Origin of the sequence: Microbispora sp. H10830 (assembly GCF_014161375.1) — a bacterium.
Lineage (GTDB): Bacteria > Actinomycetota > Actinomycetes > Streptosporangiales > Streptosporangiaceae > Microbispora > Microbispora catharanthi.
This window is the reverse complement of the sequence record NZ_JABBWX010000005.1, coordinates 392,829-446,502: the sequence shown is the minus strand read 5'-3', so window position 1 is coordinate 446,502 and position 53,674 is coordinate 392,829. Positions and strand designations below refer to the sequence as shown.

Annotated in this window: 48 protein-coding genes (1 of these 48 running past the window's edge); 27 read left to right on the top strand and 21 right to left on the bottom strand. The window is 72.4% G+C overall.

Annotated elements, in window-relative coordinates:
* Positions 1 to 548: sugar phosphate isomerase/epimerase (locus HHX35_RS16805; RefSeq protein WP_182899713.1), on the top strand; the 548-nt coding region annotated here is incomplete at its 5' end.
* 74 nt (positions 549 to 622) lie between these two features.
* Here HHX35_RS16805 and HHX35_RS16800 read toward each other — a convergent pair.
* From HHX35_RS16800 to HHX35_RS16780, 5 genes are all read right to left on the bottom strand, one after another.
* Positions 623 to 2,068, bottom strand: coding sequence for an ATP-binding protein (locus tag HHX35_RS16800; protein WP_182899712.1), 1,446 nt, complete (start codon positions 2,066 to 2,068; stop codon positions 623 to 625).
* A gap of 180 nt (positions 2,069 to 2,248) precedes the next feature.
* On the bottom strand, positions 2,249 to 2,743 hold the full coding sequence (locus tag HHX35_RS16795; protein ID WP_182899711.1) for an MSMEG_6728 family protein: 495 nt from the start codon (positions 2,741 to 2,743) through the stop codon (positions 2,249 to 2,251).
* A 70-nt stretch (positions 2,744 to 2,813) separates the two neighbouring features.
* A complete protein-coding gene (locus HHX35_RS16790; protein ID WP_139578258.1) occupies positions 2,814 to 3,899 on the bottom strand; it encodes an alcohol dehydrogenase catalytic domain-containing protein in 1,086 nt (361 codons plus the stop codon).
* Between the two features lie 37 nt (positions 3,900 to 3,936).
* Positions 3,937 to 4,131: a ferredoxin gene (locus HHX35_RS16785; RefSeq protein WP_030506197.1), complete on the bottom strand. Its 195-nt coding sequence runs from the start codon at positions 4,129 to 4,131 to the stop codon at positions 3,937 to 3,939.
* Positions 4,132 to 4,152: 21 nt separating this feature from the next.
* Entirely contained in the window at positions 4,153 to 4,635 is a 483-nt protein-coding gene (locus HHX35_RS16780) for a pyridoxamine 5'-phosphate oxidase family protein (RefSeq protein ID WP_182899710.1), read from the bottom strand.
* An 82-nt stretch (positions 4,636 to 4,717) separates the two neighbouring features.
* Here HHX35_RS16780 and HHX35_RS16775 point away from each other — a divergent pair, with 82 nt between their 5' ends.
* Positions 4,718 to 5,347: a class I SAM-dependent methyltransferase gene (locus tag HHX35_RS16775; protein WP_182899709.1), complete on the top strand. Its 630-nt coding sequence runs from the start codon at positions 4,718 to 4,720 to the stop codon at positions 5,345 to 5,347.
* Positions 5,348 to 5,368: 21 nt separating this feature from the next.
* On the opposite strand, the gene HHX35_RS16770 is transcribed toward HHX35_RS16775, so the two are convergent.
* A complete protein-coding gene (locus HHX35_RS16770) occupies positions 5,369 to 5,776 on the bottom strand; it encodes a RidA family protein (protein WP_182899708.1) in 408 nt (135 codons plus the stop codon).
* A 98-nt stretch (positions 5,777 to 5,874) separates the two neighbouring features.
* Here HHX35_RS16770 and HHX35_RS16765 point away from each other — a divergent pair, with 98 nt between their 5' ends.
* Positions 5,875 to 6,255: a helix-turn-helix domain-containing protein gene (locus HHX35_RS16765; RefSeq protein ID WP_182899707.1), complete on the top strand. Its 381-nt coding sequence runs from the start codon at positions 5,875 to 5,877 to the stop codon at positions 6,253 to 6,255.
* A 23-nt stretch (positions 6,256 to 6,278) separates the two neighbouring features.
* Here HHX35_RS16765 and HHX35_RS16760 read toward each other — a convergent pair whose 3' ends face one another.
* The 3 genes from HHX35_RS16760 to HHX35_RS16750 form a co-directional block, all read right to left on the bottom strand.
* Positions 6,279 to 7,340 carry a prenyltransferase gene (locus tag HHX35_RS16760; RefSeq protein WP_182899706.1) on the bottom strand — a complete coding sequence of 354 codons (1,062 nt, stop codon included), beginning with the start codon at positions 7,338 to 7,340 and terminating at the stop codon, positions 6,279 to 6,281.
* Positions 7,337 to 8,050 (bottom strand): class I SAM-dependent methyltransferase, encoded by a 714-nt coding sequence (locus tag HHX35_RS16755; protein ID WP_182899705.1) that lies wholly within the window; start codon positions 8,048 to 8,050, stop codon positions 7,337 to 7,339. The genes HHX35_RS16760 and HHX35_RS16755 overlap by 4 nt, the downstream gene beginning before the upstream one ends.
* Positions 8,051 to 8,113: 63 nt before the next feature.
* Positions 8,114 to 9,355 carry a glycosyltransferase family 4 protein gene (locus HHX35_RS16750; RefSeq protein ID WP_259405097.1) on the bottom strand — a complete coding sequence of 414 codons (1,242 nt, stop codon included), beginning with the start codon at positions 9,353 to 9,355 and terminating at the stop codon, positions 8,114 to 8,116.
* 255 nt (positions 9,356 to 9,610) lie between these two features.
* Between HHX35_RS16750 and HHX35_RS16745 the strand changes: the two genes are divergently transcribed.
* Complete coding sequence (locus HHX35_RS16745; RefSeq protein WP_182899703.1) at positions 9,611 to 10,636, top strand: GDP-mannose 4,6-dehydratase; 1,026 nt, start codon at positions 9,611 to 9,613, stop codon at positions 10,634 to 10,636.
* Positions 10,637 to 10,662: 26 nt separating this feature from the next.
* On the opposite strand, the gene HHX35_RS16740 is transcribed toward HHX35_RS16745, so the two are convergent.
* Positions 10,663 to 12,579 (bottom strand): hypothetical protein, encoded by a 1,917-nt coding sequence (locus HHX35_RS16740; protein WP_182899702.1) that lies wholly within the window; start codon positions 12,577 to 12,579, stop codon positions 10,663 to 10,665.
* Between the two features lie 15 nt (positions 12,580 to 12,594).
* On the opposite strand from HHX35_RS16740, the gene HHX35_RS16735 reads away from it, so the two are divergent.
* Positions 12,595 to 12,927 (top strand): hypothetical protein, encoded by a 333-nt coding sequence (locus tag HHX35_RS16735; RefSeq protein WP_182899701.1) that lies wholly within the window; start codon positions 12,595 to 12,597, stop codon positions 12,925 to 12,927.
* 273 nt (positions 12,928 to 13,200) lie between these two features.
* Complete coding sequence (locus HHX35_RS16730) at positions 13,201 to 14,466, top strand: ROK family transcriptional regulator (RefSeq protein ID WP_182899700.1); 1,266 nt, start codon at positions 13,201 to 13,203, stop codon at positions 14,464 to 14,466.
* Here the strand turns inward: HHX35_RS16730 and HHX35_RS16725 are convergent.
* Entirely contained in the window at positions 14,453 to 15,652 is a 1,200-nt protein-coding gene (locus tag HHX35_RS16725) for a cytochrome P450 (protein ID WP_220505482.1), read from the bottom strand. The two genes, HHX35_RS16730 and HHX35_RS16725, sit on opposite strands and share 14 nt — an antisense overlap.
* A 199-nt stretch (positions 15,653 to 15,851) precedes the next feature.
* On the opposite strand from HHX35_RS16725, the gene HHX35_RS16720 reads away from it, so the two are divergent.
* A complete protein-coding gene (locus HHX35_RS16720; protein ID WP_139578270.1) occupies positions 15,852 to 16,193 on the top strand; it encodes an MmcQ/YjbR family DNA-binding protein in 342 nt (113 codons plus the stop codon).
* A 13-nt stretch (positions 16,194 to 16,206) separates the two neighbouring features.
* Here HHX35_RS16720 and HHX35_RS16715 read toward each other — a convergent pair whose 3' ends face one another.
* A complete protein-coding gene (locus HHX35_RS16715; RefSeq protein ID WP_182899698.1) occupies positions 16,207 to 16,878 on the bottom strand; it encodes a FadR/GntR family transcriptional regulator in 672 nt (223 codons plus the stop codon).
* A gap of 74 nt (positions 16,879 to 16,952) precedes the next feature.
* On the bottom strand, positions 16,953 to 19,811 hold the full coding sequence (locus HHX35_RS16710; RefSeq protein WP_182899697.1) for an AAA family ATPase: 2,859 nt from the start codon (positions 19,809 to 19,811) through the stop codon (positions 16,953 to 16,955).
* 433 nt (positions 19,812 to 20,244) lie between these two features.
* On the opposite strand from HHX35_RS16710, the gene HHX35_RS16705 reads away from it, so the two are divergent.
* Genes HHX35_RS16705 through HHX35_RS16685 form a run of 5 tightly spaced genes read left to right on the top strand, consistent with a single transcriptional unit; the run spans position 20,245 to position 30,068 of the window.
* Complete coding sequence (locus HHX35_RS16705; RefSeq protein ID WP_182899696.1) at positions 20,245 to 22,503, top strand: TOMM precursor leader peptide-binding protein; 2,259 nt, start codon at positions 20,245 to 20,247, stop codon at positions 22,501 to 22,503.
* Positions 22,504 to 22,520: 17 nt separating this feature from the next.
* Positions 22,521 to 24,023: a SagB family peptide dehydrogenase gene (locus tag HHX35_RS16700; protein ID WP_182899695.1), complete on the top strand. Its 1,503-nt coding sequence runs from the start codon at positions 22,521 to 22,523 to the stop codon at positions 24,021 to 24,023.
* Positions 24,020 to 24,832, top strand: a complete 813-nt coding sequence (locus HHX35_RS16695) for a DUF2118 domain-containing protein (protein WP_182899694.1) — start codon at positions 24,020 to 24,022, stop codon at positions 24,830 to 24,832. Before HHX35_RS16700 ends, HHX35_RS16695 begins: the two co-directional genes overlap by 4 nt.
* 11 nt (positions 24,833 to 24,843) lie before the next feature.
* The gene (locus tag HHX35_RS16690; protein WP_182899693.1) at positions 24,844 to 27,096 is read left to right on the top strand and encodes an NHLP family bacteriocin export ABC transporter peptidase/permease/ATPase subunit; all 2,253 of its coding nucleotides are present in this window, start codon (positions 24,844 to 24,846) and stop codon (positions 27,094 to 27,096) included.
* Complete coding sequence (locus tag HHX35_RS16685) at positions 27,093 to 30,068, top strand: NHLP bacteriocin export ABC transporter permease/ATPase subunit (RefSeq protein WP_182899692.1); 2,976 nt, start codon at positions 27,093 to 27,095, stop codon at positions 30,066 to 30,068. Before HHX35_RS16690 ends, HHX35_RS16685 begins: the two co-directional genes overlap by 4 nt.
* A 60-nt stretch (positions 30,069 to 30,128) precedes the next feature.
* Here the strand turns inward: HHX35_RS16685 and HHX35_RS16680 are convergent, their stop codons facing one another.
* Genes HHX35_RS16680 through HHX35_RS16670 form a run of 3 tightly spaced genes read right to left on the bottom strand, consistent with a single transcriptional unit; the run spans position 30,129 to position 32,463 of the window.
* On the bottom strand, positions 30,129 to 30,314 hold the full coding sequence (locus HHX35_RS16680; protein ID WP_030506179.1) for a hypothetical protein: 186 nt from the start codon (positions 30,312 to 30,314) through the stop codon (positions 30,129 to 30,131).
* Positions 30,311 to 31,147, bottom strand: coding sequence for a methyltransferase domain-containing protein (locus tag HHX35_RS16675; protein WP_182899691.1), 837 nt, complete (start codon positions 31,145 to 31,147; stop codon positions 30,311 to 30,313). Before HHX35_RS16675 ends, HHX35_RS16680 begins: the two co-directional genes overlap by 4 nt.
* A complete protein-coding gene (locus HHX35_RS16670; RefSeq protein WP_182899690.1) occupies positions 31,144 to 32,463 on the bottom strand; it encodes a cytochrome P450 in 1,320 nt (439 codons plus the stop codon). The genes HHX35_RS16675 and HHX35_RS16670 overlap by 4 nt, the downstream gene beginning before the upstream one ends.
* Positions 32,464 to 32,700: 237 nt before the next feature.
* Between HHX35_RS16670 and HHX35_RS16665 the strand changes: the two genes are divergently transcribed.
* The 3 genes from HHX35_RS16665 to HHX35_RS16655 are packed head-to-tail and all read left to right on the top strand — an operon-like array spanning position 32,701 to position 34,917.
* Complete coding sequence (locus HHX35_RS16665; protein WP_079320571.1) at positions 32,701 to 33,087, top strand: hypothetical protein; 387 nt, start codon at positions 32,701 to 32,703, stop codon at positions 33,085 to 33,087.
* 28 nt (positions 33,088 to 33,115) lie between these two features.
* Positions 33,116 to 34,060, top strand: coding sequence for an ABC transporter ATP-binding protein (locus HHX35_RS16660; RefSeq protein WP_182899689.1), 945 nt, complete (start codon positions 33,116 to 33,118; stop codon positions 34,058 to 34,060).
* Positions 34,060 to 34,917: an ABC transporter permease gene (locus HHX35_RS16655; protein ID WP_182899688.1), complete on the top strand. Its 858-nt coding sequence runs from the start codon at positions 34,060 to 34,062 to the stop codon at positions 34,915 to 34,917. Before HHX35_RS16660 ends, HHX35_RS16655 begins: the two co-directional genes overlap by 1 nt.
* A gap of 3 nt (positions 34,918 to 34,920) precedes the next feature.
* Here the strand turns inward: HHX35_RS16655 and HHX35_RS16650 are convergent, their stop codons facing one another.
* On the bottom strand, positions 34,921 to 36,084 hold the full coding sequence (locus HHX35_RS16650) for a cytochrome P450 (protein WP_182899687.1): 1,164 nt from the start codon (positions 36,082 to 36,084) through the stop codon (positions 34,921 to 34,923).
* A 90-nt stretch (positions 36,085 to 36,174) separates the two neighbouring features.
* Here HHX35_RS16650 and HHX35_RS16645 point away from each other — a divergent pair, with 90 nt between their 5' ends.
* Genes HHX35_RS16645 through HHX35_RS16630 form a run of 4 tightly spaced genes read left to right on the top strand, consistent with a single transcriptional unit; the run spans position 36,175 to position 39,812 of the window.
* Positions 36,175 to 37,401 carry an FAD-dependent oxidoreductase gene (locus HHX35_RS16645; protein WP_182899686.1) on the top strand — a complete coding sequence of 409 codons (1,227 nt, stop codon included), beginning with the start codon at positions 36,175 to 36,177 and terminating at the stop codon, positions 37,399 to 37,401.
* Positions 37,398 to 38,327, top strand: coding sequence for a Rieske 2Fe-2S domain-containing protein (locus HHX35_RS16640; RefSeq protein WP_182899685.1), 930 nt, complete (start codon positions 37,398 to 37,400; stop codon positions 38,325 to 38,327). The genes HHX35_RS16645 and HHX35_RS16640 overlap by 4 nt, the downstream gene beginning before the upstream one ends.
* Positions 38,327 to 39,112 carry an alpha/beta fold hydrolase gene (locus tag HHX35_RS16635; RefSeq protein ID WP_259405136.1) on the top strand — a complete coding sequence of 262 codons (786 nt, stop codon included), beginning with the start codon at positions 38,327 to 38,329 and terminating at the stop codon, positions 39,110 to 39,112. Before HHX35_RS16640 ends, HHX35_RS16635 begins: the two co-directional genes overlap by 1 nt.
* Positions 39,099 to 39,812 carry a VOC family protein gene (locus tag HHX35_RS16630; RefSeq protein WP_182899683.1) on the top strand — a complete coding sequence of 238 codons (714 nt, stop codon included), beginning with the start codon at positions 39,099 to 39,101 and terminating at the stop codon, positions 39,810 to 39,812. Before HHX35_RS16635 ends, HHX35_RS16630 begins: the two co-directional genes overlap by 14 nt.
* On the opposite strand, the gene HHX35_RS16625 is transcribed toward HHX35_RS16630, so the two are convergent.
* The 3 genes from HHX35_RS16625 to HHX35_RS16615 form a co-directional block, all read right to left on the bottom strand.
* On the bottom strand, positions 39,772 to 39,942 hold the full coding sequence (locus tag HHX35_RS16625) for a hypothetical protein (protein ID WP_161628106.1): 171 nt from the start codon (positions 39,940 to 39,942) through the stop codon (positions 39,772 to 39,774). The two genes, HHX35_RS16630 and HHX35_RS16625, sit on opposite strands and share 41 nt — an antisense overlap.
* Positions 39,943 to 40,069: 127 nt before the next feature.
* Complete coding sequence (locus HHX35_RS16620; protein WP_182899682.1) at positions 40,070 to 40,918, bottom strand: hypothetical protein; 849 nt, start codon at positions 40,916 to 40,918, stop codon at positions 40,070 to 40,072.
* A 191-nt stretch (positions 40,919 to 41,109) separates the two neighbouring features.
* The gene (locus tag HHX35_RS16615; RefSeq protein WP_139578288.1) at positions 41,110 to 41,766 is read right to left on the bottom strand and encodes a TetR family transcriptional regulator; all 657 of its coding nucleotides are present in this window, start codon (positions 41,764 to 41,766) and stop codon (positions 41,110 to 41,112) included.
* 207 nt (positions 41,767 to 41,973) lie between these two features.
* Between HHX35_RS16615 and HHX35_RS16610 the strand changes: the two genes are divergently transcribed.
* Both HHX35_RS16610 and HHX35_RS16605 read left to right on the top strand, forming a co-directional pair.
* Positions 41,974 to 43,041 carry an acyl-CoA dehydrogenase family protein gene (locus HHX35_RS16610; RefSeq protein WP_182899681.1) on the top strand — a complete coding sequence of 356 codons (1,068 nt, stop codon included), beginning with the start codon at positions 41,974 to 41,976 and terminating at the stop codon, positions 43,039 to 43,041.
* Entirely contained in the window at positions 43,041 to 44,213 is a 1,173-nt protein-coding gene (locus HHX35_RS16605; RefSeq protein WP_182899680.1) for an acyl-CoA dehydrogenase family protein, read from the top strand. Before HHX35_RS16610 ends, HHX35_RS16605 begins: the two co-directional genes overlap by 1 nt.
* Before the next feature lie 31 nt (positions 44,214 to 44,244).
* Here HHX35_RS16605 and HHX35_RS16600 read toward each other — a convergent pair whose 3' ends face one another.
* On the bottom strand, positions 44,245 to 46,230 hold the full coding sequence (locus HHX35_RS16600) for a hypothetical protein (RefSeq protein WP_182899679.1): 1,986 nt from the start codon (positions 46,228 to 46,230) through the stop codon (positions 44,245 to 44,247).
* 283 nt (positions 46,231 to 46,513) lie between these two features.
* Between HHX35_RS16600 and HHX35_RS16595 the strand changes: the two genes are divergently transcribed.
* From HHX35_RS16595 to HHX35_RS16570, 6 genes are all read left to right on the top strand, one after another.
* Entirely contained in the window at positions 46,514 to 47,599 is a 1,086-nt protein-coding gene (locus HHX35_RS16595; protein ID WP_182899678.1) for an ABC transporter ATP-binding protein, read from the top strand.
* The gene (locus HHX35_RS16590) at positions 47,596 to 48,270 is read left to right on the top strand and encodes an ABC transporter permease (RefSeq protein ID WP_182899677.1); all 675 of its coding nucleotides are present in this window, start codon (positions 47,596 to 47,598) and stop codon (positions 48,268 to 48,270) included. The genes HHX35_RS16595 and HHX35_RS16590 overlap by 4 nt, the downstream gene beginning before the upstream one ends.
* Entirely contained in the window at positions 48,267 to 48,929 is a 663-nt protein-coding gene (locus tag HHX35_RS16585) for an ABC transporter permease subunit (protein WP_182899676.1), read from the top strand. Before HHX35_RS16590 ends, HHX35_RS16585 begins: the two co-directional genes overlap by 4 nt.
* A gap of 38 nt (positions 48,930 to 48,967) precedes the next feature.
* A complete protein-coding gene (locus tag HHX35_RS16580) occupies positions 48,968 to 49,888 on the top strand; it encodes an ABC transporter substrate-binding protein (protein WP_182899675.1) in 921 nt (306 codons plus the stop codon).
* Positions 49,889 to 50,143: 255 nt separating this feature from the next.
* A complete protein-coding gene (locus HHX35_RS16575; protein ID WP_182899674.1) occupies positions 50,144 to 51,343 on the top strand; it encodes a cytochrome P450 in 1,200 nt (399 codons plus the stop codon).
* 156 nt (positions 51,344 to 51,499) lie between these two features.
* Positions 51,500 to 53,674: the 5' portion of a BTAD domain-containing putative transcriptional regulator gene (locus HHX35_RS16570; RefSeq protein WP_182899673.1), read on the top strand. The gene runs 993 nt beyond the window's last position; only the first 2,175 of its 3,168 coding nucleotides appear in the window; the start codon lies at positions 51,500 to 51,502; the stop codon falls past the right edge of the window.

The following is a 53,674-nucleotide window of genomic DNA, read 5'->3' as shown; positions in this document are numbered from 1 at the left end:
ACCAGGACTTCGCCGACCGGTGGCACCCGATCCTCGACGTCTTCGACGAGGTGGGGGTGCGCTTCGCGCACGAGGTGCACCCCAGCGAGATCGCCTACGACTACCACACCACGGTGCGGACGCTGGAAGCCATCGGGCACCGGCCGGCCTTCGGGCTGAACTGGGACCCCTCGCACATGGTGTGGCAGGGCCTGGACCCGGCGAACTTCATCCTCGACTTCGCCGACCGGATCTACCACGTCGACTGCAAGGACGCCCGGGTCGCCACCCGCGACGGCCGGCGGGGCCGCCTGGCCTCCCACCTGGCCTGGGCCGACCCCCGCCGCGGCTGGGACTTCGTGTCCACCGGCCGGGGCGACGTGCCGTGGGAGGAGTGCTTCCGGGCGCTCAACCACATCGGCTACGACGGCCCGATCTCCATCGAGTGGGAGGACGCGGGCATGGACCGGCTGCACGGCGCGCCGGAATCCCTCGCCTACATCCGCTCGCTCAACGCCATCACCCCACCGGCCGCAGCCTTCGACGCCGCCTTCTCCTCCGAGAGCTGACCTCTCTCTTCCCAGCTCTCGCGAGGCCAAGGGCCGGGTGCTCCGTCAGGTGCGCCCGGCCCTCCGGCCTGCCCTCACCCCCACGCCGCGACCACGTCGTCGGCGCCCCACGCCAGGCCGACGCCCTCCACCGAGGGATGGACCCCGGACAGCGACACCACCACGAGGCCGCCCGCCTCCGCGTCGAAGCCCGGCACCTGTACGGCGTCGCGGCGCAGCGCGGCCAGGTCGTGGCCGTCGAACGGCGTGCCGAGCCACTTGATCGAGCCCGCGAACAACACCCGCCGTGCCACCGGTGCCCGGTCGGCCCCGACCAGGTCCACCTCGGGGGAGAACCGGCGGTTCCACCATCCGCCGACGGCCTCCGCGTCCGGCCAGGGCAGTTCTCCCGCCGCGGCGGCCATGCCCAGCGCCTGTCTGACGATCGGTTCGACGGCCCGCCCCCGCAGGCTCGCCCAGCGTCGCCGTACGAGTCCGAAGGCGAGATCGGGCCGTCCCCGATGCGAGTGTTCCGCCGCGGCTCGCAGGACGCCCAGGTACATCCGCAGGTTGTGGTCGCGGATGCGGTACAGCGACGGTTTCCCGGGCTGGACGGACAACGGCTCGTCCATCGCCAGGACGCGCTTCTCGTCGGTGAGCCTGCGCAGGAGAGGAGAGAGCGAACCGGACTGCAACGGTCCCTCGCGCCCGCCCGCCGTCGCGGCGATGGCGGCGTGCGTCCTGTCGCCGCTGCCGACCGCTTCCAGCACCCGGCGGGCCTGGTCAGGCGACGGGAATTCCGCGAGCAGGACGGATTCGGGCACGCCGAACAGGGCGGACGCCGGATCCTCACACTCCTGCCGGATGAACTCCAGCGGTGGAGTGCCGTGCGGCCAGGCGCGCAGGATCCCGGGCAGCCCTCCGCTGGCGAGGTACGCGTCGATCGCGTCACCTCCGGTCAGGCCCAGCGCCCCGGCGGTCTCCGCGGGATCGAGCGGGTCGAGCGCCATGGTGTCGGCGCGCCCGTAGAACGGCCGGTCGTAGGCGGTCAGCCGCTCCATCATGTGTAGGTCGCTGCCGAGCAGGAGCAGGAGAACGGGCTTGGCCGACAGGAGTCGGTCCCAGGCCGTCTGCAGCGCGCCGTCGAACAGGTCGTCCTGTTCCGCCAGCCAGGGCATCTCGTCCACGACGACGATCGAGGGGGTCTGCGGGATCGCCGAGTGCAGCACGCGAAAGCCCTCCGGCCAGCTTCCGCTGGTGACGTGGACGACCTGCTCGGGATCGGTGGGCAGGCACGACTCCTTGAGTTCGGCGCAGAACGCCTCGACCGCCTCGACCGGCGACATCCCCTTGGTCGCGGTGAAGAAGAGGTACGGCACCTCGGCCTTGTCGCAGAACTCCTGCACAAGCCGGGACTTGCCGACCTGGCGGCGTCCCCTTATGGCCATGGCGGAGCCGGCACCCGTCCGGCGGACCCGGTCGAGGCGCTTGGTCAGGGCGGCCAGCTCCCGCCGCCTGCCGATGAAAGGAACCGCACTCATCGTGCCCCTTATGTAGATGACATCTACGTAGATGCAATCTACACATTGACGGTGGGGCGAGGGCGCGCGCACCACCAGCGCAGGCACCGTCAACTGCCCATGCTCGTCGAGCTCGAAGAAGCATGGTGATCACCGCGAGGTCTCCCGTGCGACCTCCGAGACCAGGATGGTGTCCAGGACTTACACACTGCGGCGGGGTGGGAGCAGGGCGTTGACGCGGTCGGAGTCGGGCCAGACGTAGGGGAGGTCGTCCGGGTCTCCGGGGAACTTCGGGCCGTAGAATTCCGGGTCCTTGCGGAGCAGGGCCGAGCGGTGGCTGAGGTGGAAAGCGGGATCGCCGAGCCACGGCGGCAGTTCGCCCGCCTCCGTGAGCGCCGCCTGGGTGCGGGGCGCCGCGATGCCCCGGCAGTCGAGCAGTTCCCTGGTCATCGTCCCGGCGCAGGTGTCGGCGCGGCCCAGGTCGCACCAGACCATCACGATCTCCAGGCCGTAGCGGACCAGCGCCTCCTCGTATCCGGCCCACATGTGCGCCACCGGATGGTGCCGCCAGCCGTACCCGGGAACGGTGAGCGTGCGCAGGACCTGCAGGGCCTCGACCCGCTGCTTGCCGAGGCGGAGCGGGTCGAGGACGCGGGCGGTGGCCGCGAAGTCCGGGTACGGCAGGAATGTCTGCATGTCGCCGCTCGGGCTACCCCGGCCCGCCGGAGATATCCCCCGCGCCGGGGAGATCTCCGGCGGGGCGGTGTCAGTCGAACAGCACGATCTGCCGGAGCACCTCGCCGCCGCGCAGGGCGTCGACGGCGTCGTTCAGGTCGCCGATCCGGATGCGGGAACTGATCATGCTGTCCAGGTCGAGCTTGCCCGCCTTGTAGAGGTTCACGAAGCGCGGGAAGTCCCTGCGGACGTCGGCGTCGCCGTACAGCGAGCTGAGGATGTTCTTGCCCTCGAACAGCAGGTTGAAGGCGGTCAGCGGCACCTGGTCGTCCATGGCGCCCGCGCCGACGACGATGACGTCGCCGCCGCGCCTCGTCGCCTGCCAGGCCGTCATGATCGCGGCCGACTTGCCGACCACCTCGAAGCCGTGGTCGAAGCCCTGGCCGCCGGTCAGCGTGCCGATGGCGTCCATGAGCTGGTCGGGGGTGCAGGCGTGGGTGGCGCCGACCTTCTTCGCGAGCGCGTGCTTGGACTCCAGCGGGTCGATGGCGAGGATCGTGGTCGCGCCGGAGACGCGGGCGCCCTGGATCACCGACAGGCCGACGCCGCCGCAACCGACGACCGCGACGGTCGCGCCGGGGCGCACCTTCGCGGTGTTGAGCACCGCGCCGACGCCCGTCGTGATGCCGCAGCCGATCAGCGCCGCCACCTCGTACGGCACGTCGGGATCGACCTTGATCGCCCCCTGCCACGGCACGATGATCTCCTCGGCCCAGGTGCCGCACCCGGCCATGCCGAACGCCGGCGTCTCGCCGCCGAACAGGAAGCGCGGTTCGGTGAAGCTCTTCATCATGTACGTCATGCAGAGGTTCGGCTGGCCGCCCACGCAGCTCGGACAGTCGCCGCAGGCGGGCGTCCAGTTGATGATGACGTGGTCGCCCGGCTGCACGGTGGTCACGCCGTCGCCCACCTCGACGACCTCGCCCGCGCCCTCGTGACCGGGGATGATCGGGAGCGGCATGGGGAGCACGCCGGTGAGCACCGAGAGGTCGGAGTGGCAGACGCCGGTGGCCTTCACCCGCACGCGGACGTCACCCGGGCCCACCGGCGTCAGCGTGAAGTCGTCTCTGATGTCGAGCTTTTCGTCGCCGACCGCGTGGAGAAGCGCGCCGCGCATGGGGACCTCCTGGCCTTTCAGGGTTGGGTGCCGCGCGTCACTCGTCCTCGAGCGACAGCGCGGCCTTGGGGCAGGACCGGACCGCGTGGCGGACCCGGTCGAGCAGTTCGGCGGGCGGCTCGGGCATCAGGACGTGGAGGTTGTCCTCGTCGTCGACCTCGAAGACCTCGGGCGCCAGGCCCATGCAGACGGCGTTGGCCTCACACACGTCGTAGTCGACCTTGATCTTCATGGCGCGTCCTCCTCCTGTGCGTCACGTCGCGCTGGAGTTCACGCTATCGCCGCCGAGCTTGCGGTGATCCCAGGAGACGACGCGGGCCGGCTCGACCAGGTAGGCCACGCGCTTGCGCGCGGTGTGCTCGACGTATGCCCGCGCCTCGGGGCCGTCGACGGGCATGCCGGTCATCCGCCGGGTGACGTCCAGGCCGACCTCCAGGACGGCCGCCGGGTCGTCGATCAGCCGCGCCTTGCCGTAGACGAGCGCGCCGCGCAGCTGCGCGTACTCGTCCCCGGTCTCGATCAGGCAGCTCACCCGCGGGTCGCGCTCGATGTTGCGGGCCTTCTGCGACTTGGCGTACGTCCAGAATGTGACGCGGCCGTCGTCGAGTCCGTAGAACATCGTGACCAGGTGAGGCGTGCCGTCGGGATTGATCGTGCCGAGCTGCAGCTTGCGGGCGTCCCGCAGGAGCCCGGCGATCTCTTCCTCGCTCATCGCGATGCGGGCGCGCTGGTTCACGAAGCAAAGTAGAACATGTTCCATCAGGGCGGACAAGGGGCAGTCCCGAACATCGTTCGGCTTGTTGGGTAGGGTGCCCGACATGGTGACCCCGATGCCCGACGACCTGCGCCGCGCCGCCGAAGAGGCGCGCGGTTTCATGCCGCCCGCCGAGGGCGAGGCCCTGTACGAGATCGCCTGCGCGTACGGCTCCCGCGGGCCGATCTGCGAGGTCGGCACGTACTGCGGCAAGTCGGCGATCTATCTGGGCGCCGGGGCGCGGCGGGCGGGCACAGTGGTCTTCACGGTGGACCACCACCGGGGGTCTGAGGAGATCCAGCCGGGCTGGCCGCACCACGACCCCGAGCTGGTGGACCCGAAGACCGGGCGGATGGACTCGCTGCCGTTCTTCCGCGACACGATCGCCGCCGCCGGCCTGGAGGACGAGGTGATCGCGGTCGTGGGCGCGTCGGCCACGGTCGCCCGTCACTGGTCCACTCCGCTGGCCGTGCTGTTCATCGACGGCGGCCACTCGGAGGAGCCGGTGACGGCCGACTACGAGGGATGGGCGCCGCACGTCATGAAGGGCGGCGCGCTGGTCTTCCACGACATCTACCCCGACCCTGCCGACGGCGGGCAGGCGCCCTACCGGGTCTACCTGCGCGCGCTGGAGTCGGGCGGCTTCCGCGAGGCGCGGGTCGTCGGGTCGCTGCGCGTACTGGAACGCGTCTGACGGCGCTCCCGCCGGGCCTTCTCAGTCGATGACCGCGGTGGCCTCGACCTCGACCAGATGGTCGGGTACGTCCAGCGCCGCGACGCCCAGCAGCGTGGCCGGCGGCACGGGGGTGATCCCCAGCTTCGCGGCCGCCCGGGCGATCCCCTCCAGCAGCAGGGGCATCTTACGGGGAGTCCAGCCGACGACGTGGACGGTCAGTTTCGCCACGTTCTCGAAGGAACCGCCGGCCGCGGCCAGTGCGGTGGCGACGTTGAGGTAGCACCGCTCGACCTGGGCGGCGAGGTCGCCTTCACCGACCGTGACCCCGTCGGCATCCCAGGCGACCTGTCCGGCGATGAAGACCAGTTTCGATCCCGTCGCGATCGACACCTGCCGGTAGGCATCGATCTGCGGCAGTCCACCGGGGTTCACCAGAGTGACGGTCATACGTCCGCCTCCTTCACACTCTCTTGCGGTTACTCGGGAACTGTAGGAGAGTGGCCGCTGACAAGGAAGAACGCACTTTTCAGTGACTGGGGAACCTCATGGTGACCAAGCAGTTCACGGGCTCGCCGGAGGAAGCGGACCTGACGCGCGCGGACTCCCTGGCGCGGGAGATCTTCTCGGACATCGCCAACAAGTGGGCTCTGCTGATCATCGAGTCCCTGGGGGAACACACCCTGCGCTTCAGCGAGTTGCGGAGCGAGATCGAGGGCATCAGCCACAAGATGCTCACGCAGAATCTGCGCATGCTGGAGCGCAACGGCCTGGTCGAGCGGACCGTGCACCCCACCGTGCCGCCGCGGGTCGACTACGTCCTCACCGAGCCGGGCCGGGCCCTGCGGGCGGTCGTCGACGGAATGTGTGACTGGACCCACCGCCACCTCGGCGACATCGAGGCCTCCCGCAGCCGCTTCGACGCCTGACGAGCGGCGCGGGCGATCGGCTGTCAGGCGCGGGCGCGCTCGCAGCCGCACTCGCCGGTGATGCGGGCCTCCCGGCCGCCGGCGTCGCGGAAGATCCCCGAGCCGGGGGTCGCTTGGGCGAGGGCGTCCGCGGCGAGCACCACCGCGGCGGCCGTGTATCCCGAGCGCTCGTTGGGGAAGTGCCGCTCGTTCACGAACTGCCAGCCGGTCCAGTAGGAGCCGTCCTCGTGGCGCAGGTGCTGCATGTCGGCGAACACCGCCAGCGCGCGGTCCCGCTGCCCGGCGGCGTCGAGCGCGAGCACCAGTTCGCACGACTCCGCGCCGGTCACCCAGGGCTGGTCGGAGACGCAGCGCGCGCCGAGGCCGGGCACGACGAAGGTGTCCCACTCCAGGTCGAACCGCCGGGCCGCCGCCGCCCCGCGCACGGCGCCGCCGAGCACGGGGTAGTACCAGTCCATCGAGAACCGGCTCTTGTCGGCGAACGCCTCCGGGTGGTCGGCGATCACGTGGCCGAGCTGGTCGGCGGCGAGCTCCCAGTCGGGCTGCGGGTCGCCCAGCCGCTCGGCGAGCAGCGCCCCGCATCGCAGGCCCTGGTGGATGGACGAGCACCCGGTGAGCAGGGCGTACTCCGCGGGATGCCCTTCGGCGTCGCGCTGCCAGAGGATCTCGCCGCGCGCGGTCTGCAGGCCGATGACGAAGTCGAGTGCCCGCGCCACCACCGGCCACATCGACCGGGCGAAGTCCTCGTCGCCGGTCACCAGCAGGTCGTGCCAGACCCCCACGGCGATGTACGCCGCGTGGTTGGACTCCCCGGCCGCCTCGGCGGGCTCGCCGTCGCGGACCTTCATCGGCCAGGAGCCGTCCGGGCGCTGGTGCCGTACGAGCCAGTCGTAGCCCTTGCGAGCCTCCTCGCGCAGCCCGGCCACGGTCAGCGCCATCAGGCACTCGATGTGGTTCCAGGCGTCGATGTGGCCCTCGGGCCAGGGCACGCCGCCCTGGTCGTCCTGGATCGCGACGATGCTCTCGGCCGTACGTACGACCTGTTCGGCGGTGATGATCCCTGGAACGTCCGGCACCCGCCTCATGCGGATTTCCGGACGTAGACCACCACGCTCTTGCCGATCAGGGGGTTGAGCACGGCCTCGGCCAGCCGGGTGGCGAGGGGGCGCTTCATGATGTCCCAGACGAGAAGCTCGTGGTAGGCCTTGGCCAGCGGGTGCTGGTCGTCGTTCACGCCGACCGCGCACTTGATCCACCAGTACGGCGAGTGCAGGCCGTGGGCGTAGTGGTGGCCGCCGACCTCAAGCCCGGAGGCCTTCAGCTTCGCCTGGAGCTCCGCCAACGTATAAATCCGGATATGTCCGCCGGGGGCGGTGTGGTAGTCCTCCGACAGGGCCCAGCAGATCCGCTCGGGCAGGAAGCTCGGCACCGTGATCGCGGCCCGGCCGCCCGGCTTCAGCACGCGCACGATCTCGCGCATCGCGGCCATGTCGTCGGGGATGTGCTCGAGCACCTCGGCGGCGATGACGCGGTCGAACGACGCGTCGGGGAACGGCATGTCGAGGGCGTCGCCGACGACGGTGTCCCCGGTCGCGCCCGCCGGCACCTCGCCCTCCTTGTCCATGGCCGCGAACATGGCCGCCACGCTCTCCATCTCGGCGGCGTCCATGTCGAAGGCGACCACGTCGGCGCCCCGGCGCAGCACCTCGAAGGCGTGCCGGCCACCGCCGGCCCCGAGGTCGAGAACGCGGTCGCCCGGTCCGACGGGCAGCCGGTTGAAGTCGACGGTCAGCACTCGGTGCCTGCCTTTCGTGAGTTCTGGGGAGTCGCCGGTCGTTGAGACGTCACCGGGAGACGCTCATAGGGAGACGCGGCGCGCGGCGATGGCCTCGTGGTAGGCCTCGACCGTGCGGCGGGCGACGACCGGCCACGCGTAGCGCTCCATCACGCGGTCGTAGCCGCGCCGGCCGAACTCCGCGCGCTCCTGCGGGGAGTCGAGCAGGCGGCGCAGCACGGCGGCCAGCTCCTCGGGGTCCCCCGGGGTGACCTGCACGGCCGCGTCGCCGACCACCTCGGGCAGGGCGCCCGTACGCGAGGCGACCAGCGGCGTGCCGCACGCCATGTGCTCGACGGCCGGCAGCGAGAACCCCTCGTAGAGCGAGGGGACCACCGCGACCTCGGAGGTGGCGATCAGCTCGGCCAGCTCCTCGTCCGGGATGCCGTGCACGAACCGCACACGGTCGTGCAGCGACAGCTCGTTGACGAGCTGTTCCGTGGGTCCTCCGGGGGTGGGCCTGCTCACCACGGTGAGGTTGACCTCGCGCTCGGTGGCGAGTTTGGCGACCGCCCGCAGCAGGGTCGCCACGCCCTTCATGGGCGAGTCGGCGCTGGCCACGGCCACGATCGAGTTCTCCCGCTTCGGCAGCTCCGGCTGGGGGTGGAAGAACCGCGTGTCGACGCCGAGCGGGATCAGCCGCATGTTGGACTGCGGCACGTTGAAGTCGCGGTGGATGTCGGCGAGCGACGACTCGCTGACGGTCAGGATCGGGCTCAGCCGGGGCGCGACGATGCTCTGCATGCGCACGAAGCCGTACCAGCGGCGCATCGACAGCCGCTTCCAGCCCTTGGCGGCCTTCAGCTCGATCCGCCGGTCCACGCTGATGGGGTGGTGGATGGTGCCGACCACGGGGAACAGCCGCTGGATGCCGAGCAGGCCGTAGCCCAGCGTCTGGTTGTCCTGGACGACGTCGAAGTCGCCCCGCCGCCTCTTCAGCTCCCGGTAGGCCCGCAGGCTGAACGTCAGCGGCTCGGGGAAGCCCGCCGTCCACATCGTGGCGACCTCGAGCGCGTCGATCCAGTCGCGATATTCGTCGAGCTTCGGCGTGCGGAACGGGTCCTCGTCGCGGTAGAGGTCCAGGCTCGGCACCTTGTTGAGGATCACGCCGTCGTCCAGCTCCGGGTAGGGCTGGCCGGAGAAGACCTCGACGTGGTGGCCCAGAGCGACGAGCTCGCGGCTTATGTGGCGCAGGTACACCCCCTGGCCGCCGCAGGTGGGCTTGCTGCGGTAGGACAGCAGCGCGACTCGCAGCCTCTCCGCCAAGAGGCACCCCTTTCCAGCCGGTTTCCAGCCGTGCCCCCGCGGGGCTGCTGCCAGGAACACTACCATTTGACCTTAGATGGGGTAGGTGAGGTGGAAAGGGTCCTCGATTGACTCTCACCCTGCCCGACCTGGGGTGTTAGCTTACTCGAACGAGATTCGGTGTAACACGTTCTAGTGGTGCCTATGTGGGCACGGCCGGGCAGGGCGGTACATTCGCCTCTCATAGGCCAAGTTGGGCGCTACGAGGAGGATCCGTTGGCCAGGCGTGCGCTGATCACCGGCATCACCGGTCAGGACGGCTCCTATCTCGCAGAGCACCTGCTGAGCGAGGGATACGAGGTCTGGGGCCTGGTCCGCGGGCAGGCCAACCCCCGCGTCCCGCGCGTGCGCCGGCTCCTGCAGGACGTACGGCTGGTCCGCGGCGACCTGCTCGACCAGGGGTCGCTGATCTCAGCGGTGGAGAAGGTGCAGCCGGACGAGGTCTACAACCTGGGGGCCATCTCGTTCGTGCCCATGTCGTGGGAGCAGGCCGAGCTGACCGCCGAGGTGACCGGCATGGGCGTGCTCCGCGTGCTGGAGGCCATCCGCGTCTGCTCGGGGATCACCGCCTCGCGCGGCTCGTCGGCCGGGCAGATCCGCTTCTACCAGGCGTCGTCCTCGGAGATGTTCGGCCAGGTCAGGGAGACGCCGCAGACCGAGCGCACCCCCTTCCACCCCAGGTCGCCGTACGGCGTGGCCAAGGCGTACGGGCACTTCCTCACGCAGAACTACCGCGAGTCGTACGGCATGTTCGCGGTGTCGGGCATCCTGTTCAACCACGAGTCGCCCCGGCGGGGGGCCGAGTTCGTCACCCGCAAGGTCTCGCTCGGCGTCGCGCGGATCAAGCTCGGCATGGCCACCGAACTGCGCCTGGGCAACCTGGAGGCGCGCCGCGACTGGGGGTTCGCCGGCGACTTCGTCCGCGCCATGCACATGATGCTGTCGGCCGCCGGGCCCGAGGACTACGTCATCGGCACCGGGCGCACGCACTCGGTGCGCGAGCTGGTCGAGGCGGCGTTCGCCGCCGCCGACCTGGACTGGGAGCGGCACGTCGTCTGCGACGCGTCCCTGCACCGTCCCGCGGAGGTCGACCTGTTGTGCGCGGACCCGAAGAAGGCCCGCACCCAGCTCGGCTGGGAGCCGACGGTGTCGTTCGAGGAACTCGTGGCGATGATGGTCGAGGCCGACCTGCGCCTGCTCGCCGACGGCGGCGACCCGGAACAGGACTCCTCCTGGGCCTGACACCCCCGGCAGCGGGCCGGTGGGGGCTACGGCGGAGTGAGAGCCCGGCTCACCGCCTCCGCGACCTTGCCGATGCCGTGTTCGAGACGGCGGAAGTAGGTGGCCCTGGACAGGTGGAGGCGATGCGCGAGGAGGTCGTGGCCTCCGGCGCGGGCGAGGTAGTACAGGCGGAGGATCTCCCCGGCTTCGGCGTCCACGGCGGACGCCGACGACGCGAGTGCCTCCACGGCCTGCCGCAGGAGGTCGGCGAGCGCGGGCGCCGGTCGCGGGCCTGAGACGGCGGTCCGGGCCGGCGTGCGAAGGTCCCGCAACGCGGCGCGGACGAGTTCGGCCGTCCGGCCGGGTTCCTCGGCGTGGGGGTCCTGCATCCGCCGCAGCCACGCGGGCAGGTTCCGCGCCGTGAACGTGCGGGCGAACAGGGCGCTCGGCCGGCCGCACCGGTAGAGATCGTGCCTCGTGTCGCCCACGCGGCGCAGGCCGAAGCGCGCCGCCATCTCCTGGTAGGGGATCCACGGCGTGGACACGACGAGCCGGCCGCCGTCGATCCCCGCGGTGAGGATGTGGCGGACGAGTGCGGGCTGAGCCCGGGCGAACCGCGGCTCGACCGCCATCATGCCGACGACCCATCCGGACCGATCGAGGCCCAGCACCGTGTCCGCGTGCTGCTGGAGCAGCGGTTCCAGCGCCGGTGCGCCGTCGGGATCCAGCGGCGTGAGGTTGACCAATCCCACCGCGTGGTCGTCGGTGTCCACCGCGAGATGGAAACCATGGTCGGCGCCGGAGAGCCACAGATCGCGCATCCGCACCACCTGGCGTTCCGCCAGGCCCTCGGCGTCGCCCCACAACCGGGTCAGGCGGCCGATCGCCTCGTCGTCGCCGTCGCCGGCGCGCCGGACCGAGAACTCGCCGCGCTCGTCGGCGTACAGGTCACGGCGCGCACGCCGGCTCCCCGACAGGTAGAGGACCTGGTCGGCGAGCCGGGCCCGCAGCGGTGGGTCGGCGGTGCGGGCCAGCTGGCGGTGCCGATGCTCGGCGGCCCGCGCGGCCATGTCGTCGCGGAGGACCGGGTGACGCCAGCGATAGGCGAGATCGAAGAGCGTGCGGTAGGGCTCGGCGACGGTCAGCCCGTGACGGTCCGGGCGGATCACGCTCAGCCGTCTCAGCCGCGTGAAGACCCCGGGCGGAAGTCGTGCCAGGGCGGTGAGGAGATCCTCGTCCGCCCCGTCCACGGCGGCCACGATCGGCAGCGTTCCTGGAGGAATCCCCCGGGACTCCACGCCCAGGCGAAGCAGCACCTCGGTGGCGGCGGCATCGGCCAGCGCGCCCTCCGGGCCCGGTTCGCCGCCTCTGCGGATCGCCCGGCACAGCGAGTCCGCGACGAGCGGGATCCCGCCGCCGAGCCGTACGACCAGGTCGGCGCGCGCCGGATCCGTCACCCCGAGCGTGGCGGCCAGCCCGCGGATGTCCGCGGGCGACCACGGCCCGAGCTCGACGGTGACGAGCGGCCTGTGCGCCCACCCGGGCCGCGAGGCCAGGGGCAGCCGGCTGGCGATCAGGAAGCGGCCGTGACCGGCCCGGTCCAGGAAACGCGCCGCCGCGTCCGCGCGGCGGTCGGTGTCGACGCCGTCGATGGCCAGCGGCCCGCGCCCGCCACGATGGACCTCGACCGGCGTACGGACCCCGTCCGGCGTGCGGAGGTCCACGAATCCGGATGACAGCGTCGCGAGCAGACGGCTCTTGCCGACCCCGAGCGGGCCCACGACGTTGACGATCGCCGGCGCGTGCTCGGAGTCCGTCTCGTCCAACGCCGTGACGACACCACGGGCGGCCTCCTCGACGCCGGCCGGTGCGATCTGCGAGCCGGCGAGCCGGTGGGCGGAGGCGGGGAGGTTGAGACCCGGTTGAGACTTCGCCGGGGACGAGCGCGGATACGTTCGGATCACGTCGAACACGGAGAGGTGACCATGTTCAGTGTCATCCGCGCACGCGCCGGGGCCGCCGCCGTCGTCATCGGTGCGGTGAGCGTCCTCACCCTGACCGCCCGGCCCGCCCAGGCCGCCGTCGACCCGGCCAACTGCCAGTTCAGCTACAACCTGTCCGTCGGACGCGTGGCCGCCGACTGCTGGAACAGCACCGGGTCGGGCTGGTATCTCAAGCTCACCTGCGAGCGCTTCAGTAACGGCAACCATTACTACGCCAAGGGATCGATCGTCTACGGCAGCGGAGTGTCGGCCGCGCAGTGCGACGCGCACATCTCGGAGATCGCCGACGTCGAGATCGTCAACACCTGAGCCGGCGGTCGCCGGGTCGCATGCCGGCGGCCGGCGCCGGGCGGCGTCCGGGCGGCGGGAGGCATGCCGGCCTCCCGCCGCCGTCCCGTCGGCCCGCCGGGAAGAGCGCATGGATTCCCCTTCGGGACGCACACCCGCGATGCGGGGCGATGGGGCGGGAAGGGTGGTTCCAGCGCATCGTGAGCCGCCTGACAGGTGCTGTCAAGATCCCCGCGCCCTCGCTGGGGTCATCCGAGATTGACATAAAACCTACCAAATGTGCATGCTTTTGGCATGCGGCGACTTAGGCCAGATGTCGTGTCCCCGGTGCGGCGCGGGCACGAGCAGACCGTGCTCGGCCTGCTGCGCGCGCACGGCCCGCTCAACCGGGGCGAGCTCAGCCGGCGGTGCGGCCTGTCGCGCACGACCCTGCACGACACTCTCAGCGGACTGCTGGCCACGGGCGCGGTGGTCACGGCGATGCCGGACGAGGCGCCGCGCGGCCGCGGCCGTCCCGCCGAGCGACTGGCCCTCAATCCCGCGGTCGGCCAGGCCCTCGGCATCGACTTCGCCCGCCGCGCGGTGCACGTCGCGGCCGTCGGCGTGACGTACGAGATCGTGGGCGCGGCGGGGGAGGCGCACGCGCCCGGCCTGCCGTGGCCCGACCGGGTGGCGCTCGCCGAACGGCTCGTCCGCGGGCTCGTCGGCGGCGGGTTGTGGCGCAGGGCGCTCAAGGGCGTGGGCGTGGGCGTCGTGGGCCCGCTGGCCGGGGCGCGGGACGGGACCCTCTCCGGCGTCGAGGCCCTGCTCGGGGAGCGCTTCGGCGGGCCGGTGCTGCTGGACAACAACACCAGGCTCGCGGCGCTCGCCGAGTCGACGTGGGGCGCGGCCGCCGGTGACCAGGACGCGCTCTATCTGCGGCTGTCGTACGGCGTCGGCGGCGGGGTGGTGGCCGGAGGGATGTTGCACCGCGGCGCCGACGGAGTGTCGGGGGAGATCGGGCACATCCCGGTGGACCCGGCCGGGAGGCCCTGCGAGTGCGGTGGCACGGGGTGCCTGGAGACCGTCGCCTCGATAAGGGCGGTGCTCGACGCCTACCGCGCCCGGGGCGGCCGCGGCGACGACCTGCCCGCGCTGACGGCCGCCGTGGAGGCGGGCGACCCGATCGCCCTCGGTCTGCTGTCCGAGGTGGGCGGCCAGATCGGCCGGGTGCTCGCGGCGCTGTCCAACGCGATCGGGCCCAGGGTGATCGTCGTCGGCGGCGAGCTGGCCGAGATCGGCGCTCCGCTCCTGAGGCCCGTCCAGGACGCCCTGGACGCGGGCGCGGTGCCGATCTCGCGCCATCGGCTGACCCTGCGCAGGGCGGCGCTCGGCGACGTCGCGGGCGCACTCGGCGGCCTCGCCCTGGCGCTCGGGGAGTCTCCGCTGCTGTCGCGCTACCCGGCCGCGGAGCCGGAGCCCGGCCTCGCGGATTCACGCGCTGCCGGGTGCGGAAGGGCGCCGGCCCGGCCGCGCCCGGCCCTGACCCCGCTGCCGTCGCCGCTCGTCAGCCGAGGGTGACGGGCAGCGTCTTGATGCCGTTGATGAAGTTGGACCTCAGCCGCGTGGCCTCGCCGGTCTGCCGGATGCCGGGCAGGCGCTGGGCCAGCACCTCGAACAGCACCCGAAGCTCAAGCTTGGCCAGGTGGTTGCCGAGGCAGAAGTGCGCCCCGCCGCCGCCGAAGCCGATCTGCGGGTTGGGGTCGCGGCCGATGTCGAACTCGTCGGGCCGCTCGAAGATCTCCTCGTCCCGGTTGGCCGACGCGTAGAAGACCACCACCTTGTCGCCCTCGGCGATCTTCTGGCCGCGGATCTCGGTGTCCGCCGTGGCCGTACGCCGGAACAGGTTGACCGGGGACACCCAGCGGACGATCTCGTCGGCGGCCGTCCTGGCGAGGGAGGGGTCGTCCACCAGGCGCTTCCACTGGTCCGGGTGCTCGAAGAGGGTCAGCATGCCTCCGGAGGCCGCGTTCCTGGTGGTCTCGTTGCCCGCCACGATCAGCAGCAGGACGAACAGGTCGAACTCGTCCTCGGTCAGCGTCTGCCCGTCCTCGTCGGGCTGCAGGAGCCTGGTGACGATGTCGTCGCGCGGGTCCTGCCTTCGCGCCGCGGCCAGCATGTGGGCGTACGAGTAGACCTCGAAGGCGGCGGCCTGCCCCTCCTCCGGGCTGGTGGAGTAGTCGGGGTCGTCGCTGCCGATCATGCGATTGGACCACTCGAAGATCTTGTCCCGGTCCTCGACCGGCGCGCCGAGCAGCTCGCAGATCACGTACAGCGGGAGCGGCGCGGCGATGTCCCGCACGAAGTCGACCTCGGGCTTGCCCTGGACCTCGTCGACGAGGGCGTGGCAGATGTCCCGGATGTGCTCCTCCAGCCGTCCGATCTGGCGCGGGGTGAAGCCGCGGTTGACCAGCGAGCGGCGCCGGGTGTGGTCGGGCGGGTCCTGGTTGAGCATCATCAGCCGCTGGAACTCGCGCTGCTCCTCGGGCATCTCGTCGAACAGCGCCAGTTTCCGCGCCGAGGAGAACAGGTCGGAGTGACGGGAGACGTGGACGACGTCGGCGTGCTTGGTGACCGCCCAGAATCCGGGCCAGTCGCCTTGTCCCTCGTGCCGGTAGACGGGCGCGTTGTCCCTGAGCCAGCGGAGCTGGTCGTGCGGCACCCCGCTGTGCGCGTAGCGGTCCTTGTCGACGAGGTTGATTTCCATGGCACTCACCTAATCGGGTTTGGTTGCCCTTGGTAAGAGGGATGATCGCCCTGCCGGCGCTCGGCGAAAGTGCGGTCAAGCGCTTGTTCGCGTTGATTCTGAAACGTGTTCTATTACGTGGGGGACGGCCCGTCAAGCGACCCGCAGGTGACGGATCGTTGCCGCCGCCTTGTCGGTGGGCTCTGGTACGACTGGGCGTATGGGTGTGAGCGTCGAGGAGTTTCTCGCCATGCTGGACCGGTTGCCCGAGGTGAGCAAGGGCGAGGGCGGCGACTGGGTCTCGGTCAAGGTGCGCGGCAAGGGTTTCGGCTACCTGTGGGAGCGCACCGAGACGGTGGGCCTCAAGGCGACGATCGAGGAGCAGATCGCGCTGGTGGCCGAGCGGCCCGAGGTGTTCGAGCCGCAGTTCACCGCCGGACGTTTCGGCTGGGTCGTGGTCCATCTGGCGAAGATCGACGCTGACGAGCTGTTCGAGCTCGTCACCGAGGCGTGGTGCCTCACCGCGCCGAAGTCCCTCGTCGAAGCGCACGAATCCCGGTAGCGGCGGGGCGCCGTCACAGCGAGCGGCGCAGCCACTCCTCGACGCCCGCGATGTGGACGGTGGCCCAGGCCTGCGCGATCTCCGGCCGGCGGCCCGCGATGGCCTCGTAGATGGCGGCGTGCTGCGCCCGCGTCGTCTCGGCCGCGCCCTCCTGGGTGAGGCCGCGCCAGATGCGGGCCCGCGCGGTCGGGCCGGAGATGCTCTCGATGAGCGAGCTGAGCACGGGGTTGCCGGCGCCCTCGGCGATCCGCTGGTGGAACCGCAGGTCGTTGGCGACGAAATCCTCCGTGCTCGGCTCCCCGGGGAACGCGTCCAGGATGTCGCGCAGTTCGGCGATGTCCTCGTCGGTCATCCGGGTCGCCGCCATCGCGGTGGCCGCGGGTTCGAGGATGCGCCGCACCTCGAAGAACTGCAGGACCGTGTCGTCCTGGTGGAAGCCGACCACGAACGACAGGGCGTCCAGCAGCAGGCCCGGCTCCAGGCTGGTGACGTAGGTGCCGTCGCCCTGCCGCACGTCGAGCACGTTGATCAGGGCGAGTGCGCGGACGGCCTCCCGCAGCGAGTTGCGTGACAGCCCCAGCCGCTCGGCCAGGTCCGCCTCCCGGGGCAGCCGGTCGCCCGGGCCCAGCTCACCCGAAAGGATCATGTCCTTGATCCTGCTGATCGCCGCGTCGGTGACCGCCACGCCCCGTCCCCCTGCCGCGTGCTTTCGTCCGGGGCCGCGCTCAGCCCACCTCCGGGGAATTGTACGGCCGGGTCCTATTCCTCCTGGCCGCGCCATTCCTCCTGGCCGGGCAGGGGGCCGATCCCGGCCTGGTGGTCACCGAGCCGCTTGATGATCTCGGCCAGTTCGGCGCGGGTGTGGATGCCGAGCTTGCGGTAGATGCGGGCGAGGTGGGTGTCCACGGTCCGTTTGCTGATGGACAGCTCGGTCGCGACCTGGAGGTTGCTCATGCCGCGCAGCACCAGTTCGGTGACCCGCATCTCCCCGGCCGTCAGGGGCGACGGGCCGTCGGCCTGCCCGCCGCGGGCTCGGCCGCCGATCGTTGCGAGGTTGCGCTCGGCGAGCGCGGCGAGCCGTACGGCGCCGCAGCCGTCGGCCAGCACGTATGCCTCGTTGAGCGTGTCGTGGGCGCGGCGCGACTCCCCGGCGGCCTGCAGGGCGATGCCCAGGCGCAGCATCGCCCGGATGCGCTCCATGGCGCCGCCCGGCCCGTCGAGCACTGTCAGCGCCTCGGTGAGCAGGTCGAGCCTTCGACTGCCTTCGGCGGTCGTGCTCGCGATGCTCAGCGCGCGGCCGAGGCTGTCCGGGGCGCCCCAGGCCCGGGCCAGCTCGAGCTCCTCCTCCGCCAGGCGGTGGGCGGTGCCGTGCTGGCCGAGCCGCAGGTAGGCCAGCGCCGCCTGGCCCCGCCAGCCGGCGCACGCCGGGTTGACGACCCCCGCCGACAGCATCTGCCGTCCGGCCTCCAGCAGGGCGCGCAGCCCCTCGCGGACGTCACCCCGGGCGATCGACACCCGGCCCCGCGCCTCCAGCAGGGTCCCCTGCAGGAGGGGGTGCACCGGTTCGCGCGCGGCGACCTCGTCGAACAGCGCGTGGGCGGCGTCGAGTTCGTCGCGCTCGAGGAGCACGCGGGCCGCGCAGGACACGGCGGCGACGTGCAGCCCGGGGGCGTGCGACCCCCGCGCGAAGTGGATGGCCTCGCGGGCGTGCGCCAGCGACGCGCGCAGCTCCCCCTTGCGGTAGGCGACGTCCGACAGCAGCGTGACGGCGAGGGCCTGCCCGGTCATCGAGGCGTGCGCCCGCGCCTCGGCGGCCGCCTGCTCCGACCAGTACGCCGCCTCGTCCACCCGGCCCGCCCACAGCAGCGCCATGACCAGCGTTGACGGGATCGGCCCGCCCCCGTCGAGACAGCGCCGGGCCAGGGACAGCGTGCGGTGGAGGTGCCTGCCCCGGGCCGCGCCGGACAACGCGGCGGTGGCGAGGTAGTCCCGCGCCCCCGCGCTCGTGACGGCGCCGGGCTCGGCATTGAGCTGCCGCATCGCCGCGCGTGAGCCGTACGACTGGCCGGTCAGCAGCGCCTGCGCGCTGAGCCGCAGCAGCACCTCGCGGTCGGGGAGCCGGCCGGTCGGATCGTCGTCGAAGCCCCGGGCGATGTCGCAGAAGGCCGAGGCCGCTTCCGGGGAGTTGAGCGTGAGCAGAGCGGTGGCGAAGGGCGCCAGGGAGTCCGCCCGCTCGCCGGTGTCGCCGGCGAGGGCGGTCACGGTGCGGAAGTGCCGCAGACAGGCGGGGATGTCGAGGTGCACCTCGACGGCGCCCAGCTCGGCCGTCACCTGCAGGACGGCCTGGTCCTTGGCCGTGGCGAGCGCCCGGTGGAGATAGCGGGTCGCGTCCTCCCACGCGTTCTCGGAGACCGCCTCCCGCGCGGCCTCGCGCAGCACGGAAACGGCCCACGGGTCGCCGGTGGGGCTCGCCGACAGCAGGTGCCGGGCCGACCGCTTGGGCGGCGAGCCGAGGCGGTGCAGCAGCGAGGCCGCCCGCCGGTGCAACTCGTCGCGCGCGCGGGGGTCCATCCGCGCGAGGATCGTCGACTGGACGAGGTCGTGCGTGAACCGCTGCGGCGGGCTGCCCTCCAGCAGGCCCGCCCCGGCGAGCGCGTGGCCCGCCTCCTCGGCCGCGACCGCGCCGTACCCGGCCAGCATCGCCGCCGTCTCCAGCCCGGCGTACGGCGCGATGACGGCCAGGCTCTGCAGGAGGGCGAGGAGGGACGGATACCTGCCGCCGAGCCATTCGAGGACGGTCTCCGACAGGGCCGTCGCGCCGATCCGCATCACGTGGGGCAGTTCGGACCTGTCCGGCAGGACGTCGGCGGCGGCCAGCCGTCCCGCCGTCTCCAGCAGGAGCAGCGGATTGCCCTTGGTCAGGCGGTGGCAGGCCGTCACGATCTCGTCGTCCACCGGGGCGCCCAGCGCCGACTCCATGAGCGTGGCGGCGCATCTCCGGCACAGCGCCGAGGGCCGCAGCGACCGCGCGTACGGCAACGCCAGGATGTCCCAGACCGCGTCGCCGGCGCTGCGGTCCTCCACGTCGCAGGTCAGGATCATCGCGATGGGCAGGCCGTCGAGCCGCCTGGCGATGTAGGAGCACCACTGCGCCGACTGCGGGTCGGCGTGGTTGAGGTCGTCGACCGCGATGATCAGCGGCTGTCCCGCGGTCAGTGAGCGGGTGGCCCGGTAGAGGTCGTCGAGCAGCGTGGCGGGCACGACGGGCGCGTTCCCGTCGTACGGCACCGCAGCCAGTGCGGGCGCGCGCACGTTCGCCTCGAGGACGGCGGCGGGGGCGCCGGGGTCGGCCCGTTTCGAGCCGCTCATCATCGGGTCGAACAACTGCCGGACGATGCCGAACGCGAAGGAGCTCTCGTCGGCGTGACCCCGGGCGCTGAGCACGACACCGCCCGGCCTGCGCGCCAGCGCCGCGTGCAGCAGCCGGGTCTTCCCGATCCCCCGCGTGCCCTGAATCACCAGTACGGCCGGTCTCCCTTCGGCAAGCCCGGCCAGTACCTCGTCGACGACCCCTAGCTCGTTGTCCCGGTGCAGTAGTACCGGGCGCCCTGAGGCCATCCCTACCCCCGGAGCACATACTGATTTTTCTCGACATACGGATCATGCCGGACAGGGCCAGCGGGTTGTCAATACTTGAAATCGGGATGGGTAAACACAATATTGCTGACTCGTGAAAGCAACCTATTGTCATGATTTCCTGTCTGCCGGATAGGGGAGGCGGCCTGTCCGCGCCGAAACCCCTGCGGCGCCGGCGATGCGGGCGACCGAATTATCGCGGCAGGTCGGCGGCCCAAGCCCCGGGAGGCGGTGCGCATACGTATTCCGCCGCGCCGCCCGCGGTACGCATCGCCGTACGCACAGGGCCGGGTCCTGCTTTGTGCGCGCCGCGCGTACGTATGCGTCGGCGCGGCGACAAATACGTCTTTACTTTTTGCGGAATCCAATGGAATTCTCCGCTCATCGGCTAATCGCGCAGTGAATGGCGGGGGGCATGGAACGGCCACGGCTAAAGGCGCACTTCACCACCGAAGTCCTCGACGATGCGAAAGTCTTCCTTCTGGCGGAAGGCCAGCACTATCTCGTACGCGGCGCGGGCTCGGGCCGCGTCCTTCCCTATCTCGACGGCCGGCACACGGTGATGGACATCGTCCAGGCCCTCGCCGGCGAACTGTCCCCGGCCCAGGCGGTGCTCGCCATCCGGCGCTACGAGGCCGCCGGTCACCTGGTCGAGGGCCGGCCGCCCCTGACCGACCCGGTGCTCGCCTTCTGGGACGCGCAGGGCGTCGACCCCGCGGCCGTCGTCACGGCCCTGGAGCAGACGTCCTTCCGGCTGTTCGCGGGCGCGGGCGTCGACCCCGGCCCGGTCGGGGCGCTGCTGCGCGAGCACGGGCTGCGCACGGATCCGGACGGCGACGGCCCGGTCGTGGCGGTGGTCGACGACTACCTCGACCCGGGCCTGGAGGAGCTCAACGCCGAGTGCCTGGCGGCCGGGCGGCCCTGGGTGCTGGTCAGGCCGGCCGGCACCGTGGCCTGGCTGGGACCGCTGTTCCAGCCAGGCAGCACGGGCTGCTGGGCCTGCATGTCCCAGCGGATCGCGGGCAACCGGCAGGTCGAGCGCTACCTCGCGGGCAAGCGGGGGCACGGGCTGGCGCCTTACCATCCGGTGCGCGAGGCCCTGCCGGGCGGCGCGGCCGCGGTCGGCGGGCTGCTGGCGGCCGAGCTCGCGCGGACGGCCGCCACGGGCCTGCCCTCGACCCTGCAGGGCAAAATGATCACTGTCGACCTGCGCACGCTCACCAGCGCCGAGCACCAGCTGATCCGGCTGCCGCAGTGCCCGGTGTGCGGCGACCCCTCGCTGATCCGCGAGCGCGAGCCGAAGGTGGCGCTGGCCGCGCGGACCGCCAGGCACGCGACCGACGGCGGCTACCGGGTCGAGCTGCCCTCGGCGACGTACGCCCGGCTGGAGCGGCACATCAGCCCCTACCTGGGCGCGGTCACCCGGCTGCGCCCGTGGGCCGACGAGGACAACGGCGTGACCTACAGCTTCACCGCAGGTCACAACTTCGCCATGCTCGGCGACAACATGGACCTGCTGCGCCGCAACCTGCGCGGGCAGAGCGGCGGCAAGGGCCGGACCGAGATCCAGGCCAAGGTCAGCGCCCTGTGCGAGGCGATCGAGCGCTACTCGGGCGTGTGGCGCGGCGAGGAGCCGGTGCTCAAGGCGGCCCACGCCGACCTCGACGAGGGTCTCGCGGTCCACCCGAGTGACCTGCTGCTGTTCTCCGACAAGCAGTACGACAACCGGGACGCCTGGAACAGCGACCCCTCACACCGGCTGCACCTGGTGCCCGAGCGGTTCCGCACCGACCTGCCGCTCGACTGGTCGCGGGCCTGGTCGCTGACCGCCGACGAGGAGCGGCTGGTCCCCGCCGGCTACGCCTGGTACGGCCATCCCGACCTGGAACGCCACTTCTACTGCGTCGGCGACTCCAACGGCAACGCCTCCGGCAACACGCTCGAAGAGGCGATCCTCCAGGGGTTCTGCGAGGTCGTGGAGCGGGACGCGGTCGCGCTGTGGTGGTACAACCGGGCCCGGCGGCCCGCCTTCGACCTCGACTCGCTCAAGGACCCGTACGTCGACACGTTGCGCGAGTTCTACGCCGACATGGGCCGCAGCCTGTGGCTGCTCGACCTGACCACCGACCTCGGCGTCCCGGCCTTCGCCGGCGTATCCCACCGGCTCGACCACCCGGTGCAGGACATCATCGTGGGTTTCGGCGCCCACCTCGATCCCCGCATCGCCGCGCTGCGGACGCTGACCGAGGTCAACCAGTTCCTCCCGTCCGTACGCCGCAGGGACGAGAACGGCGAGACGATCTACCACGACGACGACATCGCGACGCTCCGCTGGTGGAAGGAGACCACGCTCGACAGCGACCCCTGGGTGCTGCCCGACCCCGCGCAGCGCCCCCGCACGCTCGCGGACTACCAGGTGCCCGAGGGCGCCGACCTCGCGGCCGACGTCGAGACCTGCGTCGCCCGGGCCGCCGCCTGCGGCCTGGAGGTGATCGTCCTCGATCAGACGCGGCCGGATCTGGAGCTCAACGTCGCCCGGGTGCTGGTCCCCGGCATGCGGCACTTCTGGCGCCGGCTGGGCCCGGGCCGCCTGTACGACGTCCCGGTGGCCCTCGGCTGGCGGACGGAACCGGCTCTGGAGGAGGAGCTCAACCCCACCAGCGTCTTCTTCTGACCCGATAGGGGGAGCCCATGCACACCGTTCAGGTGCGGCTGCGCCGCGACGCCGGCCTGTCCGAACCCGGGGAGACGCCGGGGGCGGTCACCCTGGCCACGCCGTTCGGCCCCGCCGCGCTGCGGGGCCTGCCTCCGGGCACGGTCGCCGCGCTGCGCGCGCTCGCCGGCGGCGCGAGCGAGGACGAGCTGGCCAGGACCGTCATCGAGCACGACGGCGACGGCGGGCTGTTGCGCTGGCACCTGCTGCTGCGCAAGCTGTCGGCCGGGGCGTTGCTGGAGCGGGCCGTCCTGGTGCCGTCCGGCGGGGAGGTCGTGCCGTCCAGCGGGAAGGTGGTGCCGTCCGGCGGCGAGCCGGTGGCCGTGCTGCGCCCCTACGGCGGCGGCCCGCTGCGCCCGGCCGCGCCGCTCGCCGCGGACGCCCGCGTGCGCCTGTCGAGGTTCGCCGTCGCGGCGCCGGAGGACGGCAGGCTCGTGGTGCGCGCGCCCCGCAATCCTCTCGGGGTCGAGCTCGCCCCGGCCGCCGCCCCGCTGCTCGGCCTGCTCGCGGACTGGACGACCCCGGCCGGCCTCGCCTGCCCGGGCCTGGCGGCCGGGACCACGGCGGCGGTACTCGGCCTGTTCGCCGACGCCGGGCTGCTGGTGCGGCCGACGCCGGAGGGGGAGGACCCCGAGCGCGGCGCCGCCCCGCTCGCCCAGTGGTCGCCCGCCGACCTGTGGCTGCACACCCGCACCCGGGAGCCGCGCGCGACCGGGCGCTACGGCGGGACCTACCCCCTGCGGGGCGTGCAGGATCCGCTGCCGGTGGCGCCGCCCGCCTTCGCCGGCCCCCGGATCGTCCTGGAGCCGCCGGACCTGGACGCGATCGCGAAGACCGAGGCGAGCCTGACCGACGTGCTGGAGGCCCGCCGCTCGATCCGCGAGCACGACGCCGCCGACCCGATCACCCTCGACCGCCTGGGCGAGCTGCTGTACCGCACGCTGCGCCAGCGGCGCACGTTCACCGGGGAGGACGGCCAGGAGCTGGCCGACCGGCCTTACCCGTCCGGCGGCGCCGTCCACGAGCTGGAGGTCTACCCCCTCGTCGTCTCCTGCGAGGGGCTGGAGCCCGGGCTGTGGCACTACGCCGCCGGCGAGCACGTGCTGGAGCGGGTGGCCGATCCCGGCCCGGCGACCCGGACGCTGCTCGACCGGGCGAGGTCGGCGGCCATGATGACCGAGGACCCGCAGGTCCTGCTGATCGTGACCGCCCGCTTCGGCCGGGTGATGTGGAAGTACGAGACCATCGCCTACTCCCTGATCCTCAAGCACGTGGGCGTGCTGTACCAGACCTTCTACCTGGTGGCCACGGCCATGGGCCTGGCGGTCTGCGGGCTCGGCGGCGGGGACGCGGCGGAGTTCGCCGCGGCCAGCGGGCTCGACCCGAACGCGGAGGGCAGCGTGGGCGAGCTCCTGCTCGGCAGCAGACGGGGCGGTGCGGCGGGGCCGCCGCCGGGATGGTCTCCGGAGGTGCCGGCGTGAAGTTCCGGTTGAAGGCCCTGCAACGGATGCGGGAGCCCGACGAGCTCGACTCCCCGACCCTGCTCGCCTCCCCGCGAGGCTGGATCGCCACGTTCGTCGTGCTCATCGTGGTCGTCGCCGCGGGGGTGTGGTCGTTCGTCGGCCGGCTGCCGGTCACCGTCACCGCCAAGGGGCTGCTGACCCATCCGGCGGGCACCGCCCAGCTGCAGAGCCCGTACACCGGGACCGTGCGGACCATGATGGTGAGTCCCGGCCGGCGGGTGGTGCGCGGGCAGGCGGTGGCGGAGGTCCTGCGGGGCGACGGCACCGTGCGCACCGTGAGCAGCCCGTTCGCCGGCGAGGTCGTCACCGTCTCGGCGAGCGAGGGCGCGATGGTCCGCGAGGGCGACGGGCTGCTCGCGATGGAGAGGACAGACGCCCCCCGCGACCGCCTGGTCGCGATGCTGTTCGTGCCGGGCGACCACGCGCTCGGCATCGCCCCCGGCCGTACGGTCGACCTCGCGGTCTCCAACGCCCCGCCCGGCGTGTTCGGGCTGCTGCGCGGCAGGGTGACCTCGATCAGCGCCTACCCGCTGATGACGGAGGGCGTCGCCGGCCTGGTCGGCGGGGACCTCGCGGCCCGCGGCTACGTCACCGCGGAGCCGCCCCGCCTGGTGGTCGTCGACCTCGTCCCCGACCCCGGGACCACCTCCGGCTACTCCTGGACGACCGAGACCGGTCCCCCGATGAAGCTGCGGTCGCAGGTCACGGTGACGGGCACTGTCACGCTCAGCAGCCAGACGCCCTTCAACCTGCTCCTCGGACGCTGAGAAGGAGACGGATGAGCCAGGTCACGGCCCCCCGCGCCGACGCCTCACCGCCCCGCGCCCCGCGCAGGCGCGGTCCCCGCAAACGGGGCGGCCGGCGCGGGAGCACGCCGACCGTCATCCAGATGGAGGCCGTCGAGTGCGGGGCCGCCGCCCTCGCCATGGTCCTCGGCCACTACGGCAGGTTCGTGCCGCTTGAGGAGCTGCGGGCCGCCTGCGCGGTGTCCCGGGACGGCGCGAAGGCGTCCAGCGTGATCGCCGCCGCCCGCAAGTACGGGCTGGAGGCCAAGGGCTTCCAGATGGAGCTGGACGACCTGCGCGACATCGTCAAACCGGCGATCATCTTCTGGGCGTTCCAGCACTTCATGGTCGTCGAGGGCATCCGCACCCGCTTCGGCAGGCCGGTGGTCGCGGTCAACGACCCCGCGAGCGGCCCGCGCCTGCTCGACTGGGACGAATTCGACTCGGGCTTCACCGGCATCGTGCTGACCTTCGAGCCCGCGCCCGGGTTCCGGCCCGGCGGCCGGCCCACCCGGGTGGCCGAGGCGCTGCTGTCGCGCCGCATGCCCTCCGGCCGGGCGCTGCCGCTGGTGCTGCTGGCCAGCCTGCTGCTGGTCGTGCCCGGGATCATCGCGCCGGCGTTCAGCCGGGTGTTCATCGACCACATCCTCACCGGCCGGGACCCCGGCTTCATCCTGCCGCTGCTGCTGGCGATGTCGATGACCGCCCTGGCGATGTTCGTGCTGACCTCGGTCCAGCGGCACTATCTGCTGCGGATGGAGATACGGCTGGGGCTGGTCAGCTCCGCCCGTTTCTTCCGCCATCTACTGCGCCTGCCGGTGGAGTTCTTCCTGCAACGCAGGCCCGCCGAGGTCGCCAGGCGGGTGTCGGCCAACGACACGGTCGCCGAGATCCTGTCCAGGGACCTGGCGATCACCGTCGTCAACCTCGTGCTGGTGCTCTTCTACGCGGTCGTCCTGATCCGGTACGACCTGCTGCTCGGCCTCATCGGCGTGGGCATGGCGCTGCTCAACATCCTGGTGCTGCGGCAGGTGTCCAGAGCCAGGACCGACGCGGTGGCCGCGCTGCGGGCCGATCTCGGCAACCTCACGTCGGCCACCTTCAACACCCTGCAGCTCGTGGAGACCGTGAAGGCCACCGGCGCCGAGCCCAGCGCCTTCCAGCGGTGGGCGGGCTTCCTGGCCAAGGCCGTGACCGCCCGGCAGCGGCTGGGCGTGCCCAGCGCGGTCATCACGGTCGTGCCTCCGCTGCTCGCCGGGGTCAACAGCGGCCTCATCCTGCTCGTCGGCGGCCTGCGGGTGGTGGACGGCGCGGTCAGCGTCGGCCTGCTGGTGGCCTTCCAGAGCCTGCTCGGCGCGCTGTCGCGGCCGGTCACCCAGCTCACCAACCTCGGCGGGCGCCTGCAGGACATCTCGGCCGACATCACCCGGCTGTACGACGTGGAGCGTCACCCCCGCTCGCCCGTCTTCGACCGGCCGGACAGGCCCGCCGGCAGCCGGCTCGACGGGGCGATCACCTTCGAGGACGTGACGTTCGGGTACAACCCGCTGGCCAAGCCGGTGATCAAGGACGTGTCGTTCTCGGTGGTGCCCGGCCGGCGGGTGGCGATCGTCGGGAGCTCGGGGAGCGGGAAGTCGACCATCGGCCGGCTCGTGGCGGGGCTGTACCGGCCGGCGTCGGGCCGGGTGCTGCTCGACGGGCGCGACCGCGAGGAGATCTCCAGGACCGAGCTGGCGGCCTCGGTCGCTTACGTGGACCAGGACATCTCGCTGTTCGAGGGCACGGTGCGCGACAACCTCACGCTGTGGAGCGAGGACGTCTCCGACGAGGTCGTCACCGCCGCGCTGCACGACGCGGCCATCTTCGACGTCATCTCCGCCCGCCCCGGCGGGCTCAACAGCCGGGTGCGCGAGGGCGGGCGCAACTTCAGCGGCGGGCAGCGCCAGCGGCTGGAGCTGGCCAGGGCGCTGGCCACGCAGCCGACCCTGCTCGTCCTCGACGAGGCGACCAGCGCGCTCGACCCGGAGACCGAGCGGGTGATCGCCGACAACCTGCGCCGCCGGGGATGCGCCTGCCTGATCATCGCTCACCGGCTGTCGACCGTACGGGACGCCGACGAGATCCTCGTGCTGTACCAGGGCGAGGTGGTGGAGCGCGGCACGCACGAGGACCTCGTGCGCATCGGCGGGCACTACGCGCGGCTGATAGAGAACGCCCAGCCGGGCGGTGAGGGAGCGGACCAATGAGCGTCTCGACCGTGACGCCGTCCTCGGCGTTCTCGCCGTTCTTCACCGACGCGGCCACGCCCATCGACTACTCGGCCGACCGGCTGCTCGTGCTGGCCGACCTGCGCGAGGTGCTGCTCGTCGAGCGCGGCGCGGTCGACCTGTTCGCCGTACGCCTGGAGAACGGCAGGCCGGTCGGCAGGTGGAACTACCTGTGCCGGGTGCGGCAGGGCGCGCTGGTGCTCGGCTCGCCCCGGGGGCCCAGGCACAGCATCGTCGGGCGGCCGGTGCTCGGCACCCGCGTGTCGCGCCTGCCGCTGGCCCGGCTGGAGGGCCTGTCGGCCCGGCGCGTCGACGGGCCGTCCGAGTCGGGGAAGGCGGTCCGCGCCCTGCCCACCCGCGAGTACGGCCTGGCGGTGCGCGAGTTCGTGCGGGGCCTGGAGGCCGGGGTGGTGGCGCTCGCCGCGTCGATGCGCGACACGCTGCCCCCGCGCGACTTCGTCCCGCTGTCGCCGCACGAGCCCACCGTCGTCCGCAAGGGCGAGGCCGTCCGGTCGGTCGACGGCGTCCGGTGGATCACCGTAGAGGACGGCGTGGTCGAGATGCCGGAGGGCGTCGCCGGTCAGCTCAGCGCGGGCGCCGAGGTCTGCGTCACCGAGCGGGACTGGCTGGCGGCGCTCGGCCCGGCCCGGCTGCGCGCCCGGTCGACCCTCGACCTGCTGGGCGCGGGCGAGCTGTGGCACCGGTGGGTCGAGCACACCACCCGCTTCCTCTACATGATCGACCGGCGGATCGAACGCCGGAACTCGACCGAGCTGAGGGCGCTGACGAGCCGGGCTGAGCGGGGCGGGGACGTGCTGCGCACCACGGCCCGCGGGTTCGACACGCTGGTGCGCGACACCGAGGCGCGGGTCCGCCTCGCCGACGTGGCAGGGGACCCGCCCGCGCTGGCCGCCGCGCGCCTGGTGGCCTCGCACGCCGGCTTCTCGGTGACGGCGCCCCCGCCAGGAGGCGCGCACGGCGGCCGGATCGACCCGCTCCAGGCCATCGCGCTCGCCTCAGGCGTGCGCACCCGCCGGATCAGGCTGGACGACCACTGGTGGCGGCGGGACATCGGGCCGATGGTGGGCTACCGCTCCTCCGACGGGGCGCCGGTGGCGCTGCTGCCCATCGGGTCGCGCTACGTCGCGGCCGCGCCGGGGGAGGAGCGCGTCACCCCGGTCACCGCGGCGGTGGCCGGCACGCTGACCCGGCACGCCGACGTGCTGTACGAGCCGCTGCCGCCGACCGTCACCGGGGTGGGCGGGCTGTTGCGGTTCGGCCTGGCCAAGAACCGCAAGGACCTGTGGACCCTGCTCAGCCTCGGGACGCTGGTGGCCTGCATCGGCCTGCTGGTGCCCGCCATGACCGGCCTCGTGCTCGGCACATATGTGGCCAGGGCCGAGCGCGAGATGATCGTGCAGGGCGCGCTGCTGGTGATCGCGGGCTCGCTCGTGGCGGCCGCGCTGTCGGTGGTGCAGAACTTCGCCGCGCTGCGCATCGAGGGCAGGTCGTCGGCCCGCCTGCAGGCGGGCGCGTGGATGCGGCTGCTGTCGCTGCCGGCGACGTTCTTCACCAACTACTCCACGGCCGAGCTGGGCACCACGGTCCTCGGCGTCAGCGCGGTGCAGGAGACGCTGTCCGGCGTCATGACGACGGCGGCCCTCGGCCTGTTCGCCGGCCTGGCCAACCTCGTGCTCGTCTATCTCTACGACGTGCGGCTGGCGCTGATCGCGACGGCGCTCGTGCTGGCCGGGGTGCTCGTGTGCGCGGTCGCCGGCTACTTCGAGGTGCGGCTGCAACGCCGGATCTACACCCACCAGCAGCGGCTGTCGTCGCGGGTCTTCCAGCTTCTGACGGCCGTGCCGAAGCTGCGGGTGGCGGCGGCCGAGGACCGGGCCTTCGGGGTCTGGTCGTCTGAGTTCCTCAAGGCGCGCGGCATCGGCGTGTCCGCCCGCCGGGTGCAGAACCTCGTCACGACCTTCAACGCCGGCTTCCCGCTGGTCGCGTCGGTCATCGTCTTCGCCGTGGTGGCCGGGCCGATGCTCGGAGACGTGACCGTCCCCGCGTTCCTGGCGTTCTTCGCCGCGTTCAACCTGCTGCTGGCCTCGGTGCTGCAGTTCACCGGCGCGGCGATCACCGCGATGAGCGTGGTGCCCATGCTGGAGCGGCTGCGGCCGATCCTGGCGGCCGAGCCGGAGGATCACGCCGGCAAGGCCGACCCGGGCGAGCTGTCGGGCCGGATCGAGCTGTCGCGGGTGTCGTTCCGGTACGGCGAGGACGGGCCGCTCGTTCTGGACGGGGTGGACCTGTCGGTCGAGCCCGGCGAGTTCGTCGCGGTCGTCGGCCCGACCGGCAGCGGCAAGTCGACGATCCTGCGGCTGCTGCTGGGCTTCGAGTCGCCGACCTCGGGGACGGTCCTGCACGACGGCCAGGACCTGGGCGAGCTGGACATCGGTGCGGTGCGCCGCCAGTGCGGGGTGGTCCTGCAGAACAGCGCGCTGCTCGCCGGCGACATCAAGGCCAACATCATCGGCAGCACCGACCACACGGTCGACGACGCGTGGGACGCCGCCGGCATGGCGGGGATCGCCGACGACATCGCGAACATGCCGATGGGCATGCACACGGTGCTGTCTGAGGGCACCAACACGCTGTCGGGCGGGCAGCGGCAGCGCATCATGATCGCACGCGCCCTCGTCTCGCACCCCCGCATCGTGCTGTTCGACGAGGCGACCAGCGCGCTGGACAACCCCACCCAGAAAATCGTCACGGAGAGCACCCGCCAGCTCAACGCCACCCGGATCGTGATCGCGCACCGGCTCTCGACGATCAGGGACGCCGACAAGATCGTGGTGCTCGACCGCGGGCGCATCGTCCAGCAGGGCAAGTACCACGAGCTGCTTGAGGATGCCGACGGGCTGTTCGCCCGGCTGTCGCGACGGCAGATCTGAGGCCCGGGACGTGCACGCCGCCGGCGGACCGGAAACGGCCCGCCGGCGGTTCTCATGTGTTCAGTAGCGGGGCCTGCGGCTCAACACGATTCCGGCGATGAGGAACACCAGGCCGAGCCCGCCGTACACGAAGGCGTGGGTGGTGGCGGGCGGCTTCACGCTGGCGTTGGCGACGGCCAGCCCGAGGCCCACGATGCCGCTGATGTAACAGAAGATCGCGACGAAGATTTTCCAGAAGGGGCTCATGACGTACTCCGTTCGGACTCGGCGGGACCGCCCGGTGCGGTCCCGGCGACGACGAGGCCGAGCAGCATGACCCAGGCGTCGGGGTCGGCGCGGAAACGCCGCCACCGGTCGGCCGCCAGGGCGAGCTCGGGCAGGGACAGGGCCCCGGAGGCGACCAGCGGCGCCAGCCGCTCCGGGCCCAGGTGGGGGGCGAACGCCTCGGTGGGGCGGTCGTCGTTGGTGGTGGCGAACGGGCGCAGGACCACGTCGCCGAAGCCCGCACGGCGAAGGAGCCGGGTGAGCTTGCGCCCGATCAGCCGGTCTCCGCCCGCCTGCCGCTGCGCGCCGGTCATGCGGTTGTGGACGCCGGCCATCTCGGGGTACATCGGGTCGGCCAGGCCCCACAGCATCGCGTCCACCTCGATCACGATCAGCCGCCCGCCCGGCCGCAGCACCCGCAGGGCCTCGGCCACCACCGTCGCCGGGTCGGCCACGTGCTGCAGTACGTACCGGAGCAGGACGGTGCCCACGGCCCCGTCCGCCAGCGGCAGCCGTACGGCGTCGCAACCGAGCAGCGGAACCCGCGCGCCGGACGCGTGCGCCAGCAGCGCCGTGTCGATGTCGGCGGCCAGCATGGGCAGGTCCGGCAGGGCGGCCCGCAGCCGCCGCGTGACCGCGCCGGAGCCCGCCCCGAGCTCCAGCAGCGGCGCGGGCAGGCCGACGTCGAGCAGGACACGCAGCTCCTCGTCGAAGGAGAGCTCGGCCTGGGCCTCCAGGCGCGCCAGCTCGCCGCCCAGGCCTCCGGCGGTCGTCGTGGCGGGGTCGTACGACCCGGCGCCCGTCACGGCGGTCACCGCGGCCTCGGGACCATGAGCATGCCGTGCCGGGGGCGCAGCGTGACCAGGGCCTCGGGCTCGACCGGGTGGCCGGGGACGAGCTCCGGGCGCACGGTGCGCAGCAGCACCGCCAGCACGAGGGTGGCCTCGACCATCGCGAAGTGGCGGCCGACGCACACCCGGGGGCCGCCCCCGAAGGGGAGGTACTGGTGGCCCGCGTGGGTGTGCTCGGCCGCGAACCGGTCCGGTGCGTACGTCTCCGGGTCGGGCCAGTACCGCGGATCCCGGTGGAGTACGTACGGGCTGACGCACACGAGCGTGCCGGGCGGTATGGGGTAGCCGCCGACGACGTCGGCCTCGACCGAGCGCCGGGAGATGAGCCACACGGGCGGGTACAGCCGCATGGCCTCCTTGATCGCCCGCTGGCAGGTCGTCAGCCGGGGCAGGTCGGCCGCGGTGGGGGTCCGGTCGCCGCCCAGCACCTCGTCCACCTCCGCGCGCACCGCCCGCGCGGCGTCGGGATGACGGTCGAGGAGGTAGAGCGTCCAGGTCAGCGCCTTGGCCGTGGTCTCGTGCCCGGCCATGACGATCGTCAGCACCTGGTCGCGCAGGTCGGTCGCGGTCATCGCGTGCCCCGAGGCCAGCATCGCGCCGAGCAGGTCGTGGCCCTCCTGCCCGGTGGCCCGGCGGGCGGCCACGATCGCCCGGGTGACGCCGTCGAGGAACGCCTTCGCCCGGCGGAATCCCTCCCGGCCCCCTCCCTCGGAGGCGGGGTCGAAGTGGCCGATGAAGCGGTTGACCTCGTCCACCGCCCGGCCGAAGCCGTCGCCGACGCCCGCGATGTCCGCGCCGAGCATGGCCCGCGCGATGACGGTGAGTGTGAGAGCGGTCAGGTCGTGGTCGACCCGGACCGCCGCGCCCTCCTCTCCGGCCCGCCGCCACCGCTCGGTCAGGCCGGCCGCGGCGTCGGTCATGACCTGGTCGAACCGCTCGACCTCGGTCGGGCGGAAGGCCGGGGCGATCATTTTGCGCTGCCGGGCCCACTCCTCGCCGCCGCTGGTCAGCAACCCGTTGCCGAGCAGGGGGCGGAGCATGTCGTCGTCGGGCGTGCGGTCCTTCGTGTAGTTGGCGCCGTTGTCCTTCAGCACGTGCCGGGCCAGGTCGGGCCGGTGCAGCATGTAGACGGGCGCTCCCTCGGCCTCGTGCCTCGTCACGTCGCCGTAGGCGGCCATCTCGGTGACGAAGCGCAGCGGGTCCTCCCGCATGCTGCGCAGGCTCTGGGCGCCGTCCGGACCCGGCGGCAGGGATACGTAACCGCTGTGCGTATCGGCCATGCCCACCCTCACTTTTTTAAATACGTATTCGCCGATGAATTGCGCATGCGATTCGGAGTGAATACGTACTCGGTGATATTTCCTGATCGGAGCATAGTCTGCGCCGTTCGCGTCCTCAATACTTATGCGAGTGGCCCGGAAATTAAGTCTGTGCGTTCCCGTCCGGCCGTGTAAGACTTCATTTCGAAAGCAGCGGGACACATCGCCCGCGAAAAAGCCGGGAGGCAGGCTATGTCTTTGGACCCGAGACAGCGCGCGGAATTCGTGAACGCGTACACCCGCGTTCTGATCACGGCGTGGTCGAGTGAGGAATACTCGGCCCGCCTGGACTCCGACCCCCGCTCGGCTCTGGCCGAGTCCGGTCTGGAGCTGCCGGCGGGGGCCGAGGTCGTACTCGTCCGCAACATCCCCGAAGGCCACCACGACAGCAACATCGAGGTACAGGTCGCCCTGTGGGAGCGGGGCCTCGAGACGGGCCGTTTCGAACTGCACATCCCCGAGACGCCCCAGGTCGACATGGCCGAGCTCAACGAGGGCGACCTCGACTCCATCGCGGCCGGCGTGTCCTCGGCCGAGTCGATCGACATCAACTGCTGCTGCTGCCCCTGCTGCTGCTGCACCTGACGATCACCACACACTCGGAGGGCAGATCATGTCCACGATCGCCGAGCAGGCGAACCCCGTACACGTGCGCTCCCTGCGCAAGCGGTACGGTCCGGTGAACGCGGTCGAGGAGGTGGACCTCGACGTGCGGAGCGGCGAGGTGTTCGCCCTCCTCGGGCCGAACGGCGCCGGCAAGACCACCACGGTCGAGATCCTGGTGGGGGTTCGCCGGCGGACCTCCGGCGACGTGCGCGTCCTCGGCCGTGACCCGGCCGAGGACGCGCCCGAGTGGCGCGCGCGGATCGGCGTCGTCCCCCAGACGACGGGGGCGTACACCGACCTGACCGTGCGCGAGGTGGTCGAGCACTTCGCGGCGTTCTACCCCGCGCCGCTGCCGGTGGCCGAGGTGATCGACATGGTCGGCCTCGGCAAGCAGGCGCGCAAGCAGGCACAGACGCTCTCCGGCGGGCAGGCCCGGCGGCTCGACGTCGCGGTCGGCGTTATCGGGGACCCCGATCTGATCTTCCTGGACGAGCCGACGACGGGACTCGACCCCGTCGCCCGCAGGGAGGCGTGGGACCTCGTCCGCTACTTCACCGACCGTGGCAAGACCACCGTGCTCACCACCCATTACCTGGACGAGGTCGAGGCGCTGGCGCAGCGGGCGGCCGTCATCGTCGGGGGACGGGTCGTCGAGTCCGGCCCGGTCGCGGAGCTGGGCGGCCGGCGCGCGACACCCGCCGCCGTGAGCTTCGCCAGGGCGGACGGGCTCGACAGGAGCCTGCCCGCGCTACCGGGCGACGCCGTGGTGGAGGAGGCGGAGGGCCTGGTGGTCGTACGCACGCACCACCCCACCGAGGCCATGGCCGCGCTGCTGCCCTGGGCGGCCGCCTCCGGCGTGCGCGAACTGCCGGACCTGCGCATCCACCGGCCGTCGCTCGAGGAGATCTACCTGGACCTCATCCGGAGCAACCAGGAAGGCGGTGTCGTGTGATGACCGCTCCCAACGCAGCCCTCACCCAGGAGAGGGGCGCGGTGGTGCTCGATCCCGCCCGCTCGATCGTGTGGCGGTCGGCCGTCTCGCGGTCGTCGGTCGAGCTCAAGTCGTTCTTCCGCAACCGGCAGTCGCTGGTCTTCACGCTGCTGCTGCCCATCGTGCTGCTGGTCGTGCTCGGCTCCATCTTCTCGGGGACCGTGCCCGGCACCCACACCGACTTCAAGCAGATGTTCATCGCGGGCATCATCGCCTGTGGCGTGATGAGCGTCAGCTTCAACGGGCTGGCCATCAGCGTCGCCATCGAGCGCGACACCGGGATGATCCGCAGGCTGGCCTCCAGCCCGATGCCGAAGTCCGCATACTTCATCGGCAAGGTGGTCAGGGTGGCCGTGACCGGCACCCTGGAGACGGTCCTGCTGCTCGCGGTGGCCGTGCTGGCGTTCGGACTGCCGCTGCCCTCGACCACCGCCCGCTGGGAGACCCTCGTGTGGGTGCTGCTGCTCGGCGCGGTGGCCTGCACGCTGCTGGCCGTGGCGTTCAGCTCGGTCATCCCGAACGCCCGGTCGGCCTCGGCCATCGTCACCCTGCCGTTCCTGGTGCTGCAGTTCATCTCGGGGGTGTTCTTCCCCTACAGCCAGCTGCCGGCGTGGATGCAGACGGTCGCGGCCCTGTTCCCGCTCAAGTGGATGACCCAGGGACTGCGCTCGGTGTTCCTGCCGAACGATTTCGCCCACGTCGAGCCCGCGGGCGTGTGGGAGCTCGACCGCGTGGCGCTCGTGCTGGCCGCGTGGTGCCTCGCCGGGCTCGCGCTGAGCTTCCTGACCTTCCGCTGGCGCGGGCCCAACGTCCGCTGACCGTCAGGAGAGCCGGATCCGGAACTCGCTCAGCCGGCGCGGCACGAGCACGGGCGCCCAGGCGGGCGGGGCGCCGTCCGGGCGGATCGCGGGGAAGCGCTCGGCCAGGCCGCGCAGCAGCAGCGCGCCGGCCTGCCGGACGAGGGGCGCGCCCAGGCAGAAATGGGTGCCGGCGCCGAAGGCGAGGTGGGGATTGGGAGACCGGGTCAGCACCAGGTCGCCGGGGCGGTCGAAGACGGCCGGGTCGCGGTTGGCCGCCGCGACCACGGCGAGCACCCGCGCCCCGGCGGGAATGACCGCGTCCCCGAAGGACACCTCCGCGGTCGTCACCCTCGCCGTGAAGGGGATGGGCGCCTCCAGCCGCAGCAGCTCGTCGACCGCCGTACGGGCGAGGTCGTCGCCGCCCTCGCGAAGGGCGGCCAGGGCCTCGGGGCGAGGCAGCAGCCAGAACAGCGCGTTGCCCACCATCTCGGCCAGCGGGCGCCAGCCGCCGACGACGGCCAGCGAGAGGATGCCCAGCATCTCGGGCCGGGTCAGCCGCTCGTCCGCGGCCAGCCGCCCGATCGACCCGCCGGGCCCGCGCGCCACGTGCGCGTCGAGGAAGCGGGTCAGCTCGCCCATCGCCACGCGGCCCTCCCGTGCGGCCTGCGGCCCCGCCAGCGGGTCGAGGTTGACCGAGGCCCGCCGCGCCAGGTTCGCGAAGGCCGCCTCGTCCTCGCGTGGCACGAGCAGCGTCCGGGCCAGCACGCCGGTCGCGAACGGCTCGCCGAGGTCACGGGTGACCTCGGCCGCGTCCGCCAGCCCGTCGAGCAGGCCGTCCACGACGGTGGCGATGCCGGCGGCGAGCTCGCGCACCGCGGCGGGGCCGAGCAGGGCCATGCCGGGGCCGCGCAGCCGATTGTGCTCGGGCGGGTCGGTGGTCAGCATCGAGGCGGGCAGGTCGTCGTCGCGCACCCGCTCGCGCTGTCCCAGGGCGGCCGAGAACCGGGGGTCTTTGAGCGCGCTCGCGCAGTGCTCGTGCGCCGTGAGCAGCCACATCCGGGACGTGACGTCGAAGTGGACCGGATCGTTGGCCCGCAGCCAGTCGTACGCCGGATACGGGTCGGATCTGCCCGCCGGCGAGAACGGGTGGGCCAGACCGGCCGGAAGCCGGCGGAGAGCGGTCATCGGCGGTCCCTCGGTGCTGAGCTCACAAGATCACAGGTCACAAGATCACGGCACGGCCACGCTACTACAGAGCGGTCGCCGCCGGGATGAATGCGAACAACTGCGGACCGAACGGGCCGATGGGAGGCAGCGATGCGGGTCGATGTAGTGGTCGTGGGCGCGGGCGTCAGCGGCCTGACCGCCGCACGGCGGCTGCGCGCCGCCGGTCTGGCCGTCACGGTGGTGGAGGCCAGGGACCGCGTCGGCGGGCGGGTGCGCACCTACCGGCCCGGCGACGGCGGCCCCCCGATGGAGCTGGGGGCTCAGGTCGTCCACGGCGACCGCAACCCCGTGTGGGACGTGCTGGAACCGGACGCGGCCGAGCCTGTGCGGCCGGGCAACGCCCTCGTGGCCGCGGCGGGGCGGGTGCTGCCGCTGGGCGTGCTCGCCCGGCGGGGACAGCCGCCGTGGGCCGTGGAACAGAGCCTGCTGCGGGACCCGGGGGAGGACGTGCCCGTCGCGGAGCGGCTCACCTCCGGCGACCAGGCCGAATGGCTGCGGCAGAACTGGGCGGCCGACCCCGGGTCCCTCAGCGCGGCGGGAATGGCCGCAGGACGCCGCGCCGACGACGTCGGCGAGGGCCGCTACGCCATACGCGGGGGCTTCGACCGGCTGCCCGGCGAGCTCGCCCGCGGGCTGGACGTGCGGCACGGCAGTCCGGTCAGGAGCATCGCCTGGTCGCCGGGCCGGGTGGAGACCCGCCTCGACGAGGGCGCGGTGACGGCCGCGGCGGCGGTGGTGACCGTGCCTCCGCCCGTGGTCGCGGGCGGAGCGCTCGCGATCGCGGACATGCCGGCCCGCAAGCGGGCGGCGGCCGAGTCGCTGCGCCTCGGCGACGCCTGGTGCGGGGTGGTGACGCTGTCGCGGCCCGCCCCGGAGTCGGCCGTCGTGTTCGACTCCGAGGGCGGGCTGGGCTTCGTCACCTGCACCGCCGGCAGCACGCGCGTCCTGGTGGTGGCCAAGGCCGGGGCCGCCGCGCGGGCGCGCGAGGCGGCCCGCGGAGGGCCGCCCCCGCTGGACCGGGTGCTGCCCTGGGCCGCCGACGCCCGGTGCGAGCACGTCGAGGCGGCCGACTGGGGGGCGGACGCCTGGGCGACCGGTGCGTTCACCTATCCCCGGGTCGGCGGCCTGTGGGCGCGGGCGGCGTGGGCGGAGCCGATGGGCGGCACGGTGTTCTTCGCGGGCGAGGCCACGGCGGCCGGTGTCCCGATGGTTCAGGCGGCCATGGCCAGCGGTGACCGCGCGGCCGGAGAGGTCCTGGAGGCGGTAGGGCGATGATCGGGAAAGTGCACACGGGCTGGTATCTGCTGGCGTTCGAGGAGGAACTCGCCGAGGGGCTGAACCCCCTGATGCTCGGCGGGCGCAGGCTGCTCGCCGTACGGGAGGGGTCGCGCGTCCGCGTCTTCGACGGGCTGTGCCCGCACCGGGGGGCGGCCCTCGGCCACGGCGGCACCCTGGACGGCGACTGCGTGATCTGCCCCTTCCACGGCAAGCGGGTGGCACTCGGGGACACGGCGCGGCGCTGGTCGGTCGCCGAGCACGCGGTCGAGCGGGCGGGCGCGGCGGTGTTCGTACGGCTGTCCGCCGACGACGACCGCGGCTTCCAGCGGGCCATCAAGGAGGTGGCCGACGGCAACATCGTCGTGAGCGCGGTGATCCAGCCGGTGGCGGTCCCTTCGGAGTACGTCGTGGAGAACGCCTTCGACGCCGAGCACTTCCACCAGGTGCACCTCGTGCCCCGGGTGATCGGCATGCGGGTGTCGCCGGGTCCCGACGGGGAGATGGCGATCGAGGGGGAGTTCCGCACCAAGGCCCCGCCATGGGAGCGGGAGCGCCGGCTCGACTTCGCCTCCCGGTTCTACGCCCGTGCCTTCAGCCCCAACCTCGTCATGACGGAGCTGGGCACCGCGGACGCGCCGTACACGATCATCACGGGCGCCGTGCCCACCCCGGACGGCTGCGTGGGGCGGGTCGCCATCGCACTGCCGCCGGAGCGGGCCGATGCGCTCGACGCGCTGGTCCACGGCGCGCGGTACGCCTTCGAGCAGGACCGCGTCGTGTGGGATCACCTCGATCCTGACGCGCCGCAGCGCTACGACGCCGGTGACCGGCCCGTGCTGGCCTTCCGCCGGTTCTGCGCCACCTTCGGCGCCGTTCCACCGGCCGGAACGCCTTCCGCGGCGGTGACGGGGGAGCCGGTGTGATGCGGGTGCACGCGAGCGGGAGCGGCCCGGCCGTGCTGTGGCTCCACGGCTACACGATGGACTCCACGACCTGGCGCGACCTGTGGGCGCTGCTGCCCGGCCGGCGGCACGTCGGCGTCGACCTGCCGGGCCACGGAGGGTCCGGCCCGATGCGGCCCGGCACGACGCTGCCCGGCCTGGCGGCCGAGATCGCGGCCGTCGCGCGGGCGGAGGGGGCGCACGACGTCGTCGCCCTGTCCTTCGGGTCGCTGGCGGGGATCCAGCTCGCCGTGGACGCGCCCGACGTCGTACGGCGTCTCGTCGTGGCGGCCCCCACCATCGCGGGTGCGCCCAGCGAGCCGGGGACGGCCCCGCGTTACCGCGAGCTGATGGCGCTGCGGCGGGCCGGCGCGGACGGCGCCGCGCTGGCGGACGTCTGGATGTCCTCCCCGCCCGACATCTTCCGCGGCACCGAGGCGCACCCCCGGCTGCGGGCGAGCCTGCGGACGGTCATCGCCCGGCACGGCTGGGACGAACTGCGCACCGGCGCGATGGCGGCGTTCCACCGGCACATCCACACCGACGAGGCGCTCGGCGCGATCAGGGCCGACACCCTGGTCCTCGTCGGGGACGCCGAGATGCCGACGTTCGCGGCCAACGCCGACCGGCTGGGCGCGCTCGTCCCCCGCTGCCGGGTCGTGGAGATGGCGGACGCCGGTCACCTGTGCCTGATCGAACGCCCGGAGGCCGCCGCGCCGCTCATCTGGTCCCATCTGGAAAGGAGCCGGGTGGATGCCCAGGCGTGAGACGTACGCGCAGGGCTCGCCCTGCTGGGTGGACTACATGGCGGCCGACCCGGAGGGCGCGCGGGAGTTCTACGCGACCCTGTTCGGCTGGACCTTCGGCGAGCCCGAGGAGTACGGCTATCGCCTGGCGCGGCAGGCCGGGGAGGTCGTCGGAGGATTCGGCCGGGTGCCACCGGGACGGGGGTTGACGCCCACCTGGAACACCTACCTGGCGGCGAAGGACGCCGACGCGGTGGCCGGGCGGGTGACCGCGCTCGGCGGCACGGTGGTGTTCGGGCCGCTCGGCGCCGGCGAGGACGGGCGGTTCCTGTTCGCGGTCGACGCGACGGGCGCGTCGGTCGGTTTCTGGCAGGGGCACTGGGCGGAGGGCATCGTCCTGGTCGACGAGCACGGCGCGACCTGCGGCCACGAGCTGTGGGCGGCCGATCCCGCCGCCGCCGGCGCCTTCTACGCGGGGCTCTTCGGGGAGGAGCCGGCGCACGGACGGGAGGTGCGCGGCGTGCCGCACGGCGTGTCCCCGCAGTGGGTGTCGTATTTCCTCGTGGACGACGTGCCCTCGGCGGCCGTGGCCGCGGAGCGGGCGGGCGGCCGGGTCGCCGAGGTGCGGGACGACGGGCGTGAGGCGGTGGTGCGCGACCCGTGGGGCGCGCTGTTCGGCGTCAGGGACGGCCGGTCCCGCTCCGCGGACGGAACCAGATGAAGAACGCGGCCACGAGGAGCGCCCCGACGATCACGACGACCAGGCCCACGGTCTTGTCGATCATCAGCGACACGACGACCGCGATCGCGTACACCAGCGGCACGATAAGGCGGATGTTGCCCAGTCCCATGACGGCTCCCCGAGAGAAAAAGAATTCGGCGAACGCATCATCGGGCCATGTCCCGGGGGCCGTCCAGGGTGATTCCGGTTATTACGCATCCGGATCCCGGGGACGTACGTATGCGTATTCCGGCGGGTCAGATATTCAGGCCGGGCCGCAGCACGAGCAGATAGAACGCGACGACCGCGGCGTAGCCGAAAAACGCCCACACGGGAAGCCGCCAGCCGGTGCCCGGCCTCTCCTTGCGTTCGTACGGCCGGCCCGCGCCGGGCGTCATGAATCCGACCAGCGCCATTCCCGGCCCCCAGCAGCCGAGGATGCCGTAGAAGACCACCTCGGGGTCGCCGCCGAGACCGGCGGGCACCAGCAGCGCCAGGCCGATCAGGTAGGGGATCCACAGGCGTGTCACGGCCGCCTTGCGGGCGCGTGGGGTGTCCAGGGGCACGCTCGCGGGCAGCGAGTCGAGGTACATCCGGCTGAGCGGCCGCGTGACCAGGTAGAGAATCGCCATCGCGGCGGCGGCGACGAGGAACTGGACGGCGACGGGCACATGGTAGAGACGGGCCAGAACCCCGGTGTCGCCCACCGCGAGCAGCGGTGTGACCACCAGGTAGCCCAGGAACGCCACGACGCCGGTCATCGCCAGCCACATCAGCAGCAACCGCGGATAGGAGGGGCCGCGACGGCGGTACAGCGCCCAGCAGACGAGGCCGGTGACGAGGCTGCCGACCGGGCCGGCGGCGGCCACCAGGGCCTCCAGTTCGCGTTGCGGCGAGGGCACGTGCAGCTCGACGAACTGGCCGATGGCAGGATGGAACCCCGCCGCGCGGGCGGCCAGCGCGTGTGATCCCTCGTGCAGGAACACCTCGACGAGTTGCGCCGTCGCGTACGACAGGGAGAGCGGCCCCCAGGCCGCGCGGGCGGAGGGGATGCGCGGAGCGGCGGCGTCCCGCCGGGCCGCCGGGATCTCGGGGGTGCTCGTCACCCTGTCATGGAACCAGAACCGGCAGGGCCGGTCCAGGCGCTTTCCGCCAATTGGAATTTTGTTCCAATAAGACTGGAACTCGTTCTAGTGGGAGACGGCGGCCCGCCCATCTGGCATATCCGTCTTACCCGTGACCGGGGGCGTCGGTCACCGCAGGGTCGCGCGAATTTCATCGCGTGGCCGAGGAAAATCTAGAAACCCGCCAGCAGCCGCTCGGCGGCGATCTCGATGCGGTGCTGGATCTGCTCATAGGTGCGCCGCCCGCGCAGCATCTCCAGCAACTCCTGCACCCAGACTCCCGACAGGGAGCCGGCGAGCGCGAGCTGGTCCTCCGCGGGAAGGTTCACCGTGCGGCCGTCGGCGGCGACGCGCAGCAGCAGGCTCGCCATCCGGTCGCCGAACGGCGCCTCCACCTCCGCCATGATCAGGGAGCGGATGAGCGCGTCGGCGAGTTCCGGCTCGCGCATCAGGCCCCGGGTGGCCCGCATCAGCACGTCGACCGCGCGGCCGGCGGGGTGGGCGGCGTGTGGCGGGCGCCGCTCGATGCTGGACTCCAGCAGGTCGATCTCCTCGCCGACCACCGCCACGACCAGGTCCATCTTCGAGGGGAAGTAGCGGTAGAGCGTTCCCAGGGCGACGCCCGCGCGCTCGGCGACCGTGCGCATCTGCATCGCCTCGACGCCTCCGCGGGAGGCGAGGGCGGCCGCCGCCTGGACGATGCGCCGGCGCCGTTGGTGCTGGCTCCTGGTGCGGACCCCGGGGGTGGCCGGGGCCGGATGGCTGCCCGTGGCGGAGGGCCCTTCGGGAAGCGGCGGTGGAGCGTCGGCGACTGCATGCGAAGTGCGCATAGGAACACGTTATCTGATTTCCGCTCCTTCCGGATGGTTACCCGTCAGTCACAAAAGCGCTGGCGGCCATATGACTTTGGTGTTTCAGTCACGTGTCGTCGCCGGTTCGTGAGCCTCCCTCTGGACAGAGATTAGAATCCGTTCTAGTTTGCGGTTCTGGGGGGATCCCGCCCCGCAGACAGGTCCGTGGAACACGCGGGAGGTCCGGTGGACTTCGATCTCGACGAGACCCATGCGGAGTTGCGCGCGCTGGCCGCGTCGGTGCTGGACCGGGAGGCGGACCAGGCCAGGATCGAGGCGCACGAGCGTGGCGGCCGGCCGTACGACGCGGGGGCGTGGAAGGCGCTGGCGCAGGCGGGCCTGCTCGGCGCGTGCCTGCCTCCCGAGGCGGGCGGGGCCGGGCTCGGCCCGCTCGCGATGGCGGTGATCCTGCGTGAGGCGGGGGCCCACGTCGCGCCGGTCCCCGCGCTGCCCGGCCTGATCGCCGCGCTGACCGTCGCCGGGCACGGGACGGACGCCCAGCGGCGGGCGCTCGCGCCGTTCGCCGAAGGGGAGGAGGTGCTGACCGTCGCCTTCCGCGAGGCCGGGGCGGGCCCGGGCGACCCGCCGGCCGCGATCGCCAGGGACGGCAGGATCACCGGACGGCCCGGAATCGTCCCCTACGCCGCCGAGGCGTCGGCCATCCTCGTGCCCGCGCTCTCCGACGGCGAGGCCGCGCTCTTCCTCGTACGGCCGGGAGACGCGCGACTGCGGCCGGTCCCGACGGCGGCCGGGGAGCCCGCGGCCGCGGTGAGCCTGGAGGACGCGCCGGGCGAGATGGTGGGGGAGCCGGACGGCGCGGCCGTCGCCGCGCTGCGGCTGAACACCCTGGCCGCCGTGACCGCGACCGCCTCCGGGGTCCTCGCCGGCGCGCTCGCGCTGACCAAGGGACACATCGCAACGCGCAGGCAGTTCGACCGGGTGCTCGCCGAGTTCCAGGCCGTGACCATGCAGATCGCCGACGTCTACATCGCCGCACGCGCGCTCGACGTCGCCATGTGGACGGGGGTCTGGCGGCTGGGCGAAGGGCTGCCCGCGGAGCGGGATCTGGCCGTCGCCGCCTACAACGCGGCCGCGGATGCCGTACGGGCGCTCTACACCTGCCAGCACCTGCACGGCGGCATCGGCCTCGACCTGACCTATCCGCTGCATCGCTACTTCGGCCTGGGCAAGCACCTCGCCCATCTGCTCGGCGGCGAGCAGGCCCAACTCGACCTGATCGGAGCCCTGGTCTGATGTTCATCGAGTTGACGGCGGAGCAGCGGCGGCTCCGCGACGACCTGCGGGACTACTTCGCGTCCTGCCTGACCGGCGAGCAGCGCGCCGAGATCGCCCGCGACCCGTTCGGCGAGGCGTACATGGCGCACTGCCGCAGGCTGGGGCGTGACGGCAAGCTCGGCCTCGGGTGGCCGAAGGAGTACGGCGGGGGCGGCTACGGCCCGGTGGAGCAGCAGATCTTCGCCAACGAGGTCACCCGGGCCGAGGTGCCGTACCCCCTGATCACGTTGCAGACGGTCGGCCCGACGCTGATGCGGTATGGCACGGACGCGCAGAAGGAGTTCTTCCTGCCGCGCATCCTCGCCGGGGAGTGCCACTTCGCGATCGGCTACAGCGAGCCGGAGGCGGGCACCGACCTGGCCTCGCTGCGGACGACGGCGGTGCCGGACGGCGACCACTACGTGGTCAACGGCCAGAAGGTGTTCACCTCGGGTGCGCACCACGCCGATTACGTCTGGCTGGCGGCGCGCACCGATCCGGCGGCGAAGAAGCACCGCGGGATCACCATGATGATCGTCGACTGCGCGGACCCCGGGTTCTCCTGGACTCCGATCATCACGATGGACGGCCGCCACCACACCAACGCGACGTACTACTCGGATGTGCGCGTCCCGCTCGACATGGTCGTCGGCGAGGTGGACAAGGGCTGGGACCTGATCGTCAGCCAGCTCAACCACGAACGCGTCACGCTCGGGCCCGCCGGCAACATCGGGCACACCCTCGACCGTTTTGCCCGCTGGGCGAAGACCGGCCGGGGGCGCGACGGCGCGCCGTTGTGGGAGCACCCCGACGTACGGCGGGCCGTCGCCGAGGTGTACGCGTACTTCCGCACGAACGAGCTGCTGAACTGGCAGGTCGCGGCGTCGATGGACCTCGGCTGGCTGGGCGCGCCCGACGCGTCGGCCACCAAGATCTACGCCTCGGAGCGGGTGCAGGACGTCGGCCGGATCGTCGGCGACACGCTGGCCCGCTTCGGCGATCCGTACGACGAGGAGACGCGCGACCTGATCGAGCGGGTGGACCGGGGCGTCAAGGGCGCGCTCGTGCTCACCTTCGGCGGCGGCGTCAACGAGGTCCAGCGTGAGTTGATCGCGATGCTCGGGCTCGGGCTGCCCAAACCGCCACGATGAGCACGCGCCCGGCGGTACGGGCGTTCCGGGCTCAGGGGGTGAAGACCGTCGGCACGTAGAAGAAGACGATCAGCGCGATGATCAGGCAGATCAGGATGCCGACGACCTCCCACAGCCAGTCGAAGTGCCGGTCGCCCTTGACCCGCCGGCCCTTGCTCCTGCCCTTGCTCGCGCCGTCGCCGGACGACGTGCCGGCGTGCTTGCTGCCCGGGCTCCTGCCTGCCGTGTGCTTGCGGCCCGGACGGCGGGCGGCGGCCGGAGGGACGGGGACCGCCGCGGCGGCCCGGTGGACCAGGACGTCGGTCTCCGTCGCCGACGCCTCGGCGGCATGCTCGCCGTCCGTCTCCGCCGGCGACTCCTCGGCTGCAAGGAAAGGCTCGGCTGCGACGAGAGGCTCGGCCGGGAGGACAGGCTCGGCCGGTCGCTCGGCCTCCTGCGGCGCCGGCGCGAACGTGTCCATGGAGGGAGCGGCCGGGAAAAGCGCCTCGGAGGGCGGCGTCGGCGGAGATTCGCCGGACGGCTCCTCGGTCCGCGGGAAGGCGTCGGTGGACTCGGCCTGCCGGGACGTGCCCGCCGCCTCGGCCGTACCGAACGCGTCGAAGGGCACGGCGAAGCGGAGCGTGTCGAACAACGCGTCCAGCGGCTCTGCCGGGCGGGGTGTGTCGGAGGTGCCGAAGGCGTCGACGGGCTCCGTGGGGCGCGGGGTGGTGCCGAAGGCGTCGAAGGGCTCTGCCGGGCGGGGTGTGTCGGTGGTCCCCAAGGCGTCGAACGGCTCCGCGGGGCGGGGTGTGTCGGCGGCGCCGAAGGCGTCGAACGGCTCTGCCGGGCGCGGGGTGGTGCCGAAGGCGTCGAACGGCTCTGCCCGGCGGGGGGTGGTGCCGAAGGCGTCGAACGGCTCCGCGGGGCGGGGTGTGTCGGCGGTCCCGAAGGCGTCGAACGGATCCGCACGGTGGGAGGCAGCGGTGGTGCCGAAGGCGTCGAACGGCTCGGGGGTGATCTTCGCGACGTCCGGGGCAGGTGGCGGCGTGGCGGGCCCGGTCTGCGCGGATTCCTGCGGGGACGCCTGCGGCTCCACGGGCGCGGCCAGAGCCGCCGGTCGCTCCGCGGCCAGGGCCGCCGGTCGCTCCGCGGGCGCGGGCCGCCCGGTGCGCTTCCTGCGCAGACGGCCCTCGCCGAGCGAGTTCAGCAGCGACCCGCGCAGCCGGGGCATGGGCTCGGTCGTCGCCTCGTGCTTGGCCTTGCGCCGGGGGCCCTGCGGCTGCGCGATGGCGTCGGTGTTGACCACGCACGTGTTGGTGACCTGGTCGGGATCGCTCAGCGGCAGCGGCCAGGTCGGAGTGGTCGGCCACAGCCTCTTGGTGACCAGCCCGGAGGACTGTTCCCCGCCCGTGGTGGCGCTCGCCGGCTCCTCGTACGGCAGCGCCGCCAGCACCCGGTCGCGTACGGACGCGGCCGCCCGGCGCCAGGGCAGCCGGGCCAGCACGTCGCCGACGGGGGAGACGCCGATGGCGTCGTAGACCTCCGTGACGGAGGCGGGCACGAACGGTGCCGACCTCGCGGCGGTGACCGCCGTCTCCAGCGTCTGGGCGAAGCGGCGCGTCGCCCCCGCGATCAGCTCCTCGGCGGTGTCGGCCGCCACGTCGAGGACCAGCGCCAGTTCGGGCGCCGTCAGGCCGCATACCTCCGACAGGAGCAGGACCTCACGCTGGTGCGGCCGGATGTCCCGGAACACCCGCTCGATCAAGGCGGTGGCGGGGTCGGCGACGGAGTCGACGGCCGGCAGCGCGTAGCTGACGTCCCGGCGGTAGATCTCCCGGCGCGCGAGCGCGTACAGCGCGGCGCGTGCGGGCGGCTCGGCGGTCGGGGCGGTGGTGAAGACGGCCACCACGGCGTCGGCGGCGGACGCGGTCTCACCGAGCTGGTCGTGGCAGTACGCGAACAACCCCGCCACGTGACGCTCGTAGAGCTCGGCGATCAGCTCGCTCCTGGAGCGCTGACCGGTGAGCGGTGCAGTCACGACCGGCTCCTCTGAGTTTCGTGCTGGTCCGTATCGGAGGGACGCGGCGGAGGGACGGGAGAGGTGTGAGAGTAATCATGCCAACACATCACCGCGCCACGCATCATGAGATGCCCTATTGATAGATATCTAGGCCCGGATATCTGAGGTTCCCACCGTAGGCTGGCCGCCGGGTGGTGTGTCCGGAACGGGTCGCGTTGGATATCCGAGGGGTTCACGGGGAAGAGCGAGTGGGCCTCCCGATGTTGGCTTGATCGCACACTCTTTCGAAGGGCGAGATGGCGTGATCACGTTCGAAGACGTCACCAAGCGCTACCGGGATGGAACGGTGGCCGTGGACGACCTCAGCCTGGAGGTGCCCACGGGTGCGATCACCGTGTTCGTGGGCCCCTCCGGCTGCGGCAAGACCACGTCGCTGCGGATGATCAACCGCATGATCGACGCCACCTCCGGCCGCATCACCCTGGACGGTCAGGACGTGCGCGAGATCGACCCGCCCACGCTCCGGCGCGGCATCGGGTACGTGATCCAGCAGGCGGGCCTGTTTCCGCACCGCAAGATCGTGGACAACGTGGCGACGGTGCCGTACCTGCTGGGCTGGAGCAAGAAGAAGGCGCGCGCCCGCGCGATGGAGCTGCTCGAGCTGGTCGGGCTCGACCCCGGCCTGGCCGGGCGCTACCCCTTCCAGCTCTCCGGAGGGCAGCAGCAGCGCGTCGGCGTGGCCCGGGCGCTCGCGGCCGACCCTCCGGTGCTGCTCATGGACGAGCCGTTCAGCGCCGTCGACCCGATCGTGCGGGCCAGTCTCCAGGACGAGCTGCTGCGGCTGCAGTCGGAGCTGCGCAAGACGATCGTGTTCGTCACCCACGACATCGACGAGGCGGTCAAGCTCGGCGACACGGTGGCCGTCATGCGCGTCGGCGGGCGGCTGGCCCAGATGGCCGGCCCGGCCACGCTGCTCACCGAGCCCGCCGACGACTTCGTCCGCGAGTTCCTCGGCCGCGACCGCGGCATCCGGCGGCTGTCGTTCATCTCGGCCAAGGAGGTGCGGCTGAGCCCGTCGCCGTCCGATCTGGTGACCGACGAGGACGGCAGGCCGCTCGGCTGGCGGACCGCGGACGGGCTCGCGGCGCACGGCACCTTCAACCCCGAGACCGACTCGCTGCGCGTGGCGCTCGACGCGGCGTTGCTGTCGCCCAACGGCACCGCGGTCGCCGTGGACGAGGAGGGCCGCGTGCGCGGCGTGGCCGGCCGGGACGCGATCGACGAACTGCTCGCCGAGTACGCGCCGTCCGCCGCGGGCCGCGCCCCGGGCGGATCGAGCGGCGGCTCCTCCTCCGGCGCCGGCGACTCCGAGGGGGCGCCCGCGTGACCGATGAGCCCCTGGTCCGCTGGGACTGGATCGCGCGCAACTGGGCCAACGGAGGCCCCACCGCGATCAGCGCCCTGCTGGAGAACCACGTCGTGATGGCCTTCCTGCCCGTGCTTTTCGGGCTGGTCGTGGCCCTGCCACTGGGCCTGGCCTGTGTGCGCTGGCGCTGGCTCTACCAGCCGACGGCCGCGCTGATGAACGTCACCTACTCGCTGCCGTCCCTCGTGCTGTTCTCGATCTTCCTGTCGGTCACCGGTCTCACCCGGTCGACCGTCGTCATCCCGCTGACGTTCTTCGCGCTCGCGGTCCTGATCCCCGCAGTGGTGGACGGCCTGGCCTCGGTGCCCGATCCCGTACGGCAGTCGGCGGTGGCGATGGGGTTCCGGCCCGCGCGCCGGCTGCTCCGGGTCGAGTTGCCGGTCGCGGTGCCGGTAGTCCTGGCCGGGCTGAGGGTCGCGACCGTGTCCAGCATCAGCCTGGTCAGCGTGGGCGCACTCATCGGCCAGGGCGGGCTGGGCAACCTGTTCATCGACGGCTGGCAGCGGCAGTTCTACACGCCGATCGTGGTCGGGATCGTGCTCATCGTCCTGCTCGCCGTGCTCGCCGACGGGCTGCTCGTGCTCGCCCAGCGGCTGCTGACCCCCTGGTCCCGGGCGAGGAGGACGGCGTGAACTGGCTGGCCGACTTCTTCGGCGACGCGGGGCACTGGTCGGGCCCGGACGGCATCCCGGTCCGGCTGCTGGAGCACCTGGAGTTCTCGGCGGCGGCCTTCCTCGTCGCGGCGCTGATCGCCGTGCCGCTCGGCATGCTCATCGGCCACACGGGCCGCGGCGCGCTGCTTGTCGTGGTCGCGGCGAACGCCGCCCGGGCGTTGCCGACGCTCGGCCTGCTCGTGCTCGTGGTGCTGCTGGCGGGCGTGGGGACCGTCCTGCCGGTGCTGATCCCGCTGATCGTGCTGGCGGTCCCGCCCATCCTGGTGAACACGTACGAGGGCGTGCGGGGGGTGGACGCCGACCTGCGCGACGCCGCGTACGGCATGGGCCTGCGCGGGCGTCAGGTGCTGTTCCGGACGCTGACCCCGGTCGCGCTGCCGCTGATCCTGCTGGGCCTTCGCCTCGCCGCCATCCAGGTCGTCTCGACCGCCACCGTCGCGGCGTTCGTCGGGCTGGGCGGGCTCGGCCGGTTCATCATCGACGGCCTGGCCACCAAGACCTATGCGGATGTGATCGGGGGAGCGGTCCTGGTCGCCGCCCTCGCCCTGGCCGTCCAGTTCGCCTTCGTCCTGCTCGACCGGGTGGCCGTGTCACCCGGTGTCCGCCAGGGCCGCTAATTCCGTTATTATCGCCCTAAAATGAAGGGATTTTTGGTATGAGACGTATCTTCGGCGTCGCGGCGGTCGCCCTGACCGCGGCGCTCACGTTATCGGGCTGCGGGGGCTCCGACCCCCTTTCCACGACCGCGTCCGCCGCTCCGGCGGCGTCGGGCTCGGGCGACGCCGCCGCCGCGAAGGTCGTCGTCGGCTCCTTCAACTTCCCCGAGAGCGTCCTGCTCGCCTCGATGTACGCCCAGGCCCTTCAGGCCAAGGGGGTCACGGTCGAGGAGAAGCCCAACATCGGCAGCCGCGAGGTCGTCTACGACCAGGTCAAGAGCGGCGGCCTGACCGTGCTGCCCGAGTACGCCGGGTCGCTGCTGGCGTTCGTCGACAAGTCGAGCACGGCCAGGACCAAGGACGAGATCCTCGCGGGCCTGAAGGCCAAGCTGCCCGCGGAGCTGGAGATCCTTGAGCCCGCCGCGGCCGAGGACAACAACTCGCTCACGGTCACCAAGGCCACGGCCGACAAGTACAAGCTCAGCACCATCGAGGATCTCGTCAAGGTGGCGAAGGACTTCGTGGTCGGCGGTCCGCCGGAGTTCAAGCAGCGCCAGGAGGAGAACTTCAAGAACGTCTACGGCCTGGAGTTCAAGCAGTGGAAGCCCACCGGGGACACCACCGCTGACGCGATCAAGAGCGGCACGGTCCAGGTGGGCAACGTGTTCACCACCGACCCCAAGATCGTGCTGAACGACCTCGTGCCGCTGCAGGACAACAAGAACGCCTTCGGTTCGGAGAACGTGACGCCCCTGGTCTACAAGGCCGGGGTGAACGACACCGTGACCTCCACGCTGAACGCGGTCTCCGCCAAGCTGGACACCCAGACGCTGGTCTCCCTGATGAAGCGGATCTCCGTCGACAAGGACGACCCGCCCGTGGTGGCCAAGGACTGGCTCACGCAGAGCGGCCTGCTCTGACAGCGAGCTCGTAGGTGAACGCCTCCCGGTGGAGCATCGCTCTTGCTCCGAACCGGGAGGCGTTCGTCTGCGCTCACCGGACGGCGATCAGTCCGATGCGGTGTCGTGTCAGCGGCCGCGTCAGCACGGCGACGGCCCGATGTCAGCGCGGCCGGCGATCGTGGATGTCATGAACGGCTCAGCGATCGCGGCCTCGGGGCCGCGGAAGGCTTCCGAAGACAACACCGTGCTCGCCGGACGATGAGGGGAATGGCCATGGAACACACCGTCACCACGATGCCGACCGCGCGTCAGCCCGGCTGTCCCTTCGACCCTCCGGCGGAGCTGATCGACGCCCGCCGGCACGGCCCGATCAGCCGCTACCCCTTCCCGGACGGACACGAGGGCTGGCTGATCACCGGATACGACCTGGTCCGGTCGGTCCTGGCCGACCCCCGGTTCAGCTCGCGCAAGGAGCTCATGCGCCACCACCCGCTGATCGACTTCGGCGAGATCGAGGTGCCCCCGGCGCCGCCCGGCGAGTTCCTCCTCATGGACGAGCCGCAGCACAGCCGCTATCGCAAACCGCTGGTGGGCAAGTTCACCGTACGGCGGATGCGACAGCTCACCGAGCGCGTCGAGCAGGTCACCGCCGACCACCTGGACGCCATGGAGAAGGCGGGGCCGCCGGCGGACCTGGTGACCGCGTTCGCCAAGCCCATCCCCGCCGTCATCATCTGCGAGCTGCTGGGCGTGCCGTACGAGGACCGGGGCTCCTTCCAGGACAACATCGACAAGTTCCTCGGCGGGGAGGCCGGCGACGAGGAACTGATCGCGGCCTACACCGCGACCCAGCGATACCTCGCGGAGCTGGTGGCCGCCAAGCGCGCCAACCCCACCGACGACGTGCTCAGCGACCTCACCGACAGCGACCTGACCGACGAGGAGCTGCAGGGGATGGCCCTGATCCTGCTGTCGGCCGGATTCGACACCACTGCGAACATGCTGGCGCTGGGCACCTTCGCGCTGCTGCAGAACCCGGACCAGCTGGCCGCGCTGCGCGCCGAGCCCACGCTCATCGACGGGGCCGTGGAGGAACTGCTGCGCTACCTGACCGTCGCGAAGACGTTCATGAGGACGGCGCTGGAGGACGTCGAGCTGGGCGGCCGGACCGTCGCGGCCGGGACGACGGTCATCCTGTCCCTCAACACCGCCAACCGCGATCCCGAGCGCTTCGCCAACCCCCACGTGCTCGACCTGCGCAGGCAGGACGGCGGCCACCTGGCCTTCAGCCACGGCATCCACCAGTGCCTGGGCCAGCAGCTCGCCCGCGTCGAGATGCGGGTCGCCTTCCCCGCGCTGCTCGACCGCTTCCCCACGCTGCGCCTGGCCGCACCGGCTGAGGAGGTCGACCTGCGGCCGGAGACCGCGGACATCTACGGAGTGAAGAGCCTCCCGGTCACCTGGGACGTGTGACCGCTGGATATGCCTGATCCGCGTCTGATCCCCGGCCGGATCGGACGGCGCACGGCGGGGCGGCGACAGACCGTGATTTCCCCCGTCGACGCAGGTGGGCGGGGTGCGCGCGGTGGCGGTTAGCCGATGTCGCCACGGCTCGGCACAATTGCTGACGTGCGAGTCGAACTGCTCGGACCGTTCGAGGTCCGCAACCGCGACGGGTCCGTGGTGGAGGTTCCCGGGATTCGGCTGCGCGCACTGCTCGCGGCGCTCGCCCTCGAACCCGGCCGGATCGTCACGCGCGCGAGGCTGGTGGACTGGATCTGGGGGCGACGGCCGCCCGCGGACGAAGCCAATGCCCTGCAGGCGTTGGTGTCCAGGCTGCGCAGGGTGTTGCCGGACGGCGTGATCGAGGCGGACTCCGGCGGCTACCGGCTGGCCGTGGCGCCTGATGCCGTGGACGTGTGCCGGTTCGAGGACCTGGTCGGTCAGGCCCGTGCCGCCGACCCCGCGGCGCGGGCCGATCTGCTGCGCTCGGCCCTGGCGCTGTGGCGCGGTGCGGCCATGGCGGACATCGCGCTGCGAGACAGCGACGCGTTCGACGCCGTGGTCGCGCGTCTGGACGAACTCCACGTCGCCGCGCTCGGGGACCGGGTGGACGCGGACATCCGCCTCGGCCGCGGCTCGGAGCTGGTCTCCGAGCTGACCGAGCTGGTCGCCGCGTATCCGCTGCGGGAGGGGTTCGTGGCGGCCTTGATGCGAGCGCTCGCCGAGGCGGGACGTACGGCTGAGGCGTTGACCGTGTACCAGCGGACGCGTGAGCGGCTCGCCGAGGAGCTGGGCGCCGATCCGTCGGCCGAGCTCTCCGCGCTGCACACCGCGTTGCTGCGGGGCGAGCTGGGCGCGCGGGCGGACAACCACAGGACGAACCTGCGCGCCGAGCTGACGAGTTTCGTCGGCAAGGACGACGACGTCTCCGCGGTGGCCGGCCTGGTGGTCAAGCACCGGCTGGTCACCGTGGCGGGGGCGGGTGGCTCCGGCAAGACGAGGCTGGCCACGGAGACCGCGCGGACGATGCTCGCCGAGCTGCCGGACGGGGCGTGGCTGGTCGAACTGGCCTCGGTGCGGGCGGGCGGTGACCTGGCGCAGGCCGCCCTTACCGCGATCGGCCTGCGTGACCAGGCACTGCTCGGTGCCGCACGGGGTGGGGAACCGATGGATCAGCTCGTCGCCGCGGTCCGGGAGCGCGCGATCCTGCTGATCCTGGACAACTGCGAGCACGTGATCGAGGCGGCCGCGGCTTTCGCGGACCGGCTACTGGGGGAGTGCCGGAGGCTGCGGATTCTGGCCACGAGCAGGGAACCGCTCGGTATCACCGGGGAGGTGCTGTGGCAGGTCGAGCCGCTCGCGCTGCCCGCGAAGGGAGCGGACCCCTCCGAGGCCGGGTCCTCGCCCGCGGTGCGGCTGCTGCGGGACCGCGCGGATCTGGTGCGCAAGGACGTCGGCTCCGACGCGCGCACCCTGTCGGCCATGGCGCGGATCTGCCGGGCGCTCGACGGGATCCCGCTGGCGATCGAACTGGCCGCGGCGCGGCTGCGCACCATGTCCGTCGACCAGCTGGCACGCCGGCTCGATGACCGATTCCTTCTGTTGACCGGCGGCAGCCGTACGGCGCTGCCCCGGCACAAGACGCTGCGCGCGGTCGTGGACTGGAGCTGGGATCTGCTGACCGAGGCCGAACGCCGCGTGCTGCGGCGGCTGTCGGTGTTCTCCGGCGGGGCGAGCCTGGACGCGGCCGAACGGGTGTGCGGGGACGAACGGGTGGACGAGGCGTTCGCCGGGGAGCAGGTGCTCGACGTGCTGACCGCGTTGATCGAGAAGTCGCTGCTGCTCGCCGACGGAGAGGGCGCACCGCGCTACCGGATGCTCGACACGATCAGGGAGTACGCGGCGCACCGCCTCGCCGAAGCCGGGGAGACCGAGCCGGTGCGGCGGGCGCACCTCGCCTACTTCATCGAGCTGGCCGAGACGGCCGATCCGCACCTGCGCCGGGCCGAGCAGCTGGAATGGCTGGCCAGGCTCGAGGCCGAGCACGACAACATCAGCGCGGCGCTGCGCGGGGCGATCGCCGAGGGATGGGCCCAGGAGGCGATGCGGCTGGTCGGGGCCGCGGGCTGGTACTGGTACCTCGGCGGGCACAGGGCCGAGGGCACCGAGTTGAGCATCGCGGCGTCCTCGATGCCCAGCGAGGTGACCGGTGAGGTGTCCGACGAGGTGCGGGCGATGGCATACCTCATCGTGACGATGTTCCTGACCTCCGGGGTCGGCGGCGACCAGTATCAGGCGCGG

Coding starts and splice junctions, on each gene's coding strand:
- HHX35_RS16800 (WP_182899712.1), bottom strand. CDS start 2,068: ATGAGTGCGGTTCCTTTCATCGGCAGGCGGCGGGAGCTGGCCGCCCTG.
- HHX35_RS16795 (WP_182899711.1), bottom strand. CDS start 2,743: ATGCAGACATTCCTGCCGTACCCGGACTTCGCGGCCACCGCCCGCGTC.
- HHX35_RS16790 (WP_139578258.1), bottom strand. CDS start 3,899: ATGCGCGGCGCGCTTCTCCACGCGGTCGGCGACGAAAAGCTCGACATC.
- HHX35_RS16785 (WP_030506197.1), bottom strand. CDS start 4,131: ATGAAGATCAAGGTCGACTACGACGTGTGTGAGGCCAACGCCGTCTGC.
- HHX35_RS16775 (WP_182899709.1), top strand. CDS start 4,718: ATGGTGACCCCGATGCCCGACGACCTGCGCCGCGCCGCCGAAGAGGCG.
- HHX35_RS16770 (WP_182899708.1), bottom strand. CDS start 5,776: ATGACCGTCACTCTGGTGAACCCCGGTGGACTGCCGCAGATCGATGCC.
- HHX35_RS16765 (WP_182899707.1), top strand. CDS start 5,875: ATGGTGACCAAGCAGTTCACGGGCTCGCCGGAGGAAGCGGACCTGACG.
- HHX35_RS16760 (WP_182899706.1), bottom strand. CDS start 7,340: ATGAGGCGGGTGCCGGACGTTCCAGGGATCATCACCGCCGAACAGGTC.
- HHX35_RS16730 (WP_182899700.1), top strand. CDS start 13,201: ATGCGGCGACTTAGGCCAGATGTCGTGTCCCCGGTGCGGCGCGGGCAC.
- HHX35_RS16725 (WP_220505482.1), bottom strand. CDS start 15,652: ATGGAAATCAACCTCGTCGACAAGGACCGCTACGCGCACAGCGGGGTG.
- HHX35_RS16720 (WP_139578270.1), top strand. CDS start 15,852: ATGGGTGTGAGCGTCGAGGAGTTTCTCGCCATGCTGGACCGGTTGCCC.
- HHX35_RS16710 (WP_182899697.1), bottom strand. CDS start 19,811: ATGGCCTCAGGGCGCCCGGTACTACTGCACCGGGACAACGAGCTAGGG.
- HHX35_RS16705 (WP_182899696.1), top strand. CDS start 20,245: ATGGAACGGCCACGGCTAAAGGCGCACTTCACCACCGAAGTCCTCGAC.
- HHX35_RS16700 (WP_182899695.1), top strand. CDS start 22,521: ATGCACACCGTTCAGGTGCGGCTGCGCCGCGACGCCGGCCTGTCCGAA.
- HHX35_RS16690 (WP_182899693.1), top strand. CDS start 24,844: ATGAGCCAGGTCACGGCCCCCCGCGCCGACGCCTCACCGCCCCGCGCC.
- HHX35_RS16685 (WP_182899692.1), top strand. CDS start 27,093: ATGAGCGTCTCGACCGTGACGCCGTCCTCGGCGTTCTCGCCGTTCTTC.
- HHX35_RS16680 (WP_030506179.1), bottom strand. CDS start 30,314: ATGAGCCCCTTCTGGAAAATCTTCGTCGCGATCTTCTGTTACATCAGC.
- HHX35_RS16670 (WP_182899690.1), bottom strand. CDS start 32,463: ATGGCCGATACGCACAGCGGTTACGTATCCCTGCCGCCGGGTCCGGAC.
- HHX35_RS16660 (WP_182899689.1), top strand. CDS start 33,116: ATGTCCACGATCGCCGAGCAGGCGAACCCCGTACACGTGCGCTCCCTG.
- HHX35_RS16655 (WP_182899688.1), top strand. CDS start 34,060: ATGACCGCTCCCAACGCAGCCCTCACCCAGGAGAGGGGCGCGGTGGTG.
- HHX35_RS16650 (WP_182899687.1), bottom strand. CDS start 36,084: ATGACCGCTCTCCGCCGGCTTCCGGCCGGTCTGGCCCACCCGTTCTCG.
- HHX35_RS16645 (WP_182899686.1), top strand. CDS start 36,175: ATGCGAACAACTGCGGACCGAACGGGCCGATGGGAGGCAGCGATGCGG.
- HHX35_RS16640 (WP_182899685.1), top strand. CDS start 37,398: ATGATCGGGAAAGTGCACACGGGCTGGTATCTGCTGGCGTTCGAGGAG.
- HHX35_RS16635 (WP_259405136.1), top strand. CDS start 38,327: ATGCGGGTGCACGCGAGCGGGAGCGGCCCGGCCGTGCTGTGGCTCCAC.
- HHX35_RS16630 (WP_182899683.1), top strand. CDS start 39,099: ATGCCCAGGCGTGAGACGTACGCGCAGGGCTCGCCCTGCTGGGTGGAC.
- HHX35_RS16625 (WP_161628106.1), bottom strand. CDS start 39,942: ATGGGACTGGGCAACATCCGCCTTATCGTGCCGCTGGTGTACGCGATC.
- HHX35_RS16615 (WP_139578288.1), bottom strand. CDS start 41,766: ATGCGCACTTCGCATGCAGTCGCCGACGCTCCACCGCCGCTTCCCGAA.
- HHX35_RS16605 (WP_182899680.1), top strand. CDS start 43,041: ATGTTCATCGAGTTGACGGCGGAGCAGCGGCGGCTCCGCGACGACCTG.
- HHX35_RS16580 (WP_182899675.1), top strand. CDS start 48,968: ATGAGACGTATCTTCGGCGTCGCGGCGGTCGCCCTGACCGCGGCGCTC.
- HHX35_RS16575 (WP_182899674.1), top strand. CDS start 50,144: ATGGAACACACCGTCACCACGATGCCGACCGCGCGTCAGCCCGGCTGT.